57 protein-coding genes (1 of these 57 only partly in view) are annotated in these 57,671 nt (G+C 36.0%); 48 read left to right on the forward strand and 9 right to left on the reverse strand.

Annotated features, from left to right (window positions below):
• Positions 1 to 787 carry the 3' portion of a ribosome biogenesis GTPase Der gene (gene der, locus DOK81_RS08430; RefSeq protein WP_206910025.1) on the forward strand. The gene continues 524 nt to the left of window position 1, outside the view, so only the last 787 of its 1,311 coding nucleotides appear in the window; its start codon lies off the left edge, out of view; the stop codon is at positions 785 to 787.
• A gap of 243 nt (positions 788 to 1,030) precedes the next feature.
• On the forward strand, positions 1,031 to 1,306 hold the full coding sequence (locus DOK81_RS08435; protein ID WP_002290178.1) for an HU family DNA-binding protein: 276 nt from the start codon (positions 1,031 to 1,033) through the stop codon (positions 1,304 to 1,306).
• A gap of 136 nt (positions 1,307 to 1,442) precedes the next feature.
• On the opposite strand, the gene DOK81_RS08440 is transcribed toward DOK81_RS08435, so the two are convergent.
• Positions 1,443 to 1,787 (reverse strand): ImmA/IrrE family metallo-endopeptidase, encoded by a 345-nt coding sequence (locus DOK81_RS08440; protein ID WP_206910027.1) that lies wholly within the window; start codon positions 1,785 to 1,787, stop codon positions 1,443 to 1,445.
• Positions 1,788 to 1,799: 12 nt separating this feature from the next.
• The gene (locus tag DOK81_RS08445) at positions 1,800 to 2,135 is read right to left on the reverse strand and encodes a helix-turn-helix transcriptional regulator (protein ID WP_206910029.1); all 336 of its coding nucleotides are present in this window, start codon (positions 2,133 to 2,135) and stop codon (positions 1,800 to 1,802) included.
• A 266-nt stretch (positions 2,136 to 2,401) separates the two neighbouring features.
• Between DOK81_RS08445 and DOK81_RS08450 the strand changes: the two genes are divergently transcribed.
• From DOK81_RS08450 to DOK81_RS08475, 6 genes are all read left to right on the forward strand, one after another.
• Positions 2,402 to 2,809, forward strand: coding sequence for a transcriptional regulator (locus tag DOK81_RS08450; protein ID WP_206910031.1), 408 nt, complete (start codon positions 2,402 to 2,404; stop codon positions 2,807 to 2,809).
• 330 nt (positions 2,810 to 3,139) lie between these two features.
• Entirely contained in the window at positions 3,140 to 3,541 is a 402-nt protein-coding gene (locus tag DOK81_RS08455) for a phage holin family protein (RefSeq protein WP_242589959.1), read from the forward strand.
• Positions 3,541 to 4,530 (forward strand): N-acetylmuramoyl-L-alanine amidase, encoded by a 990-nt coding sequence (locus DOK81_RS08460; RefSeq protein ID WP_206910035.1) that lies wholly within the window; start codon positions 3,541 to 3,543, stop codon positions 4,528 to 4,530. Before DOK81_RS08455 ends, DOK81_RS08460 begins: the two co-directional genes overlap by 1 nt.
• Before the next feature lie 606 nt (positions 4,531 to 5,136).
• Positions 5,137 to 6,186 (forward strand): hypothetical protein, encoded by a 1,050-nt coding sequence (locus DOK81_RS08465; RefSeq protein ID WP_206910037.1) that lies wholly within the window; start codon positions 5,137 to 5,139, stop codon positions 6,184 to 6,186.
• Complete coding sequence (locus tag DOK81_RS08470; protein ID WP_206910038.1) at positions 6,187 to 7,440, forward strand: tetratricopeptide repeat protein; 1,254 nt, start codon at positions 6,187 to 6,189, stop codon at positions 7,438 to 7,440.
• A 12-nt stretch (positions 7,441 to 7,452) separates the two neighbouring features.
• Positions 7,453 to 8,028 (forward strand): ReoY family proteolytic degradation factor, encoded by a 576-nt coding sequence (locus DOK81_RS08475; RefSeq protein WP_206910039.1) that lies wholly within the window; start codon positions 7,453 to 7,455, stop codon positions 8,026 to 8,028.
• Between the two features lie 245 nt (positions 8,029 to 8,273).
• Here the strand turns inward: DOK81_RS08475 and DOK81_RS08480 are convergent, their stop codons facing one another.
• Positions 8,274 to 9,164 (reverse strand): YitT family protein, encoded by an 891-nt coding sequence (locus tag DOK81_RS08480; protein WP_206910040.1) that lies wholly within the window; start codon positions 9,162 to 9,164, stop codon positions 8,274 to 8,276.
• Positions 9,165 to 9,313: 149 nt separating this feature from the next.
• Here DOK81_RS08480 and DOK81_RS08485 point away from each other — a divergent pair, with 149 nt between their 5' ends.
• From DOK81_RS08485 to DOK81_RS08520, 8 genes are all read left to right on the forward strand, one after another.
• Positions 9,314 to 9,661 carry a nucleotide pyrophosphohydrolase gene (locus DOK81_RS08485; RefSeq protein ID WP_206910041.1) on the forward strand — a complete coding sequence of 116 codons (348 nt, stop codon included), beginning with the start codon at positions 9,314 to 9,316 and terminating at the stop codon, positions 9,659 to 9,661.
• Positions 9,662 to 9,698: 37 nt separating this feature from the next.
• The gene (locus DOK81_RS08490; RefSeq protein ID WP_206910042.1) at positions 9,699 to 10,907 is read left to right on the forward strand and encodes a CCA tRNA nucleotidyltransferase; all 1,209 of its coding nucleotides are present in this window, start codon (positions 9,699 to 9,701) and stop codon (positions 10,905 to 10,907) included.
• 328 nt (positions 10,908 to 11,235) lie between these two features.
• A complete protein-coding gene (locus DOK81_RS08495) occupies positions 11,236 to 11,691 on the forward strand; it encodes a hypothetical protein (protein WP_206910043.1) in 456 nt (151 codons plus the stop codon).
• Positions 11,692 to 11,995: 304 nt separating this feature from the next.
• Positions 11,996 to 12,271, forward strand: coding sequence for a hypothetical protein (locus DOK81_RS08500; RefSeq protein WP_067484952.1), 276 nt, complete (start codon positions 11,996 to 11,998; stop codon positions 12,269 to 12,271).
• A 12-nt stretch (positions 12,272 to 12,283) separates the two neighbouring features.
• On the forward strand, positions 12,284 to 14,386 hold the full coding sequence (locus DOK81_RS08505) for a sodium:proton antiporter (RefSeq protein WP_206910045.1): 2,103 nt from the start codon (positions 12,284 to 12,286) through the stop codon (positions 14,384 to 14,386).
• Positions 14,387 to 14,528: 142 nt separating this feature from the next.
• Positions 14,529 to 16,415, forward strand: a complete 1,887-nt coding sequence (locus DOK81_RS08510; protein ID WP_206910047.1) for an ABC-F family ATP-binding cassette domain-containing protein — start codon at positions 14,529 to 14,531, stop codon at positions 16,413 to 16,415.
• Positions 16,416 to 16,426: 11 nt separating this feature from the next.
• Entirely contained in the window at positions 16,427 to 17,374 is a 948-nt protein-coding gene (locus DOK81_RS08515; protein WP_206910050.1) for a thymidylate synthase, read from the forward strand.
• Between the two features lie 14 nt (positions 17,375 to 17,388).
• Positions 17,389 to 17,883: a dihydrofolate reductase gene (locus DOK81_RS08520; RefSeq protein ID WP_206910052.1), complete on the forward strand. Its 495-nt coding sequence runs from the start codon at positions 17,389 to 17,391 to the stop codon at positions 17,881 to 17,883.
• 94 nt (positions 17,884 to 17,977) lie between these two features.
• Here DOK81_RS08520 and DOK81_RS08525 read toward each other — a convergent pair whose 3' ends face one another.
• A complete protein-coding gene (locus tag DOK81_RS08525) occupies positions 17,978 to 18,631 on the reverse strand; it encodes a hemolysin III family protein (protein WP_206910054.1) in 654 nt (217 codons plus the stop codon).
• Between the two features lie 129 nt (positions 18,632 to 18,760).
• On the opposite strand from DOK81_RS08525, the gene DOK81_RS08530 reads away from it, so the two are divergent.
• From DOK81_RS08530 to DOK81_RS08570, 9 genes are all read left to right on the forward strand, one after another.
• Positions 18,761 to 19,603 carry a DegV family protein gene (locus DOK81_RS08530; protein ID WP_206910056.1) on the forward strand — a complete coding sequence of 281 codons (843 nt, stop codon included), beginning with the start codon at positions 18,761 to 18,763 and terminating at the stop codon, positions 19,601 to 19,603.
• A gap of 170 nt (positions 19,604 to 19,773) precedes the next feature.
• Positions 19,774 to 20,667 carry an SGNH/GDSL hydrolase family protein gene (locus tag DOK81_RS08535; protein ID WP_206910058.1) on the forward strand — a complete coding sequence of 298 codons (894 nt, stop codon included), beginning with the start codon at positions 19,774 to 19,776 and terminating at the stop codon, positions 20,665 to 20,667.
• A gap of 29 nt (positions 20,668 to 20,696) precedes the next feature.
• Complete coding sequence (locus DOK81_RS08540; RefSeq protein ID WP_206910113.1) at positions 20,697 to 21,344, forward strand: YpmS family protein; 648 nt, start codon at positions 20,697 to 20,699, stop codon at positions 21,342 to 21,344.
• Between the two features lie 36 nt (positions 21,345 to 21,380).
• On the forward strand, positions 21,381 to 21,899 hold the full coding sequence (msrA, locus tag DOK81_RS08545) for a peptide-methionine (S)-S-oxide reductase MsrA (RefSeq protein WP_206910060.1): 519 nt from the start codon (positions 21,381 to 21,383) through the stop codon (positions 21,897 to 21,899).
• On the forward strand, positions 21,896 to 22,123 hold the full coding sequence (locus DOK81_RS08550) for a YozE family protein (protein WP_206898792.1): 228 nt from the start codon (positions 21,896 to 21,898) through the stop codon (positions 22,121 to 22,123). The genes msrA and DOK81_RS08550 overlap by 4 nt, the downstream gene beginning before the upstream one ends.
• A 101-nt stretch (positions 22,124 to 22,224) precedes the next feature.
• Positions 22,225 to 22,776: a signal peptidase I gene (gene lepB / locus DOK81_RS08555; RefSeq protein WP_206910114.1), complete on the forward strand. Its 552-nt coding sequence runs from the start codon at positions 22,225 to 22,227 to the stop codon at positions 22,774 to 22,776.
• A 238-nt stretch (positions 22,777 to 23,014) separates the two neighbouring features.
• On the forward strand, positions 23,015 to 23,926 hold the full coding sequence (locus DOK81_RS08560) for an RICIN domain-containing protein (RefSeq protein ID WP_206910062.1): 912 nt from the start codon (positions 23,015 to 23,017) through the stop codon (positions 23,924 to 23,926).
• A gap of 50 nt (positions 23,927 to 23,976) precedes the next feature.
• Positions 23,977 to 24,885 (forward strand): RICIN domain-containing protein, encoded by a 909-nt coding sequence (locus DOK81_RS08565; protein ID WP_206910064.1) that lies wholly within the window; start codon positions 23,977 to 23,979, stop codon positions 24,883 to 24,885.
• 139 nt (positions 24,886 to 25,024) lie between these two features.
• Positions 25,025 to 25,939, forward strand: a complete 915-nt coding sequence (locus DOK81_RS08570; RefSeq protein WP_206910066.1) for an RICIN domain-containing protein — start codon at positions 25,025 to 25,027, stop codon at positions 25,937 to 25,939.
• Between the two features lie 147 nt (positions 25,940 to 26,086).
• Here DOK81_RS08570 and DOK81_RS08575 read toward each other — a convergent pair whose 3' ends face one another.
• Positions 26,087 to 26,485 carry a VOC family protein gene (locus DOK81_RS08575; protein WP_206910068.1) on the reverse strand — a complete coding sequence of 133 codons (399 nt, stop codon included), beginning with the start codon at positions 26,483 to 26,485 and terminating at the stop codon, positions 26,087 to 26,089.
• Positions 26,486 to 27,051: 566 nt separating this feature from the next.
• Here DOK81_RS08575 and ylqF point away from each other — a divergent pair.
• The 10 genes from ylqF (at position 27,052) to DOK81_RS08625 (ending at position 37,999) form a co-directional block, all read left to right on the forward strand.
• Positions 27,052 to 27,912, forward strand: coding sequence for a ribosome biogenesis GTPase YlqF (gene ylqF, locus DOK81_RS08580; protein WP_206910069.1), 861 nt, complete (start codon positions 27,052 to 27,054; stop codon positions 27,910 to 27,912).
• Entirely contained in the window at positions 27,905 to 28,669 is a 765-nt protein-coding gene (locus tag DOK81_RS08585; RefSeq protein WP_206910070.1) for a ribonuclease HII, read from the forward strand. Before ylqF ends, DOK81_RS08585 begins: the two co-directional genes overlap by 8 nt.
• A 58-nt stretch (positions 28,670 to 28,727) precedes the next feature.
• On the forward strand, positions 28,728 to 29,585 hold the full coding sequence (dprA, locus tag DOK81_RS08590) for a DNA-processing protein DprA (protein ID WP_206910071.1): 858 nt from the start codon (positions 28,728 to 28,730) through the stop codon (positions 29,583 to 29,585).
• A 129-nt stretch (positions 29,586 to 29,714) separates the two neighbouring features.
• Positions 29,715 to 31,793 (forward strand): type I DNA topoisomerase, encoded by a 2,079-nt coding sequence (topA, locus tag DOK81_RS08595; RefSeq protein WP_206910072.1) that lies wholly within the window; start codon positions 29,715 to 29,717, stop codon positions 31,791 to 31,793.
• A gap of 18 nt (positions 31,794 to 31,811) precedes the next feature.
• The gene (gene trmFO, locus DOK81_RS08600) at positions 31,812 to 33,134 is read left to right on the forward strand and encodes an FADH(2)-oxidizing methylenetetrahydrofolate--tRNA-(uracil(54)-C(5))-methyltransferase TrmFO (RefSeq protein WP_206910074.1); all 1,323 of its coding nucleotides are present in this window, start codon (positions 31,812 to 31,814) and stop codon (positions 33,132 to 33,134) included.
• Between the two features lie 233 nt (positions 33,135 to 33,367).
• Positions 33,368 to 34,267 carry a tyrosine recombinase XerC gene (gene xerC / locus DOK81_RS08605; RefSeq protein WP_206910076.1) on the forward strand — a complete coding sequence of 300 codons (900 nt, stop codon included), beginning with the start codon at positions 33,368 to 33,370 and terminating at the stop codon, positions 34,265 to 34,267.
• Positions 34,268 to 34,298: 31 nt separating this feature from the next.
• Positions 34,299 to 34,847, forward strand: a complete 549-nt coding sequence (gene hslV, locus DOK81_RS08610) for an HslU--HslV peptidase proteolytic subunit (protein ID WP_067485006.1) — start codon at positions 34,299 to 34,301, stop codon at positions 34,845 to 34,847.
• Positions 34,848 to 34,859: 12 nt separating this feature from the next.
• A complete protein-coding gene (hslU, locus tag DOK81_RS08615; RefSeq protein WP_206910077.1) occupies positions 34,860 to 36,257 on the forward strand; it encodes an ATP-dependent protease ATPase subunit HslU in 1,398 nt (465 codons plus the stop codon).
• 16 nt (positions 36,258 to 36,273) lie between these two features.
• The gene (gene codY, locus DOK81_RS08620) at positions 36,274 to 37,065 is read left to right on the forward strand and encodes a GTP-sensing pleiotropic transcriptional regulator CodY (protein WP_067485011.1); all 792 of its coding nucleotides are present in this window, start codon (positions 36,274 to 36,276) and stop codon (positions 37,063 to 37,065) included.
• Between the two features lie 58 nt (positions 37,066 to 37,123).
• Positions 37,124 to 37,999, forward strand: a complete 876-nt coding sequence (locus DOK81_RS08625; protein ID WP_206910078.1) for an aldose 1-epimerase family protein — start codon at positions 37,124 to 37,126, stop codon at positions 37,997 to 37,999.
• A 56-nt stretch (positions 38,000 to 38,055) separates the two neighbouring features.
• On the opposite strand, the gene plsY is transcribed toward DOK81_RS08625, so the two are convergent.
• Complete coding sequence (plsY, locus tag DOK81_RS08630) at positions 38,056 to 38,691, reverse strand: glycerol-3-phosphate 1-O-acyltransferase PlsY (RefSeq protein WP_206910079.1); 636 nt, start codon at positions 38,689 to 38,691, stop codon at positions 38,056 to 38,058.
• A gap of 94 nt (positions 38,692 to 38,785) precedes the next feature.
• Here plsY and DOK81_RS08635 point away from each other — a divergent pair, with 94 nt between their 5' ends.
• From DOK81_RS08635 to DOK81_RS08665, 7 genes are all read left to right on the forward strand, one after another.
• The gene (locus tag DOK81_RS08635; RefSeq protein WP_206910116.1) at positions 38,786 to 39,223 is read left to right on the forward strand and encodes a CoA-binding protein; all 438 of its coding nucleotides are present in this window, start codon (positions 38,786 to 38,788) and stop codon (positions 39,221 to 39,223) included.
• A 166-nt stretch (positions 39,224 to 39,389) separates the two neighbouring features.
• Positions 39,390 to 41,435 carry a DNA topoisomerase IV subunit B gene (gene parE, locus DOK81_RS08640; RefSeq protein ID WP_206910080.1) on the forward strand — a complete coding sequence of 682 codons (2,046 nt, stop codon included), beginning with the start codon at positions 39,390 to 39,392 and terminating at the stop codon, positions 41,433 to 41,435.
• Between the two features lie 11 nt (positions 41,436 to 41,446).
• Positions 41,447 to 43,894 carry a DNA topoisomerase IV subunit A gene (gene parC / locus DOK81_RS08645; protein ID WP_206910081.1) on the forward strand — a complete coding sequence of 816 codons (2,448 nt, stop codon included), beginning with the start codon at positions 41,447 to 41,449 and terminating at the stop codon, positions 43,892 to 43,894.
• Positions 43,895 to 44,172: 278 nt separating this feature from the next.
• Positions 44,173 to 46,401 (forward strand): formate C-acetyltransferase, encoded by a 2,229-nt coding sequence (gene pflB, locus DOK81_RS08650; protein WP_206910083.1) that lies wholly within the window; start codon positions 44,173 to 44,175, stop codon positions 46,399 to 46,401.
• Positions 46,402 to 46,481: 80 nt separating this feature from the next.
• Entirely contained in the window at positions 46,482 to 47,243 is a 762-nt protein-coding gene (gene pflA / locus DOK81_RS08655; RefSeq protein WP_206910085.1) for a pyruvate formate-lyase-activating protein, read from the forward strand.
• 86 nt (positions 47,244 to 47,329) lie between these two features.
• Entirely contained in the window at positions 47,330 to 48,256 is a 927-nt protein-coding gene (locus DOK81_RS08660) for a manganese-dependent inorganic pyrophosphatase (RefSeq protein WP_206910087.1), read from the forward strand.
• A gap of 88 nt (positions 48,257 to 48,344) precedes the next feature.
• Entirely contained in the window at positions 48,345 to 49,214 is an 870-nt protein-coding gene (locus tag DOK81_RS08665; RefSeq protein ID WP_206910089.1) for a DUF1803 domain-containing protein, read from the forward strand.
• Positions 49,215 to 49,252: 38 nt separating this feature from the next.
• Here DOK81_RS08665 and DOK81_RS08670 read toward each other — a convergent pair whose 3' ends face one another.
• The gene (locus tag DOK81_RS08670) at positions 49,253 to 49,867 is read right to left on the reverse strand and encodes a hypothetical protein (RefSeq protein WP_206910091.1); all 615 of its coding nucleotides are present in this window, start codon (positions 49,865 to 49,867) and stop codon (positions 49,253 to 49,255) included.
• Between the two features lie 159 nt (positions 49,868 to 50,026).
• A complete protein-coding gene (locus DOK81_RS08675; protein WP_206898813.1) occupies positions 50,027 to 50,569 on the reverse strand; it encodes a DUF2179 domain-containing protein in 543 nt (180 codons plus the stop codon).
• A gap of 532 nt (positions 50,570 to 51,101) precedes the next feature.
• On the opposite strand from DOK81_RS08675, the gene DOK81_RS08680 reads away from it, so the two are divergent.
• From DOK81_RS08680 to DOK81_RS08695, 4 genes are all read left to right on the forward strand, one after another.
• Entirely contained in the window at positions 51,102 to 51,878 is a 777-nt protein-coding gene (locus tag DOK81_RS08680; RefSeq protein WP_206910093.1) for an alpha/beta fold hydrolase, read from the forward strand.
• A 271-nt stretch (positions 51,879 to 52,149) separates the two neighbouring features.
• A complete protein-coding gene (locus DOK81_RS08685) occupies positions 52,150 to 53,097 on the forward strand; it encodes a LacI family DNA-binding transcriptional regulator (protein WP_206910094.1) in 948 nt (315 codons plus the stop codon).
• Positions 53,098 to 53,213: 116 nt separating this feature from the next.
• On the forward strand, positions 53,214 to 53,975 hold the full coding sequence (locus DOK81_RS08690) for a hypothetical protein (RefSeq protein ID WP_206910096.1): 762 nt from the start codon (positions 53,214 to 53,216) through the stop codon (positions 53,973 to 53,975).
• A gap of 324 nt (positions 53,976 to 54,299) precedes the next feature.
• On the forward strand, positions 54,300 to 55,328 hold the full coding sequence (locus tag DOK81_RS08695; RefSeq protein ID WP_242589961.1) for a zinc-binding alcohol dehydrogenase family protein: 1,029 nt from the start codon (positions 54,300 to 54,302) through the stop codon (positions 55,326 to 55,328).
• A gap of 113 nt (positions 55,329 to 55,441) precedes the next feature.
• On the opposite strand, the gene DOK81_RS08700 is transcribed toward DOK81_RS08695, so the two are convergent.
• Entirely contained in the window at positions 55,442 to 56,122 is a 681-nt protein-coding gene (locus tag DOK81_RS08700) for a YitT family protein (RefSeq protein WP_206910098.1), read from the reverse strand.
• Between the two features lie 137 nt (positions 56,123 to 56,259).
• Here DOK81_RS08700 and DOK81_RS08705 point away from each other — a divergent pair, with 137 nt between their 5' ends.
• Together DOK81_RS08705 and DOK81_RS08710 are read left to right on the forward strand one after the other, a co-directional pair.
• The gene (locus tag DOK81_RS08705; RefSeq protein ID WP_206910100.1) at positions 56,260 to 56,547 is read left to right on the forward strand and encodes a hypothetical protein; all 288 of its coding nucleotides are present in this window, start codon (positions 56,260 to 56,262) and stop codon (positions 56,545 to 56,547) included.
• A 148-nt stretch (positions 56,548 to 56,695) separates the two neighbouring features.
• The gene (locus DOK81_RS08710; RefSeq protein WP_206910101.1) at positions 56,696 to 57,073 is read left to right on the forward strand and encodes an LPXTG cell wall anchor domain-containing protein; all 378 of its coding nucleotides are present in this window, start codon (positions 56,696 to 56,698) and stop codon (positions 57,071 to 57,073) included.
• Positions 57,074 to 57,671: the final 598 nt, after the last annotated feature.

The following is a 57,671-nucleotide window of genomic DNA, read 5'->3' on the forward strand; positions in this document are numbered from 1 at the left end:
CAAATTTAGTTTAATTGGTCGTCCAAATGTCGGCAAATCTTCTTTGATCAATGCAATTTTAGGTGAAGATCGCGTAATCGTTTCAGACATTGAAGGAACGACTCGTGATGCAATCGATACCCATTTTGTATCAGAAAGTGGTCAAAAATTCTTGATGATTGATACAGCGGGGATGAGAAAACGTGGGAAAGTGTACGAAAATACTGAAAAATACAGTGTTATGCGTGCTATGCGTGCCATTGACCGTTCAGATATCGTTTTGATGGTCTTAAATGCTGAAGAAGGAATTCGTGAACAAGATAAACGTGTTGCGGGATATGCACACGAAGCAGGTCGCGGAGTCATCATCGTGGTGAATAAATGGGACTTAGTGAAGAAAGAAACGAACACCATGCGTGATTTTGAACAAGAAATCCGTGATGAATTCCGTTATCTTGATTATGCACCGATTATTTTTGTTTCTGCAGTGACGAAACAACGTTTGAATCGTCTGCCAGAAATGATTGAAGATGTTAGCATGAATCAAAATCTACGCGTTTCATCCGCAGTATTGAACGATATCATCATGGACGCTGTAGCAATTAATCCAACACCAACAGACAAAGGCAAACGTTTGAAGATTTTTTATGCAACGCAAGTGGCTGTTAAGCCACCAACCTTTGTGGTATTTGTTAATGAAGAAGAACTAATGCATTTTTCTTATGAACGATTTTTAGAAAATCAAATTCGTAAGGCATTCACTTTTGAGGGAACTTCGATTCGAATCATTCCAAGAAGAAGAAAATAGGCATTTTACCATAGTCATTCTTTTTTTTCAAAGGATAAAGGTACTTTCTTTTATTACGTTTTAATGACCAAAAAAAGCACGTTAAAATCAGTAAAAACCTTGCCATTAAGCGGTTTATATGATATCGTGATAACAGAATATTGAAGTAAGTCAATATTTCTATTAAACTTTCTGGACCACTCAGATTGTATAATTGGTTGATGTTTTACATCATATCTCTTGTTGAGGAGGTGAATCTAATCCATGGCAAACAAAGCAGAATTAATCGAAAAAGTTGCTTCAGCTACTGATTTAACTAAAAAAGACGCAACTGCAGCTGTAGACGCTGTATTTTCAACTATTCAAGATGCTTTAGCTAACGGCGAAAAAGTTCAATTAATCGGTTTTGGTAATTTCGAAGTTCGCGAACGCGCAGCTCGCAAAGGTCGTAACCCACAAACTGGTGAAGAAATCGAAATCCCAGCTAGCAAAGTACCTGCATTCAAACCAGGTAAAGCATTGAAAGACGCAGTTAAATAATTGTGTAATAAAAAGCGCTTGTAGCCTTATGGCTACAAGCGCTTTTTATGTAGAGTACAATTACATTATTGATTAGTAAAAATAAAGAGGCATAAAAAATATTCAATTAATGTAATGTTTCTCCAAAACGTATTGTTTATTTCAGATGACACTCCCACCCTAATCCCAAATTAAATTCTTCCAATACACTTGTGTAGTTGAATTGCCCATCATTTTCTTGAATCAGATAATTGATCATCGAAGTATTCGCTTCGTTTTCCATTTTTGAGTGGAAGACAGGATTGCTATATAATGCATTGAATTCTGAATGGTTTAGTGCATGATAAAGTTCATGAAGGATCACTTGTTTTTGCTTTTCTTCTGATTGATTTTGATTGATGACCATTAGATTCAAGTCATCAAAATAATAGCCTCTTTTTTCTAATTCCATCACGACTAGCTCAATTCCATGACTAGCGAGTAGCTCCTTTATTTTTTCCATAAAAAAGACTCCTTACTTACTCATTCGTCCTTCTAAAAATGCGCGAATGGCCTCTCTGTCATTGTCCGTCATCGGTTTTCCATCAAAGCTTTTCACATTGTCTAAGATTTTATTGAGATCCTCTGGTATCGTTGATTTGGTGCCCAAAGAAGGTGTATCTGTTCGTCCAAGTAAATAATCTGTTGAAACGTGAAAGTATTCTGCGACTTTTTCAAGAGTTTCCGCTTTTGGACTACTTGTCCGCCACTGATAGATCACATTTTTTGACAGCCCAATATCTTCTGCAAGCTTATTTAAGCTGATTCCTTGTTTTTTTGAAAGATTCGAAACTCTTTCGTATAAACTCATTATAAAAACTCCTTTTTATATTTTTTTATAAAAATGTTGAAAATTATAAAATAATGGGATAATATTATTTATAGATTACTCATGCAAAAACAAAGTGAATAAGAAATGTTGTTTTTGTTACTTTTATTTTATAAAACTTTATGATGTAAGTCAATGTAAGTTTAGATTTTCAAGATAATTATATTTTTTTATGAAGATAGTAATAGTAAGAGAATGACGTCAATAAAATATTTTACCTATATAAAATTAGTTAGGAGTGGAGCATTTTGCGAAAATCAACATTTAATTATATTAAGGATATTTTATCTGATTATTATCAAACAGATGCGTATATTAAACAAAGAGAAGAAGAATTACGCCATCCATTTATAGAAGCCGATTTGAATAGCTCTATTCGTGGTCAAGGAAACCATAACGTAGCAACTGAAAGGATGGCTATCACGATTGCAATGGATCGCCGACTTTGGAATTTAGAAAGAAACCGTGATGTGGTGAAAGACTGTTTGGCGCGCGCGGATGAAAATACAAAAGAAATCATCGAGAAACTCTATTTACAAAAAAATGCAACAGTCAATTTATTGGGAATGAGTCAACGCTTGTTTATTAGTAAAAGTAAAGCTTACGAACTAAGAAATGATTTTTTTGAAGCTGTTGCAGATGAGTTAGGTTTGTAACTTTGGAAAAACTCAGGAATTTTTTTCGTAGTCAACAGGCTAAAATAATATCATCAAGAAAATAAACATTTCAGAATTAATTAACTTGCTTCTTAAAAATGAAGAAAACTAATTTAGAATTGAAAAATTTTCTTGAAGTTATTATAAGGTGGTGATTTCTACTTAGATCAACGTTTTTCGTTTCAAAAAACGTTGATCTAAGATGGCTGAAAAAATTAGAATAGGGTAAAAATTTGATTTTGATTATATGTTTTAAATTAGAGATAGGCATGTTAAATAGGCATGTCTATTTTTTAGGACAAATAATAAAAATTGAAAGGTGGTAACAGATTGATTATCGATAATTTATTATTATGGAATGAATTCCGAGGATTACTAAATAATATTTACATCCAAATTTTTGTTTGGATTGTGATTGCAGATATTGTAACAGGTATTTGCAAAGGAATTTTAATTAAAGAAACGAATAGTACAAAAGGTTTAATGGGGATTGTAAAACACCTACTAGTTATTGGCTTGGTTTTGATTTCATATCCGTATCTAAAAATTATGGGATTTGAAGGAGTAGCAACAGCGTTTGTCTTTTCTTACATTGCTGTTTATGGTATTTCCGTAATTGAAAATCTAGGACAGTTAGGCATTCCTGTACCAGAATTTGTCAAAAATCGTTTTAGTAAATTAAAAAACACATCAGAAAAACAAGGTGAAGAAGAAAATGGAGGGGAAAAATAATGGTCAAAATTATCAATAATTCCGTTTGTCGTGGCGTAGCAGATAAGCGGGTGGGAAGTGTAAAAGGTGTTGTCATTCACAATACTTGGACAAATACAACTGCTGAACAAGAAATGAATCGTTTGGAAAATATGACACCTAAACAATTAGAAGCTGGATTTGCCCATTATTATGTGGACGAAAAGACAATTATTCGCACAGAAGATACTTACAATCGGGCTTGGCACGTGGCGAATTCAGAAGGTAATAATAGTTACCTTGGTTATGAAGTACGTGGTAATCGCGAAACGTCCAAAGTAGTATTCTTACAAGCAGAACAAAATGTTTTCTGGCAGGCTGCAATTGATCTACATTATTATGGTTTATCAGTCAATCGTGACACTGTTAAATGTCATCATCAGTTTTCAGCAACTGAATGTCCGAAGCGCTCATTGATGGAACATTGTGGATTTGATTCGACGTTTGCTATACCAACAGAGGTTACTGCCAAAATGCAAGATTATTTTATTTCTCAAATCAAGAAATATTATGATGATCCAACTTTGCAGCCAGATGGAAGTAGCGAAGGAGATAATGAACATGATGAAATTATTGCAGGAAGTCCAGCAAAAACGATTAATGGAATGACTGCAAAACTAGATATTTATAATGAAAATCCGATTGGTTCTTTCCGTGGAGCAGGCTGGGCACATGCTGGGAAACAGACCTTTAATTATTGTTTTATCTTCTTGATGGACGCTGAGACTGGTAACGAAATTGAACGACAACAATCAAAAAATATTGCACGCCCAGATGTAAATGCAATTTACGGATTAGCTAATGATAACAAGCCAGGCTTTGATGGAAGCATCAATATTACGAAACAAGCTGGTAAGAAAGCTTATATCAAAATTCGGTTAACTAATGATAGTAGTGGAAATACAGTAGGTGGTGCAAAAGATGTAGACTTTAATGAATATGTATTAACAATCCCAAAACGGTCACACTAACATAAAATGATTAGGATTAACAAAAGTTGGCACAAAACATAATTGTGTTTTGTGTCAACTTGGTACATAAAATAAAAAAAGATCAACTAAGGTTATCAACTGATATACCCATTATTTTTTAACGCTTTTTGATGTTCACAGGGTTCCCCAACAATTGTGAAGTTAGTGATTCTAGTGCTTTCTTGTTGATTTGACCAATCGTAAGTGCAGTTTTTGCCAGTCCAAATGCTATCACAAGCAAAGCAATGATATTCCACTCCAATTAGTCCAGCTGGATTTTCACCTTGAATCTACCCAATACATTTACCTGTGCCATTGTCATCGTGGTTTGATCTAAGTCGAAATCATAAGGATTATAAGTAAATTCTGTTAGCGGTATCGCTTTAGTAACTAGTGCTTTTGCTAATACAGGATCGACGCTAGTTTTTTCTTCGGATTTTTTCTGTTTTTTCTGATGTTTGTTCTTCTGATAGTTGTTTTTCTGGTTGTGTCTGTATCGTTTGTTGACTTGTTTCAGTTGAAATAGTTGAAGAAGCTATATCAGTTTTCTTTTCTTTTCAGGATTTTCCTGAATAATGGTAAAATAAAGAAAAGGGGGGATGCGTGTTGGAACTTAAGTTTTCCATGGTTGAACAAACCACAACGATTTCTTACGGTGAAACGTTAAGCAGTCTACTAAAACCATTGGCTATCAGAGAACCAATCTTGTTCTTAACTAATCAGCGTTATTATGATTTGTTTTCAGAAAAAATAAATCATTTTTTTGCAAATCAGGCAAATGTTGATTGGTATATTTGTACGAATAGTGCGCAATGCAATAACTTAACAGAACTTGCGCATCTCTTAGACTATGTCAAACGTTTTCCGGAAAATCAGCAGCTGGTTGTGATTGGATTTGGAAATGAAGGAATGATGGAATTAGCTAGTTTTTTTCAAAAACACACGATTCTTACAACGAAGCTTTGGTTGATTCCTGTATCTGCTCGTTCATTCGGTGGGGCATTAACAAACAAACGCAGTATTTTACAGTTACCTTATCAGGCTGTTTTAGAAACAGAGAATTTGCCTGAACGAATTTTCTATGACCAAACGATTAGTGATCGCCAAGTTGAAGGCAAACAAATCGACTTTTTGACGTTTATCGTTTGTGGATTGGTTTGTGATTATGGTTTCTTACAGAGCTTATACAAAAATTACTCAACACAGCAAAAATTACACAACGTTCCTTTTTCAGGAATGCTTGAAGAATTGGTCTATTTTTACCAAGAAGAGGCGGAAAATCTTGCAACTTATGGTAAACTATTTGAGCAAGCTTTTTATCTAACAGAAAACGGACATTTATTATCAGCAAGTATGAAAAAATTTTTAGGATTGATTTTTCAATTAGTTTGGAATGTCGAGCGTAATGCAATCTCTTTTCAATTGAAAAATTTTTTTATTTGGTTGCAACATCTTGGTTATCCAATTGACTGGTTGGAGCAGCTATTTGAAGCTGAATACTTAGAAAATGTCTTGAGTTTAGCAGAAAAAAGCAAAAAGATTCTTGTTTTAGAAAAAATTGGTATAATAGAAGGATACCATTCACCAAGCGAGAATGAATTGTTGAAAATGATGACAAGATATCAACAAATTGTCAATGAGATTAGAGGGAATTGAATGAAAACGTATAGTGAAAAAATGTTACAAGCCTTGTCTGAAGAAGATTTAGCACAGGCGCAACTATTACTTGTACAGGCTTTAAAGGAAGACCCAGCGGATGTTTTAGCTGAATTAGGCGAAGAGCTATTAGCAATTGGCTTTTTAGAAGAAGCAAAACAAATTTTTGAGCAACTTGTCACGCAATATCCTGAAAATGATGGCTTAAATATTCCATTGGCAGAGATCGCGATTGAAGATAATGAAATTGACGAAGCATTTACGTATCTAGAAAAGATAAGTAAAGAGAGTGATTATTATCCGCAAGCGTTATTGGCCATTGCTGATCTGTATCAAGTAATTGGTATTCCAGAAGTAAGTGAAGCAAAATTAAAAGAAGCAGCTAGTTTACTTCCCGACGAACCATTGATTCAATTTGCTTTAGCAGAATTGTATTTTTCGGTGGATCGATTTAAAGAGGCCGCTGTTATTTATGACAACTTGTTAAACAGTCAGATCAAAGAAATTTCTGGTATTTCCATGCAAGAACGTTTAGGGCAATCACTAAGTATGCAAGGTGAGTTTGAAGCAGCAATCGAACCATTAGAAGCAGCATTGGAAGAAGAACGTACAGATGATCGATTGTTCCAATTAGCTTTTACGAACTTACAATTAAAAGAAAATCAACAAGCAATCAATTACCTGCAGGAATTACGGACAGTTAATCCGCATTATCAATCACTTTATTTGTATTTAGGACAAGCACTACAAGAAGAAGAATTGGTTGAAGAAGCACAAACAGTGTTAGAAGAAGGAATCAAAGAAAATCCGTATCAAGTTGAACTGTATCATTTAGCTTCTGAAAACGCCTTTCGTTTGCATGACAAAGAAAGTGCTGAAAAATTATTGTTGCAAGCTCTTGAGTTAGGAGAAAAACAAGATGATACGTTATTGACTTTAAGTAATCTTTATTTAAATGAAGAACGTTATGAAGATGTTATTAATGCAGTCAACCAAATGGAAGAAACAGCAAATCCGTATGCCGAATGGAATTTAGCTCATGCGTATAATGAATTAGAAGATTTTGCTGTTGCAGCGCTCCATTATGAGCAAGCTTTCCACGAGTTGCAACATGAACCAGATTTCTTGAAAGAATACGCATTTTTCTTACGTGAGGAAGGAAAACTGGATCAAGCAAAAGAACTATTAAAACATTACTTACATCATGAACCTGGAGATATGGAGGCCCTGTCTTTATTAGATGATCTATCATAAGGGGTGATCAAGATGTTTATAAATGTGCGAGAAAAAAAGAACTTCCTAACATGGATGGTGAATCATGTTTCATTTAGTCGTCGTGAAGTTTTTTGGATTTTGAATTACTTGTCAAATCATGAAGCGATTTTGAAAAATGTTCATTTTGTTGAGGGGGCGGATCAAACTTCCCGTGGCTTACAAATCAGCGACTTGTCTGTAGCTGGTGAACCAATGAAGTTGTTTTTAAAAGGAAAAGTATTTACTGATACGGATCAGATCTTTCATGAAATTCGATTGAATCGAACGGAACCATTGTATGTGGAATGTTTTTTTGAAGATGCGTGGCAAACGAGTGAATATCTATCGATTTTAGAAGACAATCCTTTTGCTACTTGGGAATCAACGATTGCGGAAGAAGAAACAGAAGCAATTGAAAAATACTTTCATGTAAAAGAACAAGAGGCACACTTAAAGATGCTTTACGCACAAATTGATCAAGCATTAGAAGATGGAAATAAGGATGCGTTCTTGAAACTATCCGATGAAGTCAATCGTCAAATTTTAGCAGATGCACAAAAAGCGTCAGATAAAAATGGCGTTAGTTAATCAAAAAAATTGTAGTTCCAAGCAATAAGATGCGTTTCTAAAAATCGTTTTTCCTCTTTTTATGAAAAGAGAATTTATTGCCGAAGAAGCTGCTTGGGGAACACCATGGATAAGGTGGTGCGCAAAATGTTTGGCTTCGACAAGATAGCAGACATGTAAAATAGCTTTAGATTGTTTGTGATTTCGAAGAGTTGTTTTAAGCGCACCGTTTATTTAAAAGAAAAGGGGCTGTGACAATATTGTTGTCACAGCCCTTTTTTTTGTCTGAATTTCAATCGTTTGGTTTGAGGCTTCAAATAGGTAAATCCTTCACCGGCAACTTCATGAACATTAATGACGGAGAGAAAAGCTTGTTCATCAATTTCATGGATGATTTGCTTGGCAGAGGCCAATTCGCTAGAACTAACAACTAAGTAAATGATTTTCTTTGAATAACCAGAAAATCCACCCTCACCATTTAAAAAAGTGACTCCTCGTTGTAGACCAGTCATCAATAACGGTGCAATTTCATCACTTTTATTAGAAACAACCAATAGACCTTTTGCAGAATAACCACCATCAAGAATCGAATCAACCACTCGACTGAATACGTACGAAACAATCAAGGTGTACATCATTCGTTTCAAATCAAGATAAGTTAATGAAGCCAGTAACACGATAATATCAAAAGTGAGTAATGAGCGTCCCATAGATATACCATAATTCTTTTCTAAAATACGTGCAATGATGTCACTACCGCCAGTCGTTCCTCCCATACGATAGACCAAACCGCTACCCACGCCAGCAATGAGCCCTGCTAATAAAGCAACAATCAATAAGTCATGTTCTAAATTGATCTCAATAGGGACACGTTGCCAAACCCAAAGAGCAGCTGATAAAGAAACAGTTCCTAGAATGGTGTAAGCGAGTGAGCGTCTACCAAGAATTTTTCCCCCGATGAGAATCAACGGAATATTGATAAGTAAAGTTGTATAAGCGGGATCAATACCAAAGAGTGCGCGTAAAATCAAAGTAATTCCTGAAACACCACCTTCAGCTAAATGATTTGCGATATTTAGATAGACAAGTCCAAAGGCATAGATACTTGTTCCAATAATAATAAAGAAAACCTCTTTAATTGTTTTTAATAATGTCATGTGATCCCTGCTTTCGTTAAAATAGCTGAAAAAGTTAGAAAATTTTTTCAATTCAATATTAATGTAGCATGTAATTTTCATTTTCACAATTGCTCTTAGCTATGTTTTACTGTAAAGTTTTGTTAGGATAAACTTGAAAGGGGAACGCTATGAAGAACGAACGGACATTAAGAAGTATGCAGGTAGAGGTGGATGAGTATATTCAACAATTCAAGGTCGGTTATTTTTCTCCTTTAGCTCAAATGGCACGCTTGACGGAAGAAGTTGGCGAGCTTGCGCGAGAAGTCAATCATTCTTATGGTGAAAAAGCGAAAAAGAAAACGGAGAAAGAAAATTCTGTTGCACAAGAGTTAGGCGATGTGCTTTTTGTTACAATGATTATGGCTAATTCACTAGATATTGATTTGACAGAAACTTTTGAGAAGAATATGGAAAAGTTTAACCGAAGAGATCATTACCGATTTGAGAGAAAAGATGGTCAAAGGGACGAAGGATAAACGTCCAATCAAAGAGAAATACTGAAGAGGTAGAAAAATGAAATTAGAACAATTACCGCTGGAGTACCAAAAGGCGATTCCAGTTTTACAAAAATTAGAACATGCCGGATATGAAGCTTATTTTGTCGGCGGGAGTGTTCGTGACATCTTATTACATCAGGAAATTCATGACGTGGATATTGCAACGAGTGCGTTCCCACAAGAAATCAAAACGCTGTTCCCTCGAACGATTGATGTCGGCATTGAACACGGAACCGTTTTAGTCTTAGAAGAAGAGGAACAATATGAGATTACAACCTTTCGAACAGAATCGACTTATCAAGATTTTCGACGTCCGGATAAAGTGGAATTTGTTCGTTCGCTTGAGGAAGATCTAAAGCGACGTGATTTTACAATTAATGCATTTGCTTTAAAAGAAGACGGAAAAATCATCGACCTTTTTGATGGCTTGGCTGATTTACATAACCATGTTTTACGAGCTGTAGGAAATCCTCACGAGCGTTTTCATGAAGATGCACTACGAATGATGCGTGGGCTGCGATTTGTTAGTCAATTGGGCTTTGAATTAGAAACAGAAACAATGGAAGCAATCAAAGAAAACCACGCCCTATTGGGGAAAATTTCTATTGAGCGAATCAATATTGAATTTGTCAAAATGCTTTTGGGAAAAAATCGTCGAGCAGGTTTACAAGCATTCGTTGAAACCGAATGTTACATCTATTGTCCAAGTCTAAGTGAGGAAGGTGAAGCCTTGCTACGAATGGCTGATTTGCCAGATATTCCGTTGAGAACTGAAAGTCAAGCATGGGCATTGCTACTAAATCAATTAGGTCTAGCTGGTTCAGCAGTCCGACCTTTTTTGAAAAGTTGGAAGTGCTCCAATCAAATGATTAAAGAGGTACAGGCGTTAGTCCAAGGATTGACTTTGCGACAACAGGGGCCGTTATTACCAATGTCTCTGTATCAACTAGGGGAAACAGCAGCTGTTCAAGTAGAAGAATTAATGGTTTATTTTGAGAAAACACCTGAGCTTGAGAAAGTAAAGGAGGCTTATCAAGAACTTCCAATCAAATCATTACGAGATTTAGCAATCGATGGGAAAATTTTACTAGCTACGATGGAGCGAAAACCAGGTCAATGGGTCAGTGAGGCACTGCATTCGGCAGAAGAAGCGGTCATTAATCAACTAGTGAAAAATGAGCGTGAAGTATTATTGACTTACGTGAAGGAGCAACTCAGTAATTAAAGTATAAGAGGAGGCGTGGAAAAAAATATTTTTTCCACGCCCTTTTTCTGAATAAATGTTGTTTCTCAAACAGCTCTTCTATGTAGCTTGCATCCATTCAATAGATGAAGAGCTACTCTGTATGACTACTGGCTAGAGTATTGAGCCAAAATGTTTTAAATTACAACTTCTATTCACGGTTTTCTCCAAGCTACGTCTTTGACAATAAGTTCTCTTTTCATAAAAAATATGAAAAACTATTTTTAGAACTTAAAATGTGACCACTTACATTTGTTATGCTAAACTTGTAGTGCAATGCTGATTATTATTTGGAAGAAGGAGATTTTTTATGAAAAAAGAAATGACAGCGCTAAAATTTTATTTCCGTAATGGAGAAACTTGGACGATTGATCGTCGTCATATTGGTGACTTATGGATCAAACAAATCACAACGAGCTTTGGAAGAATCAATGGAAGTGAATTTGTTGAGATTCATCCATGTGCTGGATTTAAAATCGAAATTTTTCAAGAAGGCGACTCAGTTGCAACGCATGATATCAACTTGGGTGGCTTAGAAATGGGCATGTTTAGCCGTGCGTTAAAATATGAAGATATTGAGCGAATGGAAATTTTATATCGTAATGGTACGCCTGATATGGTTTATTTCCCTTACCTAGATAAAGGAACAGAAGGTTTGGACAATCAATATCAATCAACAAAAATCAGTGAACAAACGGGAAGCTTGTACATCGTCATCAATCCTGAACAACGTGTAGAAGAAGTTTACAGCCAATTTTTCGAATAGAAAAGTAGTAAAATGTATTTGTTTTTTTCCTCGACTACGGGGCGAAAAATGGATACATTTTTTGCTGTGTCCATTTGTAAAATCGCTTAGTGCAGTGAAATGAAAGCTTCATTTTTATTTTCTGAAAGAACTTTTTAATTTTTTTGCGGAAAACTTGCTATCTTGCATCTTTTGGAATAGAATAGGGTCTTGAAAAATCATTGTAAACAGCAAACGGACAATAGTGAAACGAGAGATGAGCTCGATTAAAAGAGTTCGAAGTTTTGCTATCAAATGTGCAGTTTGTATATAGGAGATCTGAAAAATGAGAGAGAGTTTTGAAAAACAAAAAAGACTGTTGCATGATCGCTATGGGGCATTTTCAATGGAAGATCGTCGTCGGATTCTTTGCTATTTACGAAAGAAAAATATTTTAACGTATCGTCAAATGGAACGTTTAAAACATGAATTACTTCGTTTAGAATCAAAACGAGTACAGTGTGAATTAGATGGCAATGAGGTACAAGCTGAAGCTGTCGAAAGTAAGATTTTGAAGAAAAAGGAACAATTTTTAAAGGTACTTGCACAAAATAAAAAATAGAGGAGATGGGCCATGGAATTTGCTGAATTAGTAATCATCTTTGCTGTAACGATTACTGCATCAAACATAGTCAGCCGCATCTTACCGGTAATACCAGCACCATTGATTCAAATTTTTCTTGGAGTTATTTTAGGTTTAACAAAATGGGGTGAGTCCATCAACTTTGAACCAGAATTATTTCTGGTGATGATCATTGCTCCTTTGTTGTTCCGTGAAGGTGAAAAAGCAGATGTTACATCAATTCTTAAAAATTTTGATACAATTCTATTTCTAGCCTTTGGTGGGGTTATTTTGACTTTGCTTGGTGTAGGAATGACACTGTCGTTTTTACTACCAAGTTTACCTTTTGCTGCCTGTTTTGCCTTTGGCGCGGCGCTTGGGCCAACAGATGCCGTTGCGGTCAGTTCCTTGTCAGGGCGAGTGAATATTCCCAAAAAAGCCATGCATATCTTAGAAGGCGAGGGCTTACTCAATGATGCATCGGGCGTTACAGCCTTCCAATTTGCGTTAGCTGCCTTGATCACTGGTTCTTTTTCTGCGGTAAATGCAGGAGTAAGTTTAGTGATCTCAAGTTTGGGTGGGGCACTTGTAGGTTTTTTGCTGGTTTGGGTTAAACGAAAAGTCATCAGCATGATTGAAAAAGCTTCGGCTAGAGATGTGACAGGCTATTTATTAATCGAACTTTTATTGCCTTTTTTGGCCTATGTGTTGGCAGAAGTCTTTGGTGTTTCAGGTATTATTTCTGCGGTCGTTGCTGGTATATTACAAGCATCCAGTTTTCGAAAAATCACGATTTTTGATGCAGAGTTATCCAGTTTATCCAATAGCACTTGGACCACTGTGACATTTACGCTGAATGCGCTCGTGTTTATTTTCTTAGGAATTGAATTGACACAAGTCTTTTCGCCCGTCTGGGAGAATGGGGCCTATCCCAATTGGATGTTGATTCTTGTCATTTTGTTGATCTCAGTGATGTTGTTTGTCATTCGTTTTGTTTCAATTACGGCTTTTTATTTATTTAAGGGTGGCTTAACTAGATTTAAAGAGGAACTCAATGAAATTTTGATTTTAACTTTTGGTGGGGTTAAGGGAACAGTCAGCTTAGCAACAATTTTTATTTTGCCGCTGACAATTAATGGCATGGTCTTTCACCAGCGATCATTGCTGCTATTCTTAACTGCAGGTGTCATTTTGGTTACGTTGGTTGTTGGGATTCTTGCATTACCAATCTTGACTGAAGAACAAGAAACAAATGGAACAGATTTAAACGTATTAATGATTTTAGAAGAGGTTGTCGAAAGTTTGCGTCAAGAAGCAAAAGACTTACCGAAAAATTCAAAAGAGTATCTGGCGACAGAAGCTGTGATTGAAAATTATCAAGAACGAATTCGAGAACTGTATTTTGAAGATTTAACGGAAGATGAAAAACAAGAAGTACAAGAAATCCAAGCACTTATTTTGTCGATTGAACGTGATGGATTAGATGAAAGCTATCGTTCAGGTAAATTGACAGTCAATGGTTATCGCTTTTATTCACGCTTTTTGTCACGCTTTGAACGCTCAATTACAGGTGAAATTCTTTCCTTTATCGGTTTTTGGTTATTATTTGTTCGGCGAGTCATTCGAATCATTTTGCATCCAAAAATGTTCTGGGAACGTCGCAACAGAGAGCAACAAACCGTTGTTACAAAAAAAGATATTAGTGATGTAAGAGATGTCTACCATAAAAATACACAATTGATTATTGAAAGCTTGGACAACCTAACAGATGTGTATGGCGATGTGATGATCCAATTCTTTATTGAACAAAGGAAAGCGCAAGAAATGCGGATTATGTCGAAAAACTTTTTCTCTACAATGATGATTCAACAAGAAACTTTATTTACGAAAAAAATGCTTCGAGGCTATTATTTGGAACGAAAAGTTGTCGATGAATACGAAGTTGCTGAAACGATTACCACTTTTTCAGCAAATGATTATCGAAAAAATATCAATCTTTTAGAATCCTACACAATGAATAAACCGACTGATACTTCACCTTTACGATTTGTGTATGGTCGAAAAAAGCGCGAGCTGCAAACCAAAAAGATGAAGCAACAAGCGTACGATAAATAATGAATTTAAGCAAGCTTGAAAGAAAGATCATGATGATTTTTCTTTCAAGTTTGCTTTTTCGTTTCTGATAATAGTTAAGTGAAAAAGTCTCATTATTCTTATGGATTTTATGATACAATAACCGAGATAAGGAGGGGACAAGTTGAAAGAATTAAAAGTAACTGACCTCAAAAAAACTTACGGAGAAAAAGATTTGTTTAATCAAATTTCTTTTTTGATTCATGAAAAAGATCGGATTGGATTGATTGGAACAAATGGTACTGGTAAGACTAGCCTCTTAAATATCTTAGCCGGCATAGATAGTGGTGATGGGGATCGCCAGACAGTTTTTTATCCAACGAATTACCGAATAGGCTATTTATCACAATCAACAGATTTTTCAGATGAGTTAACTGTTCTACAAGCAGTTTTCCAGGGTACAAGCCCTCTTATTCGAACAGTACGTTCCTATGAAGAAGCTTTGCTACGCTTGAGTGCTAATGGTGATGATCCAGCTGCACAAAAACAATATGCACAAGCGGAAGAAGCAATGAATAAAGAAGATGCTTGGACGACAGATACGAATGCAAAAATTATTTTGCAAAAGCTAGGTATCAGTGAATTAGATAAAAAGATTGGTACACTTTCTGGTGGGCAAAAGAAACGTGTGAGCTTAGCTCAAGTCTTGATTGATGAACCAGATTTATTATTGTTAGATGAACCAACAAACCATTTGGATTATGCAGCAATTGAATGGCTTGAATCTTATTTGAAGCAGTATCGTGGTGCATTGCTAATGGTTACCCATGATCGTTATTTCTTAGATCGAGTGACGAATCGAATTTTTGAATTGGCGTTTGGTGATCTTCATGAATATAAAGGAAATTATGAAGCGTATGTTCTAGAGAAAGCAGAGCGTGATCGTGTCGAAGTTGAACAGGAAGAAAAGCGCAAGCGTTTATACAAACAAGAGCTTTCTTGGATTCGCGCAGGTGTACAAGCACGAGGCACAAAACAGCAGGCTCGAATCAATCGCTTTGAAGATTTAAAAGAAAACTTATACCAAGTAAACCAGGAAGCAGACTTAGAGTTGAACATCGCAACACAGCGTCTTGGGAAAAAAGTTTTAGAGATCAAAGATGGGTATTATTCCATTAACAACCAAATTTTATTAGCTGATTTGCAATTGTTGATTCAAGCAAAAGAACGACTAGGAATTACTGGAAAAAATGGCGCTGGAAAGTCCACTTTACTAAATATTTTGGCTGGACGAATAACCCTAGATAGTGGTACATATTCTATTGGGGAAACGGTGCGATTAGCGTACTACACACAAGAAAACGAAGAGATGGCGCCAGATCAACGAATGATTTCTTATTTGCAAGAAGCTGCAGAAGAAGTTAAAACAGCTGACGGCGCTCAAATTGGTGTAGCCGAATTATTGGAGCGATTCTTATTCCCAAGATATATGCATGGCACACGAATTGGTAAACTTTCTGGTGGCGAAAAACGACGTTTATATTTATTAAAACTTTTGATTCAACAACCAAATGTTTTATTATTAGATGAACCAACCAATGATTTAGATATTGCTACGTTAACCATTTTGGAAGATTATTTTCGAACATTTCCAGGTGCAGTAATCACTGTGTCCCATGACCGCTATTTCTTAGATAAAGTAGTTGATAAGTTACTTGTTTTTCAAGGAAACGGCAGGCAGGAACTTTTTTACGGAGACATGTCCGACTACTTAGAAAAGCAAAAGGAAGAAGATAAAGTAGTCGTTGCTAAAGCAAAGTCAAAAGCTACACCAAAAGACGAAACAAAAAAGAAAAAGCTCTCTTATATGGAACAAAAAGAATGGGCAACTATTGAAGATGATATCGCAGAGTTAGAAAATAAACTCGATGAACTGCAAGAAGAAATGAACCATCAAGGAGATGACTTCACACGTCTTCAAGAATTACAAAAAGAAGTAAGTTTGACAGAAGAGCAACTGGAAGAAAAAATGGCTCGCTGGGAATATCTTAGTGAGTGGGCCGATAATTAGGAGGAGAATGAATGGAACAAGCTTATCTTGATTTAGGAAAAAAGTTGTTGGAAGAAGGAAATCAAAAAGGTGATCGAACAGGAACAGGTACACTTAGTACATTTGGCTATCAAATGCGTTTCGATTTACAAAAAGGTTTTCCATTGTTAACAACTAAAAGAGTCCCATTTGGTCTCATTAAAAGTGAATTACTTTGGTTTTTAAAAGGAGATACGAATATCCGCTATCTTTTAGAAAACAATAATCATATTTGGGATGAATGGGCGTTTGAACGCTATATCAAAAGCGAAGATTACACTGGTCCAGATATGACGGACTTTGGCCATCGAAGCTTAGTTGATGAGGCATTTAACGAACTTTATCAAGAACAAAGTAAACAATTTTGCGAAAAAATCATCAATGATACAGAATTCGCAGCAAAATATGGAGATTTGGGACATATTTATGGGTATCAATGGCGTCATTGGGAAACAAAGGATGGCAGTTTTATTGATCAAATCAAAGAAGTGATCAAAGCAATCAAAACGACGCCAGATTCCAGACGTTTGATTGTTTCAGCGTGGAATCCTGAAGATGTACCAAGTATGGCGTTGCCTCCTTGCCATACTATGTTTCAGTTTTATGTTTTTGAAGGTCGCTTAAGTTGTCAGTTGTATCAACGAAGTGGTGATGTTTTCTTGGGTGTTCCATTCAACATTGCTAGTTACGCATTGCTTACTCATTTGATTGCGCATGAAACAGGGTTGGAAGTTGGTGAATTTGTTCATACGCTAGGTGATGCGCATTTGTATTCCAATCACGTAGAACAAATGAAAGAGCAATTGAGTCGTGAAATACGTGCGTTTCCAAAATTAAGTTTGAATCCAGAAAAAAAATCTGTATTCGATTTCGAAATGGAGGATATCCAATTAGAAGGATACCAACCACATCCAGCAATTAAAGCACCGATTGCTGTGTAAGAAAGGATGAGAAGATGCTAGCTGCAATTTGGGCACAAGATGAAAATGGACTGATTGGAAAAAATGAGCAACTTCCTTGGCGATTACCGAATGATTTGAAGTTTTTTAAACAAACAACCGAATCAAATATTTTAGTAATGGGCAGAAAAACATTTGAAGGAATGGGCAGTCGACCATTGCCAAACCGCCAAACAATCGTCCTTACACATGATAAAAATTATCAAGCAGATGGCGTAACCATCATGCATGAACTAGAAGAAGTCCTTGCTTTTGAAAAAAAAGCAGATGGCATTGTATTTATCGCAGGTGGTGCTGCCATTTACCAAGAATTTTTACCTTACTGTAATGTATTGTATCGCACCGTGATTCAGCACGCCTTTGATGGTGATACATACTTTCCAACTGTTGATTGGGAAGACTGGTCATTGATCAATGTCAGTACAGGTGAAGTAGATGAAGCCAATCCTTATGTACATCAATTTGAAACGTATCAACGAAACGAAAAATAAAAACGACAAGTATTTTTAATTTCGCTCGTATGTATAAAAAAGACCTTTGCACGTACTTCGCGCAAAGGTCTTTTTTTATGCGTTCTTTTTGGAATCAAGTAAAGAATAAGACAGAAAAATACATGAATCCTGCACCTAACATAACAAAAAGATGCCACACGACGTGCATGAAGCGAACGGATTTCAAACTATAGAAAAAGGCACCGATTGTATAAGAAAGTCCACCTAAAACCATTAATGAAATCCCCGTTAAACCTAATGAATGGTAAAGAGGTACTGCAGCAATCAGGCAAAGCCAACCCATCACAATGTAAATGAAGGTTGAGACTTTTGAGACCGTTTCTTTTTTGTGCAAGGTTAGTGACTTATAAACAATTCCAGCAATCGCAAAAATCCAAATCAAACCAAAAAGTGTCCATCCTAACCAACCTTTCACACTTAAAAGACAAAAAGGTGTATAGCTTCCGGCAATCAATAGGAAGATAGAGCTATGATCAAAGACTTGAAAAACGTTTTTTGCTTTGGTAAAAATCAACGAATGAAACAACGTTGAAGTTAAAAATAAAAGAATCATCATAGATCCATAAATGGCATAAGTGACAACGTGAAGAGGAGAATGAAGATGTGCGCCTTTAATGAGCAAAATGACTAAGCCAGCGATACTTAATCCAGCACCAATTCCGTGAGTGATCGCATTAAAAACCTCGTTGACAATCAAGTAACTGCGACTAAATTTTGTTTTTTCCATGAAAACGGCTCCTTTGTTTGACGTATTTAATGAAAAATCATTGTTTGTCTGTTATACTAAAAAAAGAAATTGCCTTGAATGTAAGTTTAACATGAATAAGGCAGCTGTTAAAGGAAGAGTGAGAAAACAATGACAAATGTAAAAATTGTAACAGATTCTTCTTGTACAATGGAAAAAGATGTACGAGACACTTTAAATATTCATGTCATGCCACTATCAGTAATGATTGATGGCGTTATGTATCCTGATGACGATCAGTTAGACGGAGAAACATTCATGCGGATGATGTCTACTGCTAAAGCTTTGCCAAAAACGAGCCAACCACCAATTGGTGAATTTGTTTCATTATATGATGAATTGGGCAAAGATGGCAGTGAAATTATTTCCATTCATATGACAAAAGGATTAAGTGGAACTGTAGAAGCTGCACGTCAAGCGAGCAATTTAACTAAAAGCAAAGTAACGGTTATTGACAGTGACACAACGGACCAAGGCTTGTCCTTCCAAGTCATTCAAGCAGCAAAATTAGCAAAAGAAGGTAAATCTTCAACCGAAATTTTAGCTGAAATCGAAAAAATTCGAGACAATACCAAATTATATATTGGTATCGCTACTTTAGATAACTTAGTCAAAGGTGGACGAATCAGTCGTGCGACAGGACTGCTGTCAAGTATGTTGAACATTCGTGTGGTCATGAATTTTACCCATGGAAATTTAGTTCCAGTTGCCAAAGGCCGCGGAAAGAAAACTTTTGATAAATGGTTTGATAGCTTGAAAAAAGAACTAAAAGAATTGCCGAATGTTCATCAAGTTGCTATTTCCCATGCTGATGCAAAAGAATTGGCATTGGAGTTCAAAGAAGGTCTACAAGAACTATTTCCTGAAATGCACATTCCAATTTTACAAACAAACCCAGTAATTGCTACACATACGGGTAAAGGTGCTTTTGCGATCATGTATTATGTCGATTAAAAATCAATAGCGTCAAAAAAAAGAACTAGTTAGGTGATAGTTTCCTTTTACTAGTTCTTTTTGTATGCTTTTTTGAAAAAAAGATAAGTTCTTACGATTTCTTTCGAAAAGCTACCTTTTTCAAATAACTTTTGATAAGATTAGAAACAATTGAAGACAGAGGTGAAAAAATGAAATTACTTAAGAAATATAGATTGTTTTTCATTCCAATCGTCATCGCAGTCGTTGTTTTCACAGGTTTATCATTGAGTATTCCGAAAGCAGAACCCTTAATAAAGCCAACAGTTACTACGAAGAAAACGTCGAACATGAAAAATAAACTTCATTATGTAGCAATTGGCGATTCATTGACTGAAGGAGTAGGTGACCAAACCAAGCAAGGTGGGTTTGTTCCTTTAATTGCCAATGACTTACGAGAAGATTATCAGCTGAAGACCGTTGAAACAGAGAATTATGGTGTCAATGGCGAACGAAGTGATCAAATACTTAAGCGAGTGAAGAAAAAAGAAACGATCCAATCAAACATTGAGACTGCTGACTTTATCACATTGACTGTGGGTGGAAATGATTTGATGAAGGTGATTCAAAATAATTTTTTTGGGTTAACAACACACTCTTTTAAAAAACCTTTAAAAGACTATCAAGAAAACGTGACCAAACTTTTAGCAGAGATTCGAGGCTTAAACTCAAGTGCGCCGATTTATGTTCTAGGTATTTACAATCCTTTTTATTTGAACTTTCCAGAAATTACAGATATGCAGACAATTGTAGATAATTGGAATCAAGGAACAGAGACAATTGTTAAAGAGACGGATAATTGCTATTTTATTCCAATCAATGACTTACTCTATCAAGGATTAGATCAAAAAGTTGGAGTAGCTGAAGAACAATCCAATACAACAGATAGTACAGCAGAAAGTCTGAATGATATTAAAAATAATGTTTTGTATGAAGAAGATCATTTTCATCCAAACAACTTAGGCTATCAATTGATGGCAAATGCAGTAAAAGAAAAATTAGTTGAGACTAAAGAACAATGGTTACTAAAGGAGGGTGAAAAATGACAGAACAAGAAAGTCCAAAAAATCCAGAAATAAAAGTAAAAGAACCTTTGAGTGCGAAAAAAAGTCATGTGTCAAATTATTGGCAAATGGCTTTCTTGATTTTATTAGGCGTTGTGGTTGGCACAATTCTTTTTTTAGGCGCTCGAATTTTTTCAAGCCAACCCGAGTACAAAAATATGCCAGAAATTACAGCAATCGAAGGAGAACCAGTTCTAACAATCAATTCAAATAAAGAAAAAGTCAATCAGTTGATTAGTTTTTTCTTGAGTGATTTTCAAAAAGAAGGCGACATCGAGTATAAATTTTATTTAGAAAATGAAGCTATGTTAAATGGTCAATTTGAAGTCTTAGGTTTTCCTGTAAATTTCTATTTGTATTTTGAGCCTTATGTCATGGAAAATGGGAATGTTCAGTTGAAAGCAAAAAGTTTATCCATTGGCACATTGAGTTTGCCGATCAAAGATGTGATGAATATGGTCAAACGTAATTATAATTTGCCAAAATGGGTCGAGATTGACACGAAAGATTTAACAGTTATGCTTCGGCTTGATAAGTTCCGAATGCAAAATGGGATGTATATTAAAGCCGATAAAATAAATTTAGTGGACGATGATATCCGTTTTAGTTTATACTTACCCGCAAGTGAAGGAGCAACAAAAGAAAGTTCTGATCAATAAGTGAAATCAAATGAAAGAATCAAAAGGGGGGATTTGATGGAACGTGCAATTTTTGCAGGTGGTTGCTTTTGGTGCATGATTCAGCCATTTGATACTTTACCAGGTATCCATTCCATTATGTCGGGATATACTGGCGGACAGTTGGTTAATCCAACATATGAACAAGTGAAGAGCCAAACAACTGGTCATACAGAAGCAGTTGAAATTATTTATGATCCACAAGTGATTTCCTATCAAGAATTAGTCAATTTATATTGGGAACAAACAGATCCGACTGATGCGTTTGGTCAGTTTGAAGATCGAGGGAGTAGTTATCGACCTGTCATTTTTTATTCAACAAAAGAGCAACAAATGATTGCAGAAAAAAGTAAACAACAGTTAGCTGAGAGTGGTCGTTTTACAGAAAAAATTGTGACGACTATTGAACCCGCACAGCCATTTTATTTGGCTGAAACAAGTCACCAAGACTACTATAAAAAGAATCCAGAAAACTTTGCACGCAATCATGCAAGAAGAGCGGCTTTTGTCGAGAAAAATTGGGGGAATCATCAGTGAATCGAAGTTTTTACCATTATTTAATGACCCTTCGTGGACCAAATCACCTAGATCCAGTGACTGAATTTGCAAACGAAGCAGGAAAAGATATTCAGTTTCCAAAGCATAGCTCAGATTATGAGGAGCTTTCTGATTATTTGGAAATGAACGTAGACTATCTGGCATCCATGGACGTGTTCGATGCAGCTTGGGAACAATATTTGGAAAACAATCATGCTTCTTAAGCTTTTGTTTGTCTTTGAAAAAAGATTAATTTCATCTCTTAGTCGCAATTTGTTTGAAATTTCCCTATAATAAAAATAGAACTACAAATGAGGGATGAATGTTGACAACGAAACAGAAGTGGACGAATCGTTTTTGGCTAGCTGTGAAATATTTATTGATTTCGATTTTTCTGGCATTTATTTTACGTGGCTTTCTTTTTATTCCAGTGCCTGTTGAAGGAAATTCAATGGAAAATACATTGAGTCAAGGAAATATGACGGTAATGGAAAAGTTTAGTGAAATCAAACGATTTGATGTTGTTGTTTTTCAATTAGCAGATGGAACAATCTACATCAAGCGGGTAATCGGCCTGCCTGGTGAAACAATCAGCTATCAAAATGACACATTACAAGTGGATGGGAAAAAAATCGAAGAACCTTTTTTGAATAAAAATATTCAATCGGATCATGAAACTGCACCTTATACGACAGATTTTACATTGCAAGGATTAACTGGGGAAGAAAAATTGGCTAAAGATAATTATTTTGTCATGGGTGATAATCGAAGAATTTCAAAAGATAGTCGTTCTTTTGGTACAATTTCTCGCGAAGATATCTTGGGTAAGGCACGTATGGTGTACTATCCTTTAAGTGAAATCAAATGGATCAAATAATTGATGGCTTGAAATAGTATCAGTCAAAAAGACAATTGAGTGAGATCAATTGTCTTTTTTTGTTTTTTTAATATAGCTAAAGTTATTTTTTGACAGCTGCCAACTGGATATGTTAACGTTTTCTTAGAGAGGTAAAAAAATTTTTTGTTGTTTTATCTTATCTTTTTTGGAGGAGGTGAAAGTTGAAAAGAGAGACGAGAAAATTTGTTAAATAATAAAACAAAAAAGGAGTAAGAAAATGAAAAAGATTATTGGAGTGTTTTTTGCTTTGTTCTTATTGCTTCCTCAAGCAATGGTAAATGCAAGTGAAATGGAACAAACAGTTATTGAAACAAGTACTAGAGCAAACAACCAAATGGAATATGAAATTACTAGAAATATTTTGGTAGGTTCATTTACCGAGGACTGGGAAGTAGAAAGAATGAGAGTAACAGATTATGCAATTGAGTTTGATGCTAATATGTGGGATTTTGGAGAATATAGCAATCAAGTACGAGAGACACAGACTCTATCCAGCGGACCAGAAGGTAATTATAAAATCGATGGTGAACGAATCCTTCGTGAAAAGAAAAATGGTCGAAGCTACTACACTTTTCGATTTAAAAGAAAACAATACATAAACGGTCCTAATACAGTTATTCATATCAAATCAGTTGTAGATACTGACTTTTTATACAACGAGCTGATTATTAAGCTAGATACAAAAATACCAGAAAACTATACTGACTTACTTGTTTCTATTCAAAGTAAAATGGATCCTTGGAAAGTAGTTGATTGGGATATAACACATAATAAAGCGATTAGCTTCAATAATAATGGTAACAGCAATCAAAAATGGTACCTCAAATATAATGAAGCAAAAAATGCGTATAGTATTCATAGCTATAAACAAACTGACTATAACTTAATAGAAAATAGTAATGGAACTGTCGGTGTCCAAGCAAATGTTAGCAATAATGATAGCGCGCTTTGGCAATTGATTTGGGAAGGTAATCATACAAACGGCCAAACTTACTTTTTGAAGAATCTAAAAAGTGGCAAAGTCATGGATATTGAAGCAAGTAAATTAGATGGCGGAAATATTATTACCTTTAACAAAACAAATGCCGAAAATCAGAAATTTATTTTGCACATTGAAGGAAGAAAGTAAACGATCAAAAGGGTTTGATCTAAAAATTTAATTAGGAAGGAAGAAAGAAAATGAAAAAGATAATTGGGTTGTTTTTAACATTATTTTTATTGTTCCCTCAGATGGTAGTGAATGCCAGTGAAAAGGAACAAACGGCTTTGGGAAGCGAAGCAAATACGGCAGAAAGTCGTGGTATGAATTACTGGGTTGACTTCGGCTATCATACCTCTAATTTTTTAGCGGGCTGGAAAATAGAACAACTTAGAGTGACCGATCAATACATTGAGTTTGATGCAAATGTCGGTTCATATACTGGTGGAGGTGGGCCAATAGAGACAGCAGATGCTTTATGGGCAGGGCCTGAAGGAAAGTATGAAAGTCAAGGAAAACGGATTTCTCGTGGCGTCAATTATGGTCGTCATTATTACACGATTCGATTTGAAAGAAACCAATACATAAACGGAACAGCTACGATTCGTCTAATGCATTATACGTATGGTGCTGAGAATTATATCTTTTTGAAATTAAACACAGGGGTACCGGTTCATTATGGAGGTTTATTAGTATCTATTCAAAGTAAGATTGATCCTTGGAAAGTGATTGACTGGGATTTAACACATAACAAAGCAATTAGTTACCACAACTATGGCAATAATAATCAAAAATGGTATTTAGAGTACGATGAAGTGATTGATGCTTATAGTATTTATAGTTATAGAAGTAAGTACAATTATCTAGTAGAAAATAGTAATGGGCAAGTTGTAGTAACTAACAGTGTTAATAAGAGAGAAAACTCATTTTGGAAATTGATCAGCGAAGGGACTCATGAAAATGGCAATACTTATTATTTGAAAAATTTCCAGAGTGGCAAAGTCATGGACATTGAAGCAAATCAACTAGACGGGGGCAATATTATTACGTTTGATAAAAAAAATACCGAAAATCAGAAATTTATTTTGCACATTGAGGGGAGAAAGTAATTTCTGGATAAACTGGAAAATTGAAAAATTTGTATTTAAAAGAGAAAGCAAAAAAGGAGATGCCAAGTAGGTATCTGCCTTTCTTGCTACTTGAACGTTTAGTTGGTCGGTAGAAAAAAACGAAAAAAAGGAGAAAAAAATGAAAAAATTGATTGGGTTGTTTTTTACTTTATTTCTATTTTTGCCTCAAGTGCTGGTCAATGCAGATGTCGTCAATATAGAAGGAGAGAAAAGTATTGAAACGATAACACATCGCATGAGTTACAGTAACGTTCGTCCATTAGTTTCAGGTCCATTTTTTGGGGGATGGGAATTGGAAGCAATGAGAGTAACTGATTATGCGATTGAATTTGATGCTAGTATGGGGATCTATGGAGGACCTTCAGAATACTACCCTAATTATGAAGAAACCTATTTAGCGACTGGACCGGGAAAAAGTCACAAGGTTCAAGGTATTCGTAAATTAAGAGAAACGAAGAATAACCGTAATTACTATACGATTCGATTTGAGAGAGATCAGTACATAAACGGAGAAACAACGGTCTATTTTTTAACACTGACAAGAGCTACTCCATATTTTAATTATTTGTCATTTGACTTACACACAGGAATAACAGAAAACTATAATGATTTATTGGTTTCCATTCAAAGTAAGATTGATCCTTGGAAGGTCGTTGATTGGTATGAAGAACAAAATACGGCAATTAGCTTCAATAATGATGGCAATAGTAATCAGAAGTGGTATCTCAAATACAATGAAGCAAAAAATGCGTATAGTATTCATAGCTATAAACAAACTGCCTATAGCTTAATAGAAAATAGTAATGGAACTGTCGGTGTCAAACCAAATGTGAGCAATAATGATAGCGCGCTTTGGCAATTGATTTGGGAAGGTAATCATACAAACGGCCAAACTTACTTTTTGAAGAATCTAAAAAGTGGCAAAGTCATGGATATTGAAGAAAGTAAATTAGATGGCGGAAATATTATTACCTTTAACAAAATAAATACCGAAAATCAAAAGTTTATTTTGCATATTGAGGGGAGAAAGTAAGGATTTTGTTTGAAGCAAAAGAAGGAGAGATGCAGGTGACCATTGACTAACTTTAAAAACATGATTTGAAAGCAAAGAAAAAGAAATCACTCCAACAATGTAACGTTGGAGTGATTTCTTTTTGTTTAATTTTATCCTTTTTTAGCTTTACATTGCCATCCAAGAGGGCTCTAACATATTTCCATCTAGGTCTTGTACTTCAAGGCCAAACATTTGATCTTCTGGAATACCCATGTCCACGTGATAATAAGATCCACCATTTTCTTTTGCTGTTTTGGCAAATTTTTTGACTGCTTCTGCATTAGGTAGACTGAAAGCAATCAGTGCGCCACTGGTTGTCTGTGCATCTGCAATTTTTCGGTCGTTGATAAATGTTTGATAAAATTCATGATCCAACAGCATAATCCAAAAGTGATCATCCCACACCATAGAGCTTGCTTGTTCTGTCGAAAATTCTTGATTTTGTTTAAACCCAAGTTTCGTATAAAATTCTGTTGACTTTTTCACATCTCTAACTGGAAAATTAACAAAAACCATTGTGCTCATTTTTTTCGACCCCTTTCTATTATCATAATCTACTGTTTGGAAAGCGCTGTCAAAAAATCTGCTTAACCTTTTGCCTAACCTTTAATGAAGAAAAGCAAATTTTAACAAATATTTTTTTGCAGAGTAGGTAAATCTACTTTGCTTTTTTTTAACAAAAATGTTTCGATCAGTGCAATCTTTTGATTAAATTATTTTGATTAATAAACGAAAATTGGTGTGATTTGAACGCTTCTTCTTTAAGAATAATTATTTTATGAAGCAGAGAAAGATAGACGCAACAAAAAAAACAAATGTGACTTTCGAAATGAAAGCTAAAATGGATGGCGAATTATGCTTGAAAAAAGAAAAATAAGTTGCAAAAAAAAGCAAAGACTTGTAAGTATATGAGTTATTGTTTAATCTAGCAGAAATTTATGGTAAAATGCGAAAGATGTTTAGTGATAAGATAATACATGGAACAGTTTTTTTATAAAAGAAAAAGCATGGTTTTATGAAAGATCTTTTATTAGAAATAAAACAGTTTAAAGGTTAGTAAACCCGAATACGAAAGGAGTTGTATTTATAAGATGACTATCCAATGGTTCCCTGGACACATGGCTAAAGCACGTCGTGAAGTCTCTGAAAAAATGAAATATGTTGATATTGTGTTTGAATTAGTTGATGCGCGTCTGCCATTATCATCAAGAAATCCAATGCTTGATCAAATCATCCAACAAAAACCACGGATTGTTTTATTAAACAAAGCTGATTTAGCAGATCCACAACAAACAAAATTATGGCAAGAATACTTCAAAAAGCAAGGTCACGCAGCTTTAGCAATCAATGCACAGGAAAATAAAGGTGTTAAGGGCTTGATTCCAACCGCCAAAGAAGTGTTAAAAGAAAAAAGAGCGAGAGATGCTGCTAGAGGATTGAAACCACGCGCGATTCGAGCAATGGTTTTAGGAATCCCCAATGTCGGAAAATCGACATTAATGAATCGCTTAGTTGGAAAAAAAATTGCACAAACAGGAAATAAACCTGGGGTTACTAAGGGTCAACAATGGTTACGCCATGGAACAGAATTAGAATTATTAGATACACCAGGAATTCTTTGGCCTAAATTTGAAGATGAAGAGATTGGTAAAAAGCTAGCGTTGACTGGGGCAATCAAAGATCAATTACTTCATTTAGATGACTTAGCCATCTATGGTTTGGATTTTTTTGCTCGTTATTACCCGGGAAGAATTCAAGAACGTTACCACTTAACAGAAGAACAAGAGCAAGGCCTTGCACCAGAAATTTTAATGGATATCACGGCTAAAAGAGGCTTCAGAGATGATTACGCTCGGGGAAGTGAACTAGTTGTGTTCGAAATCAGAGATGGTAAACTAGGGCGCTACACGTTAGATCGTTGTGAAGAAATGGGGCAAGAAGTGAATGAGTGAATCGATTCAAGCCATTAAGGAAAAACTATCTACAATTACTTCCTTCACTGATCCTTCACTTGAATATTTGAAACAAGATCCGCGAAAAGGAGTGCAACAAGCACTTGATTCCTTAGCAAAGCGACTTGAAAAGGAAGCGAAAGTAAAAGAAAAGTATCAAGAAATGTTTATTTTTGAAAAACAAGGGTATGCCAATGGTCATCAATGGATTGCAGGGATTGATGAAGTTGGTCGGGGGCCTTTAGCTGGTCCGGTTGTTGCGGCAGCTGTTGTATTACCCAAGGATGAAGAAATTCTTGGCTTAAATGATTCTAAACAGTTATCTGAGAAAAAACGTGAATTACTTTATCAAGAAATTCAAGAGAAAGCTTTGGCTATTGGAATTGGTATTATTGATGAAAAAGTAATCGATCAAGTCAATATTTATGAAGCAAGTAAACTAGCAATGATACAAGCAGTTGAAAAATTAGCAGTTAAGCCAACTTATTTACTGATTGATGCGATGAAATTAGATTTGCCCATTCAACAAGAGAAGTTAATCAAAGGTGATGCACGCTCTGTTTCTATTGCCGCCGCCAGCATCATTGCTAAAGTTTACCGCGATCGTTTGATGAAAGAATACGACCAATTGTATCCGGGATATGGATTTGGGCATAATGCTGGTTATGGGACAAAAGAACATTTGCTCGGTATGGAAAAACAAGGAATTACACCAATTCATCGTCGAACATTTGCTCCAGTTAAAAAATATTTATAAAAATTTAAACTCATCTTTTGCGTATCTTATCAAAAAGAAAGCAAAAGGTGGTTTTTTTATGGAAAAAATAAAAGAATATTTATTGCGTTTGACTTACGCAAAAGGAATTAGTAGTCAAGGAAAATGGCAAGTGCTTCAGTACTTGTTAGAAAATCCAGAAGTGCGCTTAACAATAGAAGTGATTTGTAAGGTTGCCTCCATTACGAGTCATCGTGAACTATTTCGACAAAGCTGGTTGGAAATCGAAGCCAACTGGGAAAAGATTAAAAAAGACCAACAGTATATTACTTGCTTGGATCCACGGTATCCTCCACAACTACTGGATTTGACATATCCTCCTATTCTATTATTTTATCGAGGAGATATATCTTTATTGACATGCAAGATGCTGAGTGTTGTTGGGGGAAGACGTTCGTCAGTTCTTGCAAAGAAAACTGTTTTTCAGCTCTTACGTCCAGTGATTGCTGATGGTTACGTAATCGTAAGTGGCTGTGCTAAAGGCATTGACACATATAGTCATTGTGCAGCAATTAGGGAAGGTGGGCGAACGATTGCTGTTGTTGGAACAGGTTTGAGAAAATTTTATCCGAGAGAAAATGAACAATTACAAATGAAAATTGCGGAGGAGCATTTGCTGTTAAGTGAGTACCCGCCAGAAGCAGGACCAAGGAGACATCGTTTTCCGATGAGAAATCGAATCATTGCTGCCTTGTCACGGGGAACTTGTGTAGTAGAGGCAAGGAAAAAAAGTGGTTCACTAATAACAGCACAGCAAGCATTAGACTTAGGTAAAGCTGTTTTTGCCGTTCCAGGAAATGTTTTAACAGAACACTCTGAAGGCTGTCATCATCTAATTCAAGATGGCGCAATTTGTACGATTTCAGGACAAGATATTTTGGAAGAATTGAAAGAATAACAGCACATTTCCCATTTGCTTTCCTTGACAAACGATTTCTGAATGGATATGATTAGCTACGATTTGTAGGAAACCTCTAATATAAGTATATATAGTAGGAACTCGACAATGAAAGGAGTCCATTCAAGAATGGCATATAAATATTTAGTGATTGTAGAATCACCAGCAAAGGCCAAAACAATTGAAAAATATCTGGGCCGAAATTATAAAGTAATGGCAAGTGTAGGCCATATTCGTGATTTACCAAAAAGTAAAATGGGAATTGATGTCGAAAATAATTATGAACCCCATTATATTTCCATCCGAGGAAAAGGCGACGTTATCAAAAGTTTAAAATCTGCGGCTAAAAAAGCACAAAAAGTTTATCTCGCAAGTGACCCGGATAGAGAAGGGGAAGCTATCGCTTGGCATTTAGCTTATTTATTAGGATTAGATCTTGAAGACAAAAATCGTGTTGTTTTCAATGAAATCACCAAAGATGCTGTGAAAGCAGCGTTTAAAGAACCTCGTTCAATTGATGTTGATTTAGTGGATGCACAACAAGCACGCCGCGCACTAGACCGATTAGTTGGTTATTCAATCAGCCCAATCCTTTGGCGTAAAGTGAAAAAAGGATTGAGTGCGGGGCGCGTTCAATCTATTGCTTTAAAAATTATCATTGATCGTGAGCAAGAAATTCGCGAATTTATTCCAGAAGAATACTGGAGTATCGATGGAAATTTCAAAAAAGCACGTAAGAAATTCAAAGCGAACTTCTGGGGAATCGATGGGAAGAAGAAAAAACTGCCGGATGCAGAAGCTGTGAAAGAAGTCACTGCTAGAATTGATGGTCAAGACTTTGAAGTGAAAAAAGTGGAAAAGAAAGAACGAAAAAGAAACCCAGCAAACCCATTTACTACGAGTAGTTTGCAACAAGAAGCTGCACGTAAGTTGAACTTCCGTACAAGAAAAACAATGATGGTCGCACAACAACTTTATGAAGGAATTGCATTAGGCAAACAAGGAACAGTTGGTTTGATCACCTATATGCGTACCGATTCAACACGAATTGCCGATACAGCAAAGGCTGAGGCAGCTTCATTTATCCAAGAAACTTACGGTGATGAATTTTCTGCCCATGGGAATAAAAAAGTAAAAAATGCTCAAGGCGCACAAGACGCCCATGAAGCAGTGAGACCAACGAGTGTTTTACGCACACCCGACGAAATCAAACAATATTTAGATAAAGATCAATTAAAATTGTATACATTGATCTGGTCACGTTTCGTTGCCAGTCAAATGACACCAGCAATTTTAGATACGATGAAAGTGACTTTAGACCAAAATGGTGTCATCTTTATTGCTAATGGTTCAAAAGTGAAATTCAAAGGATTTATGCAGGTGTATGTTGAAGGGCGTGATGACGGGAAAGAGGACAAAGAAAATATCTTGCCGGAATTAACAGAGGGAGATATTGTTCAATCTGTGGACATCGAACCAAAACAACACTTTACGCAACCACCAGCAAGATTTAGTGAAGCAACGCTTATCCGAGCGTTGGAAGAAAATGGTGTCGGTCGTCCATCTACTTATGCACCAACGTTGGATACGATTCAACGTCGTTACTATGTCAAATTGACACAAAAACGTTTTGAACCAACGGAGTTAGGTGAAATCGTCAACTCATTGATTGTTGAATTCTTCCCTCAAATCGTTGATATTCATTTCACAGCGGAAATGGAAAATGACTTGGATAAAGTGGAAGAAGGGAAAGAAGCTTGGGTCCAAGTAGTTGATCGTTTCTATAAACCGTTTGAAAAAGAATTGAGTAATGCAGAAGAAAAAATGGAAAAAATCCAAATCAAAGATGAACCAGCCGGCTTTGATTGTGATGTCTGTGGGCATCCAATGGTGATTAAATTAGGAAAATATGGTAAATTTTACGCATGTAGTAATTTCCCAGATTGCCGCAACACAAAACCAATCGTTAAAGAAATCGGTGTTACTTGTCCCGTATGTCACGAAGGCCAAGTGATTGAACGTAAATCCAAGAAGAATAGAATTTTTTATGGTTGTTCTCGTTTCCCAGACTGCGAATTTACTTCTTGGGATAAACCAGTAGGCAGGAATTGTCCAAAATGTAATCAATATCTAGTTGAGAAGAAAGTTAAAGGTGGCAAACAAGTTGTCTGTGTAAATGGCGACTATGAAGAAGATGTTCAAAAATAATCGAAAAGAGGTTTTTACTTGAAAACTGTAAATGTCATTGGTGCCGGTCTTGCCGGAAGTGAAGCAGCTTGGCAAATTGCACAAGCTGGAGTTCCTGTTCGTTTATATGAAATGCGTCCAATTAAATCAACGGAAGCACACCATACTGAAAATTTTGCAGAATTAGTTTGCTCTAATTCTTTAAGAGGAAATAGTTTAGCAAATGCTGTCGGTCTATTGAAAGAAGAAATGCGTCGTTTAAATTCAGTAGTGATTACTTCGGCTGACGAAACGGCAGTTCCTGCTGGTGGTGCATTAGCGGTTGACAGAGATTCATTTTCAGAAACGATTACTCGAAAAGTGAAAGAGCATCCATTAGTCACTGTGGTCAATGAAGAAATGACTGAAATACCAGAAGGCATTACCGTTATCGCAACAGGTCCGTTGACTTCTCATCCATTAGCAGAAGCAATCAAAGAATTTAATGGTTCAGATGGTTTTTATTTTTATGATGCTGCTGCACCAATTATTGATAAATCAACGATTGATATGGACAAAGTTTATTTGAAATCACGTTACGATAAAGGTGAGGCAGCTTACTTGAACTGTCCGATGACAGAAGAAGAGTTTACGGCGTTCCATGATGCATTGATTCATGCAGAAGTTGCAGAATTAAAAGCATTTGAAAAAGAAAAATATTTTGAAGGTTGCATGCCAATTGAAGTAATGGCACAACGTGGATTTAAAACGATGTTGTTTGGTCCAATGAAGCCAGTTGGATTGGAAGACCCAAAAACAGGCAAACGTCCTTATGCAGTAATCCAATTGCGTCAAGATAATGCGGCTGCTTCTCTTTATAATATTGTTGGTTTCCAGACTCACTTGAAATGGGGCGAGCAAAAAAGAGTATTTCGTATGATTCCTGGATTGGAAAATGCTGATTTTGTACGGTATGGAGTCATGCATCGTAATAGTTTCATGAATTCACCAGAACTATTGAAACCAACTTACCAATCAACAAAGCGCGAAGATTTATTTTTTGCAGGTCAAATGACTGGTGTGGAAGGCTATGTAGAAAGCGCAGCTAGTGGTCTGCTAGCTGGAATCAATGCTGCACGATTGGCAAAAGAAGAAGAGCCAATTGTCTTTCCGCAAGAGACAGCGATTGGAAGTATGGCATACTATATCACGCATGCCGAAGGAAAACATTTCCAACCAATGAATGCAAACTACGGGTTGTTTCCGGAATTACCTGAACGAATCCGCGATAAAAAGTCACGCTATGAAGCGTTGGCAAACCGAGCATTAGCTGCCAATGAGAAAGTAATTGCTGACTTATCTTCACCTGTTTCTGCACAATAAACAGCAAAATTGATTCGACTTAGAGAATGATGCTTGATTCATCCTTCTCTAAGTTTTTTTGTTGCGTAAAATGAAAGATTCACTGAAAAATTAACGAGAAAAATGAAAACAAAACGAAAAATTGTGCGAATTGTGAACAAACTTAGAAATATTGATTAAATTCTGACAATTTATTTGTTTTTTTATAATGGCTATGCTAAATTTATTTCTGGGATTGTAAGGAAGGTGAAAAAATGGCAGAACTAAGCTTGGAAGAAAAGTTTCTACGCTATTTGATTGTCGAGCGAGGGTACTCGGATAAGACACGTCAAGCATATGAGGAAGACATTAATGACTTCAAAGAGTTCCTAAAAGAATCTGGTGAGGAAGACTTATTGAGTATCAATCACTTAGATGTACGAGTGTATTTAGGATTTTTATCGGACAAAGAATACAGCAGGAACACAATTAGCAGAAAAATTGCCAGTTTACGTTCATTTTATCAATATCTTTTAAAAGAGGAATTGATCGAGGAGAATCCTTTTTCTTATGTCCACTTAAAGAAAAAAAATATTCGATTACCACGTTTTTTTTATGAAAATGAAATGCAAGCTTTGTTTGAAAGTGTGGCTGGTGATAAACCTTTGGATTTTAGAAATCGGGCAGTGCTAGAAGTTTTGTATGGCTCTGGCATTCGGTTAAGTGAATGCAGCGGATTAAAAGTGAAAGATATCGACTTTCAAGCAGAAGTAATGTTGATCCATGGAAAAGGAAACAAAGAAAGATATGCGCCACTGGGATCATTTGCTCAAGAAGCTTTACAAGAATATTTTGAAAAAAGTCGCTCGTTCTTGATGAACAAATATCATAAGGAACATGATTTTGTTTTTGTTAATCACCACGGCGATCCGATTACACCAACTGGAATCGAATATATTTTAAATCAAATAATCAAAAAAAGTAGTTTAGATAGTGATATTCATCCCCATATGTTGCGCCATACGTTTGCAACACATTTGTTGAACAATGGTGCAGACATGCGGACAGTTCAAGAGTTATTAGGACATGCAAATCTATCTACAACTCAAATTTATGCTCATGTGACGAAAGAAAGTTTACAAAAAAACTATCGCTCTTTTCATCCAAGAGCGTAGCAAAGACATTATTTTATTAGGGGGTCTACAAATGGTAGAATCACAATTTCATTCAACCACGATTTGTGCAGTTGAAAAAGACGGAAAATTTGCAATGGCTGGAGACGGTCAAGTAACAATGGGTGAATCTGTTGTTATGAAAGGAACAGCTCGTAAAGTTCGCAGAATTTATAATGATGAAGTGGTTGTCGGTTTTGCTGGAAGTGTAGCGGATGCCTTTACTTTGGAAGAAAAATTTGAAGGAAAATTGAATGAATACAACGGTAACTTGCAACGTGCTGCTGTTGAACTAGCACAAGAATGGCGGACACAACAATCCATGCAGAAATTGGAAGCAATGCTGATCGTTATGAATGATAAAGAAATGTTGTTGGTTTCTGGAACGGGTGAAGTGATTACACCTGATGATGGTATTTTAGCTATTGGTTCTGGCGGAAACTTTGCATTAGCTGCTGCAAGAGCAATGAAAAATTATGCACAAAATGAGATGAGTGCAAAAGAAATTGCTGAAAACGCGCTGAACATCGCAGCAGATATTTGTATCTTCACAAATCATAATATCATTGTAGAAGAATTATAAGAGGTGACTAGAATGAATGAATTAAGACAAACACCAAGACAAATCGTTAGTGAACTGGATCAATACATTGTGGGACAAGAAGCAGCTAAAAAATCTGTGGCTGTCGCTTTACGAAACCGCTATCGTAGACTCCAGTTGGATGAAAGAATGCAACAAGATATTACACCTAAAAATATGTTGATGATTGGACCAACTGGTGTTGGGAAAACAGAAATTGCTCGTCGACTTGCAAAAATCGTCAATGCACCTTTCATCAAAGTAGAAGCAACTAAATTTACAGAAGTTGGTTATGTTGGCCGAGATGTCGAATCAATGGTTCGTGACTTGGTCGAAAATGCAATTCAAATCGTTGAAAAAGAACAATATAGCCGAGTATATACAAAAGCTAAGAAAAATGCTGAAAAGCGGTTAGTGAAAGTTTTAGTACCGGGTATCAAAAAGGAGCAAAAACAATCAACAAATCAATTTGAACAGATGATGAATATGTTTAATGCATCTACACAACAGGCTGAACCACAAGAAGAAATCACTGAAGATATTCGTGTTAATCGTCGCACAGTCTTAGATCAACTGGAAAAAGGTCTGCTTGATACACGCGAGGTGACGATCGAAGTCGAAGAACAAAAAAAAGCTGCGCCAATGATGAATAATGGCTTAGAACAAATGGGAATTGATTTGAATGAAACATTAGGTGCATTAACACCTACTAAAAAAGTTGAAAGAACAGTCACAGTGAAAGAAGCACGCGAAATTTTGATTCGTGAAGAGTCTGCTAAACTTGTGAAAGATGCAGATATTCACAGTGAAGCAATCAAATTAGCTGAATCAAGTGGGATCATTTTTATCGATGAAATCGACAAAGTAACTTCAAAATCACAACAGTCTGGTGAAGTTTCTCGAGAAGGCGTACAACGTGATATCTTACCAATTGTTGAAGGCTCACAAGTCAATACGAAATATGGTACGTTACAAACCGATCATATTTTATTTATTGCTTCAGGTGCCTTCCATTTATCCAAACCAAGTGATTTGATCCCAGAATTACAAGGACGCTTCCCGATTCGTGTCGAATTAGATGATTTATCAGCGGAAGATTTTGTGAAAATTTTGACAGAACCTAACAACGCATTGATAAAACAATATATTGCGTTGATTGAAACAGAAAATGTTTCCGTTACGTTTACTAAAGAAGCAATCGAACGAATTGCACAAATTGCTTTTAATGTGAACCGTGATACAGATAACATTGGTGCACGTCGTTTGCATACAATCTTAGAAAAACTATTAGAAGATCTATTATTTGAGGCACCAGATATGCAGATGGGTGAGATTACAATCACAGAAGCATATGTCGATGATAAATTAGTTTCAATTGCACAGAATGAAGATTTGAGCCGCTATATACTTTAAGAATCGGAGGACGACTATGACGGATTTGCTAACAAAAACCCGAAAAATCAATAAGCTTTTACAACAAAAAAATACCTTTGATATGGATGCTGATTTACCATATGACAAAATGGCAGTGACACTAGGTGGAGTACTGGATAGTAATACGTATATCATAGGCAGCGATGGCGTATTACTTGGCTATAATGAACGTCATGATGTGAATAACGAACGTGTAAAAACAATGTTTGTAGAAAAACAATTTCCACTTTCTTACACAGATACAGTCGATCAACTGGTCAAAACCGAAGCAAATATCCCGATCACGAGTGAAATTACAGCTTTTCCAGTAGAATCGAGAGAAAAATATCCATTTGGCCTAACGACAGTCGTACCGATCTTTGGTGCAGGGGAACGGTTAGGAACAATTATTTTGTCACGCATGGAACAGGCATTTACCGATGATGATTTAGTTTTAGCGGAATATGGTGCAACAGTGGTAGGTATGCAAATTCTTTACCAACAGTCCCGTAGTATTGAAGAAGATGTACGAAGTGCAACAGCTGTCCAAATGGCAATCAACACTCTTTCTTACAGTGAATTAAAAGCAGTTCAAGCCATCTTTCATGCCCTTGATGGTGATGAAGGTCGTTTGACAGCTTCAAACATCGCGGATGAAATTGGAATTACTCGTTCAGTAATTGTTAATGCTTTGCGTAAATTGGAGTCGGCAGGTATCATCGAGTCACGTTCTTTGGGAATGAAGGGAACTTACTTGAAAGTCCTTAATTCACGTTTCAAAGAGGAACTAGCAAAACATAGCTACTAACATTTCATTGGCTAAGACGATCTAGGATAGTAGCAATTTTAAAAATGGGGGAGTAACAATGACCGTAATTATTCAAAATGATCAGCTTATTGCTAAAATAGCTGAACATGGAGCAGAGCTAATTAGCTTACAATCAAAAGAGCATAATCTTGAATATATTTGGCAAGGAAATCCAGAATTTTGGGGACGTCATGCACCGGTTCTTTTCCCATTTGTTGGTCGTTTGAAAAATGACGAATACATGTATCAAGGAAAAACGTATTCGATGGGACAACATGGTTTCGCAAGAGATATGGATTTTGAAGTTATTGAACAAGGACCAGAACAAGCAAGTTTTCGGTTGAAAAGCACACCGGAAACGAAAAAAAATTATCCGTTTGATTTTGAATTAGTTATCACTTATGAATTAGGCGGCGATGGGATAACTGTTCATTACCAAGTTGAAAATATTGGAGAAGAAGAAATGTACTTTTCAATTGGGGGACATCCAGCGTTTAATGTACCATTGGAAGAAGGCTTGACTTTTGAAGATTTTTATTTGGCTTTCTCGCCACGAAAATCAAGATTGCGTTTACCATTGGCAGGCCCTTATATCGATTTAGATCAACGAACTTTGGGGCAAACCAATACGAACTTAGCTCTGGATCGTGAATTGTTTGATCAAGATGCCCTTGTTTTTGAAACAAAGGGACTAAATGCATATTCGATTCGTAGTGAAAAATCACGCCACAGTGTGACTTTAAGCTACAAAGATATGCCTTATGTTGGTATCTGGTCCCCTTATCCCAAAGAAGCACCTTTTGTTTGTATTGAACCTTGGTGTGGGATTGCAGATACAGTGAATAGTAATGGTAGTTTGATGGAGAAAGTGGGAATCGATCAATTGGGTGCCCATGAAATTTTCCAAACAAAATATTCGATCACGGTAAAATAAACATAAAAAAGTGAGCTACGACAAATGGTCGCAGCTCACTTTTTTAGAAAAGAAAATCATTTCTTTTTGCTACTATTTAAACCAAAAGGAATTCGGCTTTCCGTTTTGTTTTTGATTCGTTGAATGTTTTCTTTGTGGCGAAGAAAAATAAAGGAAGACACTAGAAAAGCGATAATCGTTAACAGCCAATTATGTTCTGGTAAAATAACTGGTGCGATATAAGGTAAGAAAATCGTTGACAAAGTAATCAGTACCGCACTGATCATACTGCTTAAACTTACCATGCTTGTGAAGTAAAGACTTAAGACAAAGATTGCTGCGGAATAGACGAAGAAAATAGGGCTGAACCCTAGAAGCATGCCAGCACTGGTTGCGACTGCTTTTCCACCTTTAAATTTGGCGAAAATCGGAAAAGTATGACCCAGAATTGCACAGACACCAAACCAAAGTGGATTGATTGTCGTAATGTGAAAAATAAGTGGAAGACAAGTTGCCAGTGTCCCCTTCAAGATGTCCATTAATAAGACAACGATTCCTGCTTTTTTTCCTAATACTCGAAACGTATTGGTTGTTCCAGTATTTCCACTCCCGTATGCGCGGATGTCTTTATTGAAAAAGATTTTTCCAATCCAGACACCAGAAGGAATAGAACCCAAAAGATATGCTACAATAAGTAATAAGATCAATTTCATTTTTTTACCTCTTTCAAGTTGAAAACTAATGTTTATTTTAGCATGAAAGAGTAGTAGGAACAATCGAAATTCACGAATGAAAGGAATGAGTAAGATACCATTTGAAAATCCAACCCAAGAAATGATTTTTGACTATTTAAAGTCAGCAAAAAATATTGCTGTTGTCGGTTTGAGTAATAACTCTGAGCGAACAAGTCATCAAATCGCAAAACTTTTACAGCAAAAAGGTTACCGCATTTTTCCCGTGAATCCAGTTCTGGCTGGACAAGAAGTATTAGGTGAAAAAGTTTATGGTCACCTGACAGAAATTACAGAACCAATTGATATTGTTGATATTTTTCGACGTAGTGAATTTTTACCTGAAGTAGCACAGGATTTTTTGCAAACAGATGCAAAAGTTTTTTGGGCACAGTTAGGAATTGAAAATGAAGAGGCAGCAAACTTGTTGCAAGCCGCTGGTCGAAAAGATGTCGTGATGGATCGTTGTATAAAAATTGAACTAGCTAAGATGGAAAATGATAAGGTTAAATAAAAATAAATAAAAATTTTAATGTGCGAAAGTTGTTAGTTAAAAGCAGGTTGGGCGACTGTTTCTCTTGATTTTTCCCCAACCTCTTTTTTTTCGCAGTTTTTTTTAGTATGATTAGTTCGATGCGGTCTTTACTATTTCCGCAAGTATTATTGAAGGAGCGTTTGCCTTGGCAAAAAAAGTAATCAATGAATATAATGATGCGTCAATCCAAGTTCTTGAAGGATTAGAAGCAGTTAGAAAACGACCAGGGATGTATATCGGTTCCACTGATAGCCGAGGCTTACATCATTTAGTGTATGAAATTGTTGATAATGCAGTCGATGAAGCTTTATCAGGTTATGGAAATGAGATTGATGTAGTGATACATAAAGATAACAGTATCACTGTAGTAGATAGTGGTCGCGGAATGCCAGTTGGAATGCACGCTTCAGGAATTCCAACGGTTGAAGTGATTTTTACAGTGTTGCATGCTGGAGGCAAGTTTGGTCAAGGTGGCTATAAAACATCTGGTGGACTACATGGTGTAGGTGCTAGTGTGGTAAATGCTTTATCAAAATGGCTGACTGTGACGATTGTTCGCGATGGTGTTGAATATCAGCAAAAATTTGTAGACGGTGGTAAGCCACAAGGCACATTAAAAAAATTGGGTAAAACAAAAAAAGCAAATGGAACGACCGTTCACTTTTTACCTGATGATACGATCTTTTCAACAGTGAAATTTTCATATGAGACGTTATCAGAGCGTTTGCGTGAGTCGGCTTTTCTTTTGAAAGGCGTTCGAATTACATTAAGTGACCTTCGTGGTGAAAAAGAGGTTACAGAAGTTTTTCACTATGAAGAAGGAATCAAAGAATTTGTTGAATATTTGAATGAAGAAAAAGACACCTTGACACCAGTTGTTTATTTTTCAGGTGAAAAAGACGGTATCGAAGTGGAAGTGTCTTATCAATATAATGATGGCTATTCAGAAAATATATTATCTTTTGTTAATAATGTACGGACGAAAGATGGCGGCACACATGAAGCCGGAATGAAAACAGCAATGACGAAAGCTTATAATGAGTATGCCCGTAAAGTTGGTCTTTTGAAAGAGCGAGATAAAAATTTAGAAGGCAGTGATTTTCGTGAAGGGTTAGCGGCAGTTTTATCCATTCGCGTACCAGAAAACTTACTGCAGTTTGAAGGCCAAACGAAAGAAAAATTAGGTACACCAGTTGCTCGGACAGTTGTTGATAATGTCATTGGTGAACAAATGGGCTTTTATTTACAAGAAAACAGTGAAATGAGCCAAATGTTAGTTAGAAAGGCAGTAAAGGCTCGTGAAGCACGAGAAGCTGCTCGTAAAGCGCGAGAAGAAAGCCGTAATGGGAAAAAACGCAAAAAAGGCGAATCTTTATTATCAGGAAAATTAACGCCCGCTCAATCACGTAACCCTAAAAAGAATGAGCTTTATCTAGTCGAAGGAGATTCTGCTGGCGGTTCTGCAAAACAAGGACGTGATCGTAAATTCCAAGCTATTTTGCCACTTCGAGGTAAAGTCATCAATACTGAAAAAGCCAAAATGCAAGATATTTTGAAAAATGAAGAAATCAACACGATGATTTATACGATTGGTGCAGGTGTAGGACCAGAATTTTCGATTGAAGACTGTAATTACGACAAAATTATTATTATGACCGATGCGGATACGGATGGGGCACATATCCAAGTGTTATTGCTCACTTTCTTCTATCGATACATGAAACCTTTGATTGAGGCTGGAAAAATCTACATTGCTTTGCCACCTTTATACAAGGTCTCTAAGGGCCAAGGGAGAAAGCAGATAGTTGAATATGCTTGGACAGATGAAGAGCTAGCTGCAGAAATCAAAAAAGTTGGTAAAGGTTACTTATTACAACGTTATAAAGGACTAGGAGAAATGAATGCTGATCAGCTATGGGAGACAACAATGGATCCAGCTTCACGAACATTGATTCGAGTACGAATTGATGATGCAGCTCAAGCAGAACGACGTGTAACAACATTAATGGGAGACAAAGTTGAACCACGACGAAAATGGATCGAAAGCCATGTCCAATTTACATTGGAAGAAGATGGCAGTATTTTAGATAAAAAAGAAGACACTGAAATGCCAATTTCATCTTCAAGTGAACGATTAGATGAAGAACATGAAAATGTTGAAAAGCCAATTCAGTTGTTTGATGTAGAATAGGAGGTCACCTGATGGAAAATCGACAAGAAATCCAAGAATTAACGTTAGAAGAAGTAATGGGTGACCGATTTGGACGTTATTCAAAATATATTATTCAAGAACGCGCCTTGCCGGATATTCGTGATGGGCTAAAGCCAGTCCAACGACGAATTTTATATGCAATGAACAAAGATGGGAATACTTATGATAAAGGCTTCCGTAAGTCTGCGAAATCAGTCGGAAACATTATGGGTAACTATCATCCACACGGGGACAGTAGCATTTATGAAGCAATGGTTCGTATGAGTCAAGACTGGAAGCTCCGAGAAGTGCTAATTGAAATGCATGGAAATAATGGTAGTATGGACGGCGATCCCCCAGCAGCCATGCGTTATACAGAAGCACGTCTGTCTAAACTAAGTGGTGAGATGTTAGCTGATATTGAAAAAGATACGGTTGATATGGTTTGGAACTTTGATGACACTGAAAAAGAACCAACCGTTTTACCTGCTAGATATCCAAACTTATTGGTAAACGGTTCGACAGGTATCTCAGCGGGGTACGCGACCGAGATACCAACACACAATTTAGGGGAAGTCATTGATGGGACGATTTACCTTATTGACCATCCTAATGCAAGTTTAGAGAAACTGATGGAATTCATTCCGGGACCTGATTTTCCAACAGGAGGAATCTTACAGGGAAAAGATGAAATCAAAAAAGCCTTTGAAACTGGTCGTGGAAAAGTAATCTTACGTTCTAAAACAAAAATCGAAGCAATTAAAGGAAACAAAGAACAAATTGTTATTTCTGAAATTCCGTATGAAGTCAATAAAGCAACACTTGTGAAAAAAATCGATGAAGTTCGTTTGAACAAAAAAGTGGATGGAATTGCTGAAGTTCGTGATGAAAGTGACCGAACAGGGTTACAAATCGTTGTGGAATTAAAAAAAGATGCAAATGCACAAGGAATCTTAAATTATCTATTTAAAAACACAGAGCTACAAATTAACTACAACTTTAATATGGTAGCCATTGACCATATGACACCACATCAGGTTGGTCTACGAGATATTTTGAGCAGCTATGTGGGACATAGGAAAGACGTGATTACGAAACGTAGTCAGTATGATTTGGCAAAAGCAGAAAAGCGTCAACATATTGTAGAAGGTTTGATGAAGGCATTATCGATCTTAGATCAAGTGATTGCGACAATTCGTGAAAGTAAAGATAAACGTGACGCAAAGAAAAATTTGGTGGATGTTTTCCAGTTTACGGAAGAACAAGCAGAAGCAATTGTGACGTTACAACTTTACCGTTTAACAAACACCGATATCACTGAACTTCAAAAAGAATCTGAACAATTGATTGCGCAAATCACGGAATTAAATAAAATTCTTTCAGATGATAAAGAATTATTTTCATTAATGAAAAAAGAATTGCGTGAAGTGAAAAAAAATTATGCAACAAAGCGTATTACAACAATTGAAGATGAGATCGAAGAAATAAAAATTGATACGAAAGTGTTAGTTGCACAAGAAGACGTAGTCGTTAGCGTTACGCATGAGGGATATGTGAAACGAAGTAGCATACGCTCTTATAGTGCTTCAAAACCAGAAGAGATTGGTATGCGTGAAGGTGATTACCTTCTATACACGGGCGAATTAAGTACATTAGATCATGTCTTGTTTGTGACGAATAAAGCAAATATGATTTATCGTCCTGTCCACGAGTTACCAGACCTAAAATGGAAGGAAGTCGGAGAACACATTTCGCAAACAATTTTGAATTTGTCCATGGACGAATCGATAATTGCAGTGTTCCCATACACGAAAATCCAACCAGAACAAACCTTTATTTTTATCAGTAAAAATGGCATGATCAAACAAACGAGAATGACTGAATTTGAACCATGGCGTACGTATAAGAGTCGTCCACTTAGTTCGATGAAACTAAAAGACGAGGACGAGCTGATAGCGGTCTATTTAGAAGAGGAACAAACAGATTTAGATGTCTTTTTAGTTACCTATCAAGGAATGGGCTTAAGGTACCCATTAGTTGAAGTGCCAGTCGTTGGTGCAAAAGCAGCAGGAGTGAAAGCCATCAATCTCAAAGAGGATGACACGGTAACAAATGGATTATTAGTTTTGGCTGAAGGCGATACGCCAATCGTCATCGTCACACAAAGAGGTGCAGTCAAACGAATGCTTGCGCAAGAAATCTCACAAACTTCACGCGCAAAACGTGGTGTACAAGTTTTAAGAGAATTGAAGAAAAACCCTCATCGAGTGGTTTATATGTCAGAAGGAACAAGTCGTGAATTATCAATTGTGAACCAAAAAGGAAAACAAGTAGAATTTAATCCAACTGATTTTCCAATTGGTGACCGGACTTCGAATGGTTCGTTTGTGTTGGATGAAAAACAAGGCGGAGAGATTATCGATGTCCTTGAAACGAACAACACAAAAATAGAAGAATAACTGTATTATTTTTTGTTGAAGGGGCACAATCTGTAGTAGTACAGATTGTGCCCCTTTTTTCATTTGCTAACTAGAATAAATTGAACTTTTTTAATTAAATATGAAAGTGTTCACAATGCTTAAAGCTTGGTGTTGCAGCGTTGTTTAGTAATGTAGTTATTAAAATCTAAAAATTGTTAAAGAAAAAACAAGAAAACCCTTGCAAAGATGACGCTCTGTGTTATACTAATCACGTAAAAACTGTTACATAAAACAGAAACTTTTAGGAGGTCCATACAATGGAGCAATGGAATGGATTTAAAGGAAAAACCTGGAAAGAAGAAGTAAACGTTAGAGATTTTATCCAAGAAAACTATACCCCTTATGATGGGAATGACGAATTTTTAGCTGGTCCAACAGAAGCAACAACAAAACTTTGGGATCAAGTAATGGAATTGAACAAACAAGAGCGTGAAGCTGGTGGCGTATTAGATATGGATACTAAAGTCGTATCTACAATTACTTCACATGGTCCAGGCTACTTGAATAAAGATTTAGAAACAGTTGTTGGATTCCAAACAGAAAAACCATTTAAACGTAGCTTGCAACCATTTGGTGGAATCAGAATGTCTGAACAAGCAGCTGAAGCTTACGGCTTTGAAATTGATTCAGAAGTTTCTCACATTTTCCGTGATTATCGTAAAACACATAACCAAGGTGTTTTTGATGCATACACACCAGAAATTCGTGCAGCACGTCGTTCAGGTGTTATCACTGGTCTTCCTGATGCTTATGGTCGTGGACGTATCATTGGTGATTACCGTCGAGTAGCACTTTATGGTGTAGATTATTTGATTAAAGAAAAACAAGTTGATTTGTCTAACTGTGGTATTGGCATCATGTCAGATGATATCATTCGCCAACGTGAAGAATTGAACGAACAAATCCGTGCGTTAAGTGAGTTGAAAGAATTAGGAAATATCTACGGTTTCGATATTTCAGAACCTGCTACAAATGCAAAAGAAGCATTCCAATGGTTATATCTTGGATATTTAGCAGCAATCAAAGAACAAAATGGTGCAGCAATGTCATTAGGACGTACCTCAACATTCTTAGATATCTATGTGGAACGTGATTTACAAAATGGCGTTATTACTGAAGAAGAAGCACAAGAAATCGTTGACCATTTTGTTATGAAACTACGTCTTGTTAAATTTGCTCGTACACCAGATTACAACGCATTGTTCTCAGGTGACCCAACTTGGGTTACAGAATCAATCGCGGGTATCGGTGAAGATGGACGCCACATGGTAACTAAAAATAGTTTCCGTTTCTTACACACGTTATCAAACTTAGGACCAGCTCCGGAACCAAACTTAACTGTTTTATGGTCAACTCGTTTACCACATAACTTTAAAACTTTCTGTGCAAAAATGAGTATCCAAACATCAGCTATCCAATACGAAAATGACGATGTTATGCGTAAACATTGGGGCGACGACTATGGAATTGCTTGCTGTGTATCAGCAATGAGAATTGGTAAACAAATGCAATTCTTTGGCGCTCGTGCAAACTTAGCCAAAACATTGTTGTATGCAATCAACGGTGGGGTTGACGAAAAATCAAAAGCTCAAGTTGGACCTAAATATCAACCAATTACTTCAGAAGTTCTTGATTACAATGAAGTAATGGAAAAATACGATGTCATGATGGACTGGATCACTGAATTATATGTGAATACATTGAATATCATTCACTATATGCATGATAAATATTCATATGAACGTATTGAAATGGCTTTACAAGATACAGATATCTTGCGCACAATGGCAACTGGTATTGCTGGATTCTCAGTAGCAGTTGACTCATTATCAGCAATCAAATATGCAACTGTCCGCACAGTTCGTGATGAAAATGGAATTGTTGAAGATTACGAAATTGAAGGTGACTACCCTAAATATGGTAATAATGATGACCGTGTAGATGAAATTGCTGTTCAATTACTAAAAACATTTATGACAAAAGTGAAACGTAATAAAACTTATCGTAATTCAACACCAACTACTTCAATTCTTACAATCACTTCAAATGTTGTGTATGGTAAGAAAACAGGTAATACACCTGATGGTCGTCGCGCAGGCGAACCATTTGCACCAGGTGCTAACCCAATGCATGGTCGCGATACACACGGAGCATTAGCAAGCTTGTCTTCAGTAGCAAAATTACCATATGAATATTCATTAGATGGTATTTCAAATACATTCTCAATCGTACCTAAAGCTTTAGGTCGTGACGAAGAAACACAAGAAGAAAACTTAGCAACAATGCTTGATGGTTATGCGAAGAAAATGGGTCACCATTTAAATATCAACGTATTCAACCGTGATACTTTATTGGATGCCCAAGAACATCCAGAAAAATATCCTCAATTAACTATCCGTGTTTCTGGATATGCAGTAAACTTCATTAAGTTAACACGCGAACAACAAAATGATGTAATTGCGCGTACAATGCACGAATCAATGTAACAAAAGTCAAGGAGGCGGATGGACTGATTCAGTCGATTCGCCTTTTTTACTTGAAAAGTCATTATTAGGAGGACACGTCTATGACAACACCTGTAACAGGTTTTATTCACTCAACTGAAAGCTTTGGGTCCGTCGACGGCCCTGGTATCCGTTTTATCGCATTTATGCAAGGATGTCGGATGCGTTGTCAATTTTGTCATAATCCAGATACTTGGAATATTGGCGGTGGTGTTGAACGATCAACAGACGATGTGTTAAATGAAGCACTTGCTTACCGAGAATTTTGGGGAGATAAAGGTGGTATTACTATTAGTGGTGGTGAGCCTTTACTGCAATTAGATTTTTTAATCGATCTTTTCAAAAAAGCAAAAGCGCAAGGGGTTCATACAACAATTGATACATGTGGTAAACCTTTTACGCGTGAAGAACCATTTTTCAGTAAATTTGAAGAGCTAATGGAATACACAGATTTGTTATTATTTGATATCAAACATATCGATAATGATCAACATAAAATTTTGACAGCGAATGGAAACCAAAATATTCTGGAAATGGCACAATACTTGTCAGAAATCGGTAAACCTGTTTGGATTAGACACGTTCTTGTTCCTGAACGTAGTGACTACGATGAGTATCTGATTCGGTTAGATGAATTTATCAAAACGCTGGATAATGTGGATAAGGTGGAGATTCTACCTTACCATACCATGGGTCGGTATAAGTGGGAAACATTAGGCTTGAAGTACCCATTAGATGGAATTGAACCACCGACGAAAGAACGTGTAGAAAACGCAAAACAATTACTTCACACAGAAGATTACCAAGGATATTTAGCTAGATAGTTTTGAAACGGAAAAGGAAGTTAGTATTGCTCTTTTCCGTTTTTTTGCTATTATTAAATAGGAGAAAGAACAAAGGAGCGAATGACATGTCAAAAATTTTAGTTTTTGGACACCAAAATCCAGATACAGATGCAATTGGTGCGGCGATTGCATTTTCACATTTACAAAATGAATTAGGAAAACAAACAGAAGCTGTAGCATTAGGCATACCGAATGAAGAAACACAATTTGCCTTAGATTCATTTGGATTAACAGCACCTCGCGTAGTAGGGTCAGCGAAAGCAGAAGATGCAGCTGTTATGTTGGTTGACCATAATGAATTTCAACAAAGTATTTCAGATATTGCAGAGGTAACGATTTTATCTGTGGTGGATCATCATCGCATCGCAAATTTTGAAACAGCTAATCCTTTATATTACCGTGCCGAACCAGTTGGTTGCACAAGCACAATCGTTTTGAAAATGTACAAAGAAAATCAAGTAAGCATTCCAAAAGAAATTGCCGGAATCATGCTTTCAGCTATTATTTCTGATACATTACTATTCAAATCACCAACTTCTACACCTGAAGACGAAAAAGCAGCACAAGAGCTTGCTGAAATCGCAGAAGTAGATCTAAATGTTTATGGTCTAGAAATGTTAAAAGCAGGTACAAAATTAAGCGATAAATCAGCTGCAACCTTGCTTGATTTAGATGCAAAAAGTTTCCCAATGGGAGACAAGAATGTCCGTATTGCTCAGGTTAATACAGTTGACTTGAATGAAGTAATGGATCGTCAAGCTGAGTTAGAAACAGCCATGGCTAAAGAAATGACTGCAAATGGTTATGATTTGTTTGTTTTAGTTGTCACGAATATTTTAGACAGCGACTCAGAATTATTGGTTGCTGGAGATGACAAAGAAAAAGTTGAAGCAGCATTCCAAACAAAATTAACAAACAATCGTGCATTTTTAAAAGGCGTTGTTTCTCGTAAAAAACAAGTTGTTCCTCAATTAACAGAAGTTTTTAGTTAATTACTGATTTAGCTGAGTCGAGCGTAAACTGCGACTCAGCTTTTTTTATCACGAATGAAGATAGAAGTTGAATGGAGTGAGGGAGCAAATGAATTATTTTTATTCACCCAAAAATAAAGTTTATCAAAAATTGGTGGCTGATCCGCTGTTCTCACCAGTTATTACGTATTTAAGTGAGCAGCCCGAGCCAGTCATTTTGAGAGAATTAAAACAAGTTTTTCCTCAGCGAAAATTTGAATATTTTTTGGATCAATTGATTGAAGCTGGACTAGTTAAACGAGAACAAAGGAGATACGAATTAAGCTTCCCAATCTTCACAGAAAATGAAGCTAACTATCAAGAAATCATTGCTAGTCAAGCTCAGCGATTAAGTGAGCAGCTTTCTAAGCTTTCCAAAGATGAGCAACAATTCATTTTAGGAGAAACACTTTGGTCAATTTGTTTTGAAGAAGATAGTAAAGTTTTTTATGGCTACAAAGGTGAGACAGAAGAAACGACACGAAAGACGATTGCCGGAAATGAAGCCTATCAATTTGTTTCAATTTCTACTACAAAAAACTTTCCGGTAACAATAGCGAATTATTTCTTCGTTCAAAAAAATAAGCCTACACAATTCCCAAATTTTTCATCATTAGCAACTTTGCTGGGGGATGTGAATGAAGTCTATTATTTTGATCAAGTGGAAGTGATCATTGAACGTATCCGGCTAAATAAATTTAAAAATCGCCGTCCAAATATTTTTTTGGAATCCTTAATCCAGACAAAAACCATTCAATCAGAACCGGCTTTTGAATTATTGTTACCGGTTCTTGAAAATAAAAAAGAGTTGAGTGACGTTCAGCTTACTGAAATAGTTGGTCTAACTGAATCAGAAGTTGCTTTCGTTCACAGAAAAATGTATGAAGAAGTGAAACAATCTCTTGGGTTAACGGCATATTCTTATATCAAAGCAAAATAAAACATCCAGACAAACTTTCAATCGTTTGTCTGGATGTTTTATTTATATGTTTTGTTTCGTTGATATTGCCACATTAAGAATGCTAAACAAATCACAAATAAGAAATCAAAACAGTTACTGACATCTTGAATAATAGTTGTTTGGATCGTGGGTGCAAATGCCAAAAACAAAAAAGCAAAAAAGTTATAGCCAAAACAAATGAGTGAGATCCAGCAAAAGAAAGGATTTAATTTCAATTCTTTAAATACTAACGAGAAGAAAAAGAAAGAAAAAATTGCTAAGGTAACCACTAAGCCATTTAAAATAAAAAAGAAAAGCGAATTTTGATTAAAGGTATAGAGTAAAACAGCCAAGAATGAAAACAATTTTAATGCGATAAAAATAAATGAAGCTTCCGCTAGTTCTTTTGTTTTTTCTAAGTAAACATAGCGCGAAAAAAAGATAGCAAACAAAAGTGACGATAAAGAAGACAAGATAAGTAAGCCTGCACTCTGGTCCAATGTATTAAGTGTTGAATAATCCAGTAAGAGCCATCCAAGTGCATGGTTTGGTGCATCAGAAGTTGTAGAAAAGGTATGTAAGACAAAAAATAGGATTGCCAATAGTCCAAATAGCGAAGCTAATTGGAGATAAATCATTGTTTTTCGATACATTTCAAGTAGTTCTCCAATACTAAAAAATGATATTTTGCATATATTATCATAACAAAACAATGAGCTTTTGTCGAGGGTTAGACAAAAATAAACCGGTTCAAACAAATAGAATTTGCTAAACCGGTATGAGAAAATCATTTCTTTTTTGATTAAAAAAATTTAATTTTTTTGACGTTTCCGGACTTTTTTCGTCCAAAATCCTCCAGAAATATATTTTGGTTCATAGGAAATAATGAATGCACGTTCTTCGACTGTTTTGATCAAGTGATAGAGCTCACGTTCACTTTTACGTGGAGAAAGGATTTCTAAAACTAATCGTTCACCCTCAAGTCCCATTGCAGAAGTTTGTGTAACTCCGTACCCGTTTTCTCGCAAAATTCGAGGCAAATTTTTATCTTCAGAGGTATTTGTTGGCAAAATCGTCGTAACCATGATGTAGCCAAGTGCTAATTTGTCTTCAATCAAGATCCCTACACTGATTCCTACAGCATAGCCGAGTGCGTAAACAAAGAGATTTAAAGGATTATCTAAACGATCAAGAACGAGAGAAAGCCCCATAATATAAATAATTATTTCAACCATACTTACTAAAGGAGCAATCAAGCGATAGCCCTTCATCGTCAGCATAAATCTTAAGGTATTTAGCGTAATATACGCAAAATTGATAATAAAAATCATTAGTAACATTTTTGGATCAACCATCAAAACACTCCCCCTATTTCTTTCTTCTCTACAATAGCAAAAAAATCAAAATTTGGGAAAAAATTAAAGTATCTTCATTTGAAAAAAATTAAAAAAAGATTATAATTGTATTATAAAGACGATGGGTAGGTGATGCTATGAAAAAGATCAATCAAATTATTTGTGTTAGCCATCTATTGAGTATGGTCTTTAGCGTATATTTAGCTGTTTATGCCGTTCAAGAAACGTTTGAGGTAGAGGATCTATTCTTCTCACTATCCATCATTGATTACTTTCTATTAAGCGTTATCTTCTTTCTAGTCCTTTTTATTGGGAGTATGTTTGGTGGTGTAGCTAGCTTTCTTCGCTTTTCCATTTATCCGGTACTTACATTGTTACTGGGAATAATTGGAATATCTTCTCTTTTTTTATTTCCGCAATGGTATTTACAATCGACTTTGCTTTTTTTTAGTAGTATTAGCATTTTTCAAATTTTAAGTAGCAGTTGGTTATTTTTTCAAAATATAAATTTAATTAAGTTAGGTGACTCGAAGTGAATCCAATCGTAATGAAACGTAAAGTGAAAGCAATTCCCGTGTTAGAAGTTGTTTTAGAAGAATTCAAAAGCAAAAAAATTCCAGTGGTTGTCTACTATCACGGCTGGCAAACAAGTAAGGAATTGGTTCTGACACAAGGTAGAAAAATTGCGCAGTATGGGATTCGAGTCATTTTGCCAGATGCAATGAATCATGGCGAACGGAAACAGCCTGTGTCTTCCATTCCCTCTTACACGTTTTGGAATAGTATTTATGGCAATTTATTCGAATTTGAAACACTGATGGAACATCTTGACAAGCGCGGTTTACTCCATGAAAAAGTAGCGGTAGGCGGTGTTTCGATGGGGGGGATGACTACTTGCGCATTACTTAGTCATCACCCTAGGCTTATTGCTGGTGCCTGTTTAATGGGGTCACCTGCGCCACTAGCTTACGGACAAGGAATCAAGGCGCGTGCTAAACAACTCGATCTTACTTTACCTAAAGATTATTTTGAATTGATTTCTTGGGTTGAAAGATATGATCTGTCTTTGAATCCACAGCGTTTAGCTGGAAGACCTTTGTTTTTTTGGCATGGAAAGAAAGATGAGAAAATTCCTTTCGAACAGACCGCTGATTTTGTAAGTGCTAATCAATGGACTCAAGCAGGGCGGCAGATTCTTTTTCATCCTTCAGAAAAGCAAGGGCATTTAGTTGAAATTCCATTGATGGAAGAGGCAGCGGCTTTTTTTTACAAATGTTTGATTAAGGGAAACCATGAAGAAAAGATGTAAGAAAATCGTATTCAGTAGTTGAAAAGGAATAAGGGTTTTTGAATAAAGGTATTTTTTGAGTGAAGTTCTTATTTCTAGTAATAAAAAAAGATTGGAAATTTCTTTGATTCCAATCTTTTTTTTCGTCCTTTCTTGTTTCGTGACAGAAAAGATATGAAAACTTGACTATAAAACGAAAAAATTTTAGGTATAATAGAGGATGAAGTAAATTGGTCTATGTCCTTCATCGTGAGGTGTATTCGCGAAATTTTTGTTAGAAAGAGGTAGAGCTATGACAACTCTTGCAGACGTAGCAAAATTAGCAAATGTTTCAAAGATGACTGTATCAAGGGTGATCAATCATCCTGAACAAGTCACTGACGAGCTGAAAGAACTGGTCTTTTCAGCCATGGCTGAATTGAACTATCGCCCTAATATTGCGGCAAAAGCACTTGTTTCTAATCGATCACAAGTAATCAAATTATTTATTTTAGAAGAAATCGATACAACAGAGCCCTACTATATGAATTTGTTGATGGGAATCGCCAATCGAATTGGTCGAGCACATTATTCATTACAGCTAGTAACAACAAGTGGGTTTGATGTTGGTGCTTGTGACGGATACATCATTACGGGGATGCGTGAAAAAGATTTTGATTGGATAGCCCGCTTGGAAAAGCCAGTTGTTTTATTTGGGGAAAATGATTTTGGTTATGATTATGTAGATAGTGATAATCAATACGGAACAACAAAAGCAACGGGATATGCTCTATCTCGTGGGTATAAATCGGTGGTTTATATTGGGATGGATGTGGCAGAGCCTTTTGAACGTGCCAGAGAAGCGGGATATTTAGCGGTTATGAAGGAACAGGAGTTATCAACAAAAACAGTTCGTTTTCCTAATCATTCGACAAAAGCGGAAGAGTATATTGACTCACATTGGGATGAATTTGACAAGAATACTTGTTTTGTTTGTAGTTCAGATCGTTTAGCTTTAGGTGTTGTTCGAGGAATTATGAAAGTTGGCGGGAAAATTCCTCAAGATTATGGTGTGATTGGTTTTGATGGGGTCTTTTTGGATCAAATCAGTTCTCCCAAGTTAACAACGGTGAAACAAGATATTATTCGAATGGGCGAAGTTTGTGGTGAAATGTTGTTGAAAAAAATTGAAGAAAAAGGAGCAAGTCAAGGTTATCGACGATTTTTTCCAGAAGTTATTTTACGTGAAACGACGAAGTAATTCACGTTTTCTTTAAAAATGGTCGTGATTTCTGAAATTTATCAGCGCATTATTACTGAAATAGCTGAAATTATGCTATGATTGAGAAAAGTTCCGTTTTGAAAAGGATGAGTTAAATGAAAGAAATCAAGCGAAAGCATTTTCGTTTTCCAGCTTATGATGATGAAATAGGGGTAAAATTAAGTACGGAGTCTAATCGAGTTTTATTTGATGGTGTCGATGATTTGATGACCCAAACAGATCAACATCCACAACAACGTTACGGTCGAACAAAAGAGTTTCATTTTGATGAAAACGACCGAAATCAGACACGCCAAAGAAAACAAAGACGTACGATGAATGAAACGACAAAAGTTGTGCCACGTCAAGAGAAGTTGGAACGTTATAAAGAAAATTTGCCAGAATATGGAAAGCATTCTCAACTTAAGACATCGCCAACTGGACAGAAGAAGCTTTTTGGTGAAAAAAATCATGTTCAAACAAATCAATCGGTGACATCCTCTGCACGTAATAAAACATCTTCAAAAACAAATAATGTCACTCATGAACGTTCCTACTTTGTACCAAAATTTATTCCAGCATCAATTATCCCAGATCCAAGAGAAACACAGGTGACGGAAAATGAATTAATCCAATCAATGAAGAAAGCAGAAGATGCATACCTGTTATTTGATACTGATCCAACGCCGTATCAAGAGAAAAAAGAGAACAAAACGGTCAAGACTTTTCATAAAAGTGAAGAAGAAACAACAGTAAAGACAACAAATAAGAAGACAACGAAAGCAAAAAAAGCACATGGAGTGTTGGAACGCTCACTTCACGGGTTGATCGAGGATCAAGGCAATTCATTAAAAGAAAATAGCTATTTCAAACAATAGCATTGGCTGATTGAAAATGATAAAAAGAGCAATGATGTAAATCATCGCTCTTTTTGTGTATGGTTGGCCGTATGTGAAGATGATTTAGCAATTGTTTCTTAGTTGACAGAATCAAATGACTTTAAACGACACTTGCTTAAGTGTCAATCAGTTGGATTGAGAACGGTCGCTTTGTACCATGACCTTTATGGCCGGTATTCCAAAAGGACTCTTCCATATAGCTTACAGTCACTGCAAAATATGAAAAGCTACTTGGAGTGCTTGCTCATTATCTTGTCGGAGCTAAACGTTATATATCTCAACTTTTAGAAAGTAGGAAAAATCATGAAAAAACAAATGAAAAAAATTGGCTTCTATCAAGGGTTACCAATCGAAGAAAAAGCGAGTTTCATCGAAATAACTGATGCAGTTCCCGTTGCTACAGGTCACGATTTGTTAGTAGAGGTAGATGCAATTTCTGTTAATCCAGTTGATACGAAGTTTCGTCAGAATGCAGCAAAAAAAGATCAGTTAACTGTTTTAGGTTTTGATGCAGTTGGGCGAATCGTCGCTGTAGGTGAGAGGGTTGAAAAATTTCAAATCGGCGAACGTGTTTTTTATGCAGGAAGTAGCAAACGTCCAGGTAGTAATCAAGAGTTTCAACTAGTCGATGAAAGAATCGTAGCAAAAGCACCAGCTTCTTTATCAGATGAAGAAGTAGCCGCGTTACCGTTAACCAGCTTGACGGCTTTTGAATTATTATTTGAAAAATTTCAATTAACCTCACAAGCAAAAGCGAATATAGGGAAAAAATTATTAGTAATCAACGGTGGAGGTGGGGTTGGCTCCATTTTGACTCAGCTTGCTAAATGGAGTGGTCTTGAAATATTTGCAACAGCGAGTGTCAAAAACTTTGAGTGGCTCCATAATAATGGAGTGGATCATCCCTTGGATTACCATGAAGACTTAAAGAAACAATTGATTTCTTTGGGAACGGATCGTGTAGACTATGTGGCTGTATTATATGATGTTGTACCTTATTTCCAACAACTACTAGAAATTGTACAACCAGGGGGCCGAGTGGGAACAATTGTTGGTATCAATCAACCCTTACCAATTGGTGAATGGAAAAATCATTCAATTAGTTTTGATTGGGAATATATGTTTGCGAAAACGGATTTTGATTATAAAATTGAAACGCAGGGGGCGATTTTAGCAAAAATCACTACTTTGGTTGAACAAAAAGAAGTGCATAGTCATTTAGGCAAAGTTTATCAGGGAATTTCTGTCACTCACTTGAAGCAGGCAACAAAAGATGTCGAAGAAGGACATGTTCAAGGGAAAGTGGTATTAACGGGTGGTTTTGTTGACTAAATAAAAAAAAGAGCTTGAGTATCCGTAGCACATCACAAAAGTTAGACTAAAAAGCGAACTTTTGAGGTGTACGGCATGCTCAAGCTCTTTTTAAGTTGAACAAACTAGTTGTATCAAATTGGTTCTTGATATTCTGGTAATTCTTCAAAAGGCGTGGCAGTTTCTTCTAAAGTCCCCATTGAATCTTTCGCTGATTGAAAGAAATCAGGAAGCTGAACATATTTTACTTTGTTTAACGTATAAGCTAAAACAGAGCAACTTAGTAAAGTGTATAAGAAGTGTCTAAGATCAAGGTATAAAAGAGACACGACTAAGATAACAAAAGTGACTAAGAAAAGACTTTTTCCGATTTTAACGTGAAAATACTTTTCAATTGCTTGATATAAAATATCGGTTCCGCCCGTACTACCTCCAAAGCGAAAAACCAAGCCACAACCAATACCAGAAAGTAGACCAGTCATCAGACTATTGATTAACAAGTTCCCAACGGCAAACTGTATATGAAGACTTTCCCATAAATGTAAAAAGAAAACTAATGCAAATGTTCCCACAATCGTACGAAGAAATGCATGTTTTCCAAAAATAAATAATGAGATCAGTAATAATGGTAAATTAAAGACTAATGAAGTAATTGAAGGTGCAAATCCAAAAAGGTTATTTAGCAGTAACGCAATACCTGTCACCCCGCCATCAGCAAGTTTTGAAGGTACATTGATTCCAGTTACAGCAAGCCCGTAGATCCCAGCACCTAAAATAATTCCACCAAGGTCTGTAAATAAATGTAGTTTTTTCATCTCTAACCCCTTTTCTGTTTGAAAATTTTCAGCAACCCCTATATTATACAAATAGAATCAATTCTTCAAGAGGGAAAAAGAAATTTTTTTCTGTGTGAAAACTTTTTATTAGGCAAACAAAAACAAAGGAGGAAATCATGCGCGCTGCTGACTTACTAACTATTTTGACCAATCCGCCACAAAACAAAGAATACCAAGGAATCTTCTTACTGATTAAAAATCAGAAACGGCCAGTCACAAAGATTGAGGTCACGCCAAAAAACGAGTTAGTCTTACATTTCAATCAACCAAAAAATGGATTGACAATGAAAGAAATTTTAGTTGAACTAATGATGAATCGTGAAAAAAATATTTACTATCAATTGGATGCAGAAATAATTCCTTTATATGGTATTAAAGAAACAGGAACAGAATTAATGATTTAAATAAAAAAATAATCACGTGAAGGATTAGTTTTTTTAAAATTGATATTTTCCGATGGGACGGTAAATTCTGAATAGATTTGAAGCAGTGAGTTTTGTTATTATTTAACTCGGGGAAAGCAATTACGTCACACAACGAAGGGGGGATGAAATGAGACAGAAAAAGCTAATGATCGGCACGATATTTCTGTTAGCTATTTTCTTGACGAGTCCAGTAGCATTTGCCACACAGGGGAACGAAACGACACTTACCGTCCAAGGAGTGCTGTATAGACCAACTTTAGGAGAAACAACAATCACTATGCCAGAGCAATTGCCAAAAACAGCAGAGGTTCAGTCAGAAGCATTGGTTTGGTTGGGAATATGTCTGGTCTGTATTTCATTCGTTGGTTACCTACTTGGACGAGAAGAAATGAACTTTTTCGGGGAGAAGAGTAATGTCATGAAAGCAATTCAAAGTAGTGGTCAATCTTTTGCTTACTATATAAGAAGCATCATTAAGAAAAAGGGATTCGTACATAAAACGTAGTAAAGCGTTTATCTTAATGTTCTTTAATTGAAACTATCAAAGAACATGGGAGCACATAGTAAAATGAGTTGTTTTTATAAATAAGTTACCTGATAGTTGTGAAGGAGTGTCCTCTCGTTGTAAAGCTAAGTAATATATCTTTGTAAGAACAATGAGGAAACGACCATCAACAAGGTAAAAAGAAATAAAAAATGGAAAAGAAACTAGGCTAAGAAAAGAGTCCCCCAAAGATTCTTCTCTCATCCAAGTTTCTTTTATTGTTAACGGACGTCCGTTGAACCTATGGTAGCAATGACTTAGTAATAATGCCAACAATTATACTTGTGAAAAAAGTCACGACAAGAAAGAGAAACTAAAAACATATTTTTTGTCAAAAAAAGAAAAACGTCTTATTTTTTAACAGTTATGCGCAGAAAACAGCTTTTTTTTACAATTCTCACAAAAATTTCGTCTACTCACCTATAATTACAAGAGAACAAGCCAGTAAAGAAAATTATCTCCCCCACGAGATTTCCACTTTATTGGCTGTTTTTCTTCTTATTGATTTGTTGGGCTGAACTGCTAAGACAGAAGAGCTCCTAAAATTCCCCATTATTTT

The organism is Enterococcus sp. DIV0660C, assembly GCF_017316125.1.
Lineage (GTDB): Bacteria > Bacillota > Bacilli > Lactobacillales > Enterococcaceae > Enterococcus_B.

What these genes read in the sequence shown, in the direction of transcription:
- DOK81_RS08435 (WP_002290178.1), top strand. Translation starts at nt 1,031, where the DNA reads ATGGCAAACAAAGCAGAATTAATCGAAAAAGTTGCTTCAGCTACTGAT.
- DOK81_RS08440 (WP_206910027.1), bottom strand. Translation starts at nt 1,787, where the DNA reads ATGGAAAAAATAAAGGAGCTACTCGCTAGTCATGGAATTGAGCTAGTC.
- DOK81_RS08445 (WP_206910029.1), bottom strand. Translation starts at nt 2,135, where the DNA reads ATGAGTTTATACGAAAGAGTTTCGAATCTTTCAAAAAAACAAGGAATC.
- DOK81_RS08460 (WP_206910035.1), top strand. Translation starts at nt 3,541, where the DNA reads ATGGTCAAAATTATCAATAATTCCGTTTGTCGTGGCGTAGCAGATAAG.
- DOK81_RS08470 (WP_206910038.1), top strand. Translation starts at nt 6,187, where the DNA reads ATGAAAACGTATAGTGAAAAAATGTTACAAGCCTTGTCTGAAGAAGAT.
- DOK81_RS08475 (WP_206910039.1), top strand. Translation starts at nt 7,453, where the DNA reads ATGTTTATAAATGTGCGAGAAAAAAAGAACTTCCTAACATGGATGGTG.
- DOK81_RS08480 (WP_206910040.1), bottom strand. Translation starts at nt 9,164, where the DNA reads ATGACATTATTAAAAACAATTAAAGAGGTTTTCTTTATTATTATTGGA.
- DOK81_RS08485 (WP_206910041.1), top strand. Translation starts at nt 9,314, where the DNA reads ATGAAGAACGAACGGACATTAAGAAGTATGCAGGTAGAGGTGGATGAG.
- DOK81_RS08490 (WP_206910042.1), top strand. Translation starts at nt 9,699, where the DNA reads ATGAAATTAGAACAATTACCGCTGGAGTACCAAAAGGCGATTCCAGTT.
- DOK81_RS08495 (WP_206910043.1), top strand. Translation starts at nt 11,236, where the DNA reads ATGAAAAAAGAAATGACAGCGCTAAAATTTTATTTCCGTAATGGAGAA.
- DOK81_RS08500 (WP_067484952.1), top strand. Translation starts at nt 11,996, where the DNA reads ATGAGAGAGAGTTTTGAAAAACAAAAAAGACTGTTGCATGATCGCTAT.
- DOK81_RS08505 (WP_206910045.1), top strand. Translation starts at nt 12,284, where the DNA reads ATGGAATTTGCTGAATTAGTAATCATCTTTGCTGTAACGATTACTGCA.
- DOK81_RS08515 (WP_206910050.1), top strand. Translation starts at nt 16,427, where the DNA reads ATGGAACAAGCTTATCTTGATTTAGGAAAAAAGTTGTTGGAAGAAGGA.
- DOK81_RS08520 (WP_206910052.1), top strand. Translation starts at nt 17,389, where the DNA reads ATGCTAGCTGCAATTTGGGCACAAGATGAAAATGGACTGATTGGAAAA.
- DOK81_RS08525 (WP_206910054.1), bottom strand. Translation starts at nt 18,631, where the DNA reads ATGGAAAAAACAAAATTTAGTCGCAGTTACTTGATTGTCAACGAGGTT.
- DOK81_RS08530 (WP_206910056.1), top strand. Translation starts at nt 18,761, where the DNA reads ATGACAAATGTAAAAATTGTAACAGATTCTTCTTGTACAATGGAAAAA.
- DOK81_RS08535 (WP_206910058.1), top strand. Translation starts at nt 19,774, where the DNA reads ATGAAATTACTTAAGAAATATAGATTGTTTTTCATTCCAATCGTCATC.
- msrA (WP_206910060.1), top strand. Translation starts at nt 21,381, where the DNA reads ATGGAACGTGCAATTTTTGCAGGTGGTTGCTTTTGGTGCATGATTCAG.
- DOK81_RS08560 (WP_206910062.1), top strand. Translation starts at nt 23,015, where the DNA reads ATGAAAAAGATTATTGGAGTGTTTTTTGCTTTGTTCTTATTGCTTCCT.
- DOK81_RS08565 (WP_206910064.1), top strand. Translation starts at nt 23,977, where the DNA reads ATGAAAAAGATAATTGGGTTGTTTTTAACATTATTTTTATTGTTCCCT.
- DOK81_RS08570 (WP_206910066.1), top strand. Translation starts at nt 25,025, where the DNA reads ATGAAAAAATTGATTGGGTTGTTTTTTACTTTATTTCTATTTTTGCCT.
- DOK81_RS08575 (WP_206910068.1), bottom strand. Translation starts at nt 26,485, where the DNA reads ATGAGCACAATGGTTTTTGTTAATTTTCCAGTTAGAGATGTGAAAAAG.
- ylqF (WP_206910069.1), top strand. Translation starts at nt 27,052, where the DNA reads ATGACTATCCAATGGTTCCCTGGACACATGGCTAAAGCACGTCGTGAA.
- DOK81_RS08585 (WP_206910070.1), top strand. Translation starts at nt 27,905, where the DNA reads ATGAGTGAATCGATTCAAGCCATTAAGGAAAAACTATCTACAATTACT.
- dprA (WP_206910071.1), top strand. Translation starts at nt 28,728, where the DNA reads ATGGAAAAAATAAAAGAATATTTATTGCGTTTGACTTACGCAAAAGGA.
- topA (WP_206910072.1), top strand. Translation starts at nt 29,715, where the DNA reads ATGGCATATAAATATTTAGTGATTGTAGAATCACCAGCAAAGGCCAAA.
- xerC (WP_206910076.1), top strand. Translation starts at nt 33,368, where the DNA reads ATGGCAGAACTAAGCTTGGAAGAAAAGTTTCTACGCTATTTGATTGTC.
- hslV (WP_067485006.1), top strand. Translation starts at nt 34,299, where the DNA reads ATGGTAGAATCACAATTTCATTCAACCACGATTTGTGCAGTTGAAAAA.
- hslU (WP_206910077.1), top strand. Translation starts at nt 34,860, where the DNA reads ATGAATGAATTAAGACAAACACCAAGACAAATCGTTAGTGAACTGGAT.
- codY (WP_067485011.1), top strand. Translation starts at nt 36,274, where the DNA reads ATGACGGATTTGCTAACAAAAACCCGAAAAATCAATAAGCTTTTACAA.
- DOK81_RS08625 (WP_206910078.1), top strand. Translation starts at nt 37,124, where the DNA reads ATGACCGTAATTATTCAAAATGATCAGCTTATTGCTAAAATAGCTGAA.
- plsY (WP_206910079.1), bottom strand. Translation starts at nt 38,691, where the DNA reads ATGAAATTGATCTTATTACTTATTGTAGCATATCTTTTGGGTTCTATT.
- parC (WP_206910081.1), top strand. Translation starts at nt 41,447, where the DNA reads ATGGAAAATCGACAAGAAATCCAAGAATTAACGTTAGAAGAAGTAATG.
- pflB (WP_206910083.1), top strand. Translation starts at nt 44,173, where the DNA reads ATGGAGCAATGGAATGGATTTAAAGGAAAAACCTGGAAAGAAGAAGTA.
- pflA (WP_206910085.1), top strand. Translation starts at nt 46,482, where the DNA reads ATGACAACACCTGTAACAGGTTTTATTCACTCAACTGAAAGCTTTGGG.
- DOK81_RS08660 (WP_206910087.1), top strand. Translation starts at nt 47,330, where the DNA reads ATGTCAAAAATTTTAGTTTTTGGACACCAAAATCCAGATACAGATGCA.
- DOK81_RS08665 (WP_206910089.1), top strand. Translation starts at nt 48,345, where the DNA reads ATGAATTATTTTTATTCACCCAAAAATAAAGTTTATCAAAAATTGGTG.
- DOK81_RS08670 (WP_206910091.1), bottom strand. Translation starts at nt 49,867, where the DNA reads ATGTATCGAAAAACAATGATTTATCTCCAATTAGCTTCGCTATTTGGA.
- DOK81_RS08675 (WP_206898813.1), bottom strand. Translation starts at nt 50,569, where the DNA reads ATGGTTGATCCAAAAATGTTACTAATGATTTTTATTATCAATTTTGCG.
- DOK81_RS08685 (WP_206910094.1), top strand. Translation starts at nt 52,150, where the DNA reads ATGACAACTCTTGCAGACGTAGCAAAATTAGCAAATGTTTCAAAGATG.
- DOK81_RS08690 (WP_206910096.1), top strand. Translation starts at nt 53,214, where the DNA reads ATGAAAGAAATCAAGCGAAAGCATTTTCGTTTTCCAGCTTATGATGAT.
- DOK81_RS08695 (WP_242589961.1), top strand. Translation starts at nt 54,300, where the DNA reads ATGAAAAAACAAATGAAAAAAATTGGCTTCTATCAAGGGTTACCAATC.
- DOK81_RS08700 (WP_206910098.1), bottom strand. Translation starts at nt 56,122, where the DNA reads ATGAAAAAACTACATTTATTTACAGACCTTGGTGGAATTATTTTAGGT.
- DOK81_RS08705 (WP_206910100.1), top strand. Translation starts at nt 56,260, where the DNA reads ATGCGCGCTGCTGACTTACTAACTATTTTGACCAATCCGCCACAAAAC.
- DOK81_RS08710 (WP_206910101.1), top strand. Translation starts at nt 56,696, where the DNA reads ATGAGACAGAAAAAGCTAATGATCGGCACGATATTTCTGTTAGCTATT.